The organism is Stenotrophomonas sp. B2 (assembly GCF_014947095.1).
Classification (GTDB): Bacteria; Pseudomonadota; Gammaproteobacteria; order Xanthomonadales; family Xanthomonadaceae; genus Stenotrophomonas; species Stenotrophomonas maltophilia_P.
In genome coordinates, this window is sequence record NZ_JADCQA010000004.1 from 288832 (window position 1) to 331700 (window position 42869).

A 42869-nucleotide genomic window follows, 5' to 3' on the forward strand; every position below is an offset into this window, starting at 1 on the left:
CGCCTGCACGCGGATCTGCTGCGTGCTCGATTCGCCCTGCTGGTAGCGGCGGGTGTTGCCGTCGTCTTCGTACAGCGTGTACTGCGAATCGCCCTGCGGATAGAGATCGAAGGTGACCTCGTCCAGCGGCTTCTCGCCATCGAACAGCATCGACGGATACATCGGCAGGATGGCCCCGGCGCGCACGAACACCGGCAGCGTGGCCAGGTCGACCTGGCGGTCGAGCTGGCGGCCCTCGGCGCCGGCCTGCACGCGGCGGCCATCCCAGTAGTCGATCCATCCACCGGCCGGCAGATGGATGTCGCGCCGCCAGCCGCGGCTGGCCGCCTGGCTGCGGTAGACCGGTGCGATCAGCAGATCGCGGCCCAGCAGGAACTGATACTTGTAGGTTTCGTCCTGCGCGTGCGGATCGCGCGGGTAATCCCACATCAACCCACGCACCGGCGGCGCGCCGGTCTGCGCGGCGTCGTGCACCAGCCCGTACATGTACGGCGTCAGCCGCATCTTCAGTTTCAGATAATCGCGGTTGATGCTGCGGTAGGGTTCGTCGTACCACCACGGGTGCTTGCGCGCGTTCGACGACCAGCCACTCATGCCCATCAGTACCGGAGTGAAGGCCTTCCACTGCAGGTCGCGGGTGTAGGTCTCGGCGCTGCCGCCGAAAATCGCATCGACATCGCCACTGGCATAGGCCATGCCGGACAATCCCGAGCCGACCAGGGTCGGCACGTGCCAGCGGATGTAATCCCAACTGCTGCTCTGGTCACCGGTCCAGGCAACCGCGTAGCGCTGGATGCCGGCCCAGCCCATCACCGTCCACAGGAAGGGACGCGAATCGGAATTGTCGACGATGCCATTGAACGCCTGGCGGTTGGCGTCCATCGCGAACTGATAGCCCTTGCCGGTCCAGGCCACATCCAGCTTCTGTACACGGCTGCCGGCCTTGCCGACTTCCCAGGCGATCTTGTCGACACCGTTCTCCGTCCACAGGCCGGTGCGGAATCCGTATCCGGCCAGACCCTTCACCGTCTCGGGCAACTGCTTGTAGCCGCAGCCATAGCCGTCGTTGGGCAGGATCCAGCCACCGGGCATGTCGTGTGCCCGGTACTGCTTGGCCACGCTGTCGACCACGTCAGGCGTGGTGCCGGTCGGGCCATCGCTCCAGCCCTCGGGCACGGTGCCTGGCTTCTTCGCGTTGTCGCCGTCGTTATAGCAATCGGCATCGCCATAGGACAGCGCCCAGCGCGCGACCATGTTGGGGCGGCCGGTCAGCTGCGTGTAGCGCTCGATCAATGCCGGCAGATCGGCACCGACGAAGTAGTAGGCGTCGAAACGATCTTCGCGATGCAGCAGGGTGGACTGATCGGGCTGGCGCAGGTCGTAGCTGCCGTCGCTCCACGTATTGCGCAGCATGCCCCAGCCGCGGCTGCTCAGCAGCATCGGCGCCGGGCTCGGTCGATCACCCTCTTCCCAGCCGCCGGAGTAGGACACCTCAAGCTCGCGTCCCTTGAACTGGTAACGGCCGTTCTGCTGGCCGCCGCCGAAGAAACCTTCGTCGGGCTGCGACGAGAGTACCTGCACGCTCTGTGCAGCATCCAGGTCCAGCGGCTGCAGCTCCTGCCACAACGCAGTGGGCTGACCATTGTCCAGACGCTCCAACCGCAGGCGCAGCGGCTGGCGCTGTACGTGCAGCACCAGTGCGCCGGTGCGCAGACGGATCTCCTGCGCATCTTCTTCCAGCTGTGCCTGCACGTCGGCACTGGGCTGGGGCAGCACGATCGGCGCGGCCTTGTCGCCGGATCCGGTCAGTACCCCCTTGCGCCCCGCCTGCACACGGACAATGTCGGCAGCCGGCAGTTCGATGCGCACACGCGCGCCGGTGTCGGTCTGCAGGTCCCAGGCGGGCGTGCCCGCCTTGCTGGCGGTGACCGAGCGCAGGTTGCCGATGGGTTCGGCGTGGGCCGACATGGACGCCAGCAGCAGCACCGGCAACAGGGCCAGCATCAGCGGCGAGCGACGAATGCAGATTTCCACGCGGACTCCCAACCCGTTCACCGGGCGTTTCGAAAGCGGTTGGGCCGACTCTAGGGCAGGGATTCGAAAGATGTCAACAAATGGAAAGCAAAAAGTAAGATAAGTTCGACTGAAACGAAAGGTGATGCGGCGCAGTACTTTGTGTAATCGCTTGCACCCCCCTGTTAAGCTTGGTGCGATACGGCATTTTTCGATTCCTTTCGTTTTGGACGATTGCGGTCTACCACAAACGCCAAGCGCTCTTTATCTTTCTTTTTGCTTTCGGTATTTGACATTTCGAAAGAAAACACAGATCGTGCGATGGCCCAACTGGAACCTCCGAATGGACGTCACCCTGCTTTCCGATGTGTCCGCCTGGCAGCGCCGGGGCGGAGCCGATACCGCTACTGAAATCGCCCAGCAGCCAGCACTGTGGGACGCGCTTGCACAGGATCTGCTGCAGGCCCGCGAACGCCTGCAGGCGTTCCTGGGCGACCGCCTCGACAATCCCGATCAGCGCGTGTTGTTCACTGGCGCCGGTAGTTCCGGCTTCATCGCCGAGATGGTGGCCGATGCGATCAACGCGCAGTGGGCCGCTGACGTCCGTGTGGTGCATACCACCAGCCTGCTGACCCATCCGGCCCTGTATCTGCAACGCGACCGCCCCACCCTGCTGGTTTCGTTCGGCCGCAGTGGCTCCAGCCCGGAAAGCGTGGCAGCGGTGGACCGTGTGCGCAGCGACGTGGATGACGCACGCTTCCTCGACATCACCTGCAACGCTGATGGCGAACTGGCCCGGCGCGGTGCCGGCCGTGCCGATACCTGCACCCTGTTGATGCCGTCGGCCAGCTGCGACCGCGCCTTTGCGATGACCAGCAGCCTGACCTGCATGCTGCTGGCCGCGCTGACCGTGTTCGACCGCTCACCGTGGCAGACGCGGGTGGCGCGCCTGACGCAGCTCGCTGCGCTGGCCCGCGAAGGCCAGGCGCAGTGGGATGCACCGGTGGCCGCGCTGGCACAGCGCCCCTTCAACCGCGTCATCTATCTGGGCAGCGGTCCGCTGGAAGCGCTGGCGCGCGAGTGCGCGCTGAAGGTGCTGGAGCTGACCGCCGGCCGCGTGCTGGCGCTGGCCAACACGCCGCTCGGTTTCCGCCACGGCCCGAAATCCACGCTGGATGGCAGCACCCTGGTGATCGTGCTGCGCAGCGTGCAGCCGCTTGCACGCCGCTACGAGCAGGATCTGCTGGACGAGCTGCGCCGCGACGGCGTGGCCGGCCAGGTGCTGGCCATCGGCCCGCATTCGGACATCGGTGCCGACGATGACTACACCCTCGCCGTACCCGTCCTGGAGCCGGTTCTGGATGATCCCTGGCTGGCGCCGGTGTGGCTGGCCTTCGGCCAGCTGTTCGCACTGCAGCGCTCGGCCGCGCTGGGGCTGACCCCGGACAATCCGTTCCCCGACGGCACGGTGAACCGCGTGGTCAAGGGTGTCACCATCCACCATGGCTGAGTTGATCGCCCATGCCTGCTACGGCATCGATATCGGCGGCACCAAGATCGAGCTGGTGGCGTGCGATGCGGCGATGCAGGTCACCTGGCGCCGCCGGGTGGCCACTCCGCAGGGTGACTACGATGGCTTTCTGCGGTCGGTGGTGGCGCTGGTCGCCGACGCCGACGCCGCACTGGGCCGCAACGATGCGGCCATCGGCATCGCGCTGCCCGGTGTGCGTGACCGCCGCACGGGCCGCCAGCTGAGTGCCAACGTGCCGGCGCTGACCGGCCACAGTGTGGCGGCCGACCTGCAGGCACGCCTGCAGCGTCCGCTCCATTTCGGCAACGACCTGCAGTGCTTCGCCTTGTCCGAAGCGCATGGCGGCGCAGCCGACGGCTACCCCAGCATGTTCGGCGCGATCCTCGGCACTGGCGCCGGTGGCGGCTTCTGCCTGCAGGGCCGCCTGCTGTCCGGCTTCAACGGCCTGGCTGGGGAATGGGGGCACTGGAGCGTGCCGGGCCACCTGCTGCAGCGTCACGGCCTGCCGTTGATCGACTGCGCGTGCGGCCTGCAGGGCTGCGTGGAGCGCTATGTATCCGGCAGCGGCCTGGCGATGATCGAACGCCACCTGGGCGGCGCGGCCGTCGATGCCAGTGCGGTGATCGCACTGGCCGAAGGCGGCGATGCGCGTGCACGCAGCGCGCTGGACATCCACCGCGACCTGCTCGGCCACAGCCTCGCTGCACTGGTGCTGGCCGTGGACCCGCATGTGATCGTGCTCGGTGGCGGCCTCTCGCAGTACACCCCGCTGTACCAGCAGCTGCCGGCGGCAATCGCTGCCCATCTGTTCAACGGCGTGCAGGTGCCGCCGATCGTGCCCCCGCGCTTCGGCGATGCCGGTGGCGCCCGCGGTGCCGCGCTGCTTGCCTGCCAACCCTCGTTTTCCTGATTGTCCGGAGCATGACCATGTCCCCGTTGCAGACCCTGCTTGCCTCCCACCGCGCCGGCCACAATGTGGGCCTGTACAGCGTCTGCTGCAGCAACGAACAGGTGCTGCGCGCGGCCATGCATGTGGCACTGGCACACGACACGGTGCTGCTGGTCGAAGCCACCTCCAACCAGGTCGACCAGTTCGGCGGCTACACCGGCATGACCCCGCCGCAGTACCGCGACTATGTCGGCACGCTTGCGGATGAGGAAGGCTTTCCGCGCACGCGGCTGATCCTGGGCGGCGACCATCTCGGTCCGAACGCCTGGCAGAAGCGCCCCGCCGCCGAGGCGATGGCCCACGCGCGCGTGCTGATCGAAGCCTATGTCGCCGCCGGCTTCCACAAGATCCACCTGGACTGCAGCATGTCCTGCGCCGACGATCCGGTGCCGCTGCCTGATGCCACCGTGGCCGCGCGTTCGTCGGAGCTGGCGACGATCGCCGAGCGCACGGCTGCCCAGCTCGGTCTGCCGGCGCCGGTGTACGTGATCGGCACCGAAGTGCCCGTTCCCGGCGGCGAAGCCTCGCTGGCCGGCGGCCTGCAGGTGACCACGCCGGCAGCCGCCGCGCAGACCCTGGCCATCCACCAGCAGGCATTCGATACCCCCGAACTGCGCGATGCCTGGCAGCGCGTCATCGCGATGGTGGTGCAGCCGGGCGTGGATTTCGATCACAGCAGCGTGCACGAGTACGATCCGGTCGCCGCCAATGCGCTGGCCGACTTCCTAGAACAGCAGCCGCGCATCGTGTTCGAGGCGCACTCCACCGACTACCAGCGCGAAAGCGGACTGCATGCGCTGGTCCGCGATCATTTCGCGATTCTCAAGGTCGGCCCTGCCGCCACCTTCGCCTATCGTGAGGCACTGTTCGCATTGGCGGCGATCGAACAGGCGCTGCTGCCGGCTGCGCAGTGCTCGCGCCTGCCGCAGGTGCTGGAAGAGGTGATGGTGGCGCAGCCGAAGTACTGGCAACCCTACTACCAGGGTGACGAGGCGACGCTGCGCCTGTTGCGCAGCTATTCCTTCAGTGACCGCTGCCGCTACTACTGGGGCGAGCCGGCACTGCTGCGCGCGGTGCAGACCCTGTTCTCCAACCTGGAGCAGCACACGCCACCGCTGGTGCTGCTGAGCCAGTACCTGCCGGAGCAGTACCGCGCCGTGCGTGACGGCCGCCTGGCCAACACGCCGACGGCCCTGGTGCAGCACCGCATCGGCCAGTGCCTGGGCGAGTATGCCCGCGCATGCAGCGCCAACCAGGCAGGCAAACGCGGGCAGGACACACGATCCGCTGCCGGCATTGCTGCGAACGGCTAATCTCTACCCCTCACCGCAGACCCGAGACTCCGCCATGCGCAACACCCGCTCCCGCCGGCAACAGATCCTGCAGCTGCTGATCGAGCACGGCTCGGTGCAGGTGGCCGATCTGGTCGAGCGCTTCGGCGTGTCCGCGGTGACGATCCGCGCCGACCTGACCCACTTCGAGTCGCAGGGCCTGGCCAACCGCACCCACGGTGGCGCCAATCTGGTGCGCACGCCTCCGCAGGAGCAGGACATCCATGAAAAGGATGCGCTGAATCTGCCCCTGAAGGAGTCCATCGGCGCCTGCGCGGCGAACCTGGTGCAGGCCGGTGACAACATCATCATCGACTCCGGTTCGACCACCATGACGCTGGCCCGCCATCTGCGTGGCCGCCGCGATGTGACGGTGATGACCAATGGCCTGAACATCGCGTGGGAACTGGCCAATGCTGCCGGCATCAATGTGCTGCTGACGGGCGGGCTGCTGCGTCAGCAGTCGCTGTCGCTGCAGGGCAGCCAGGCCGAGGCCAGCCTCAATTCCTACAGCTTCGACACCCTGTTCCTGGGCGTGGACGGATTGGACCTGCAGTTCGGCCTGACCACACACGATGAGGCGGAAGCGCGCCTCAACCACCGCATGGTCGAGCGCGCGCGGCGCATCGTCGTGCTGACCGACGCCTCCAAGTTCGGCCGTGTCAGCCTGCATCGCATCGCCCGCCTGGATCAGATCCATACCGTCATCACCGACGCCGGCATCGACGACGCAACCCGCGAGGGCCTGCAGCGGCTGGGCATCGAAGTGATCATCGCCGAGCCGCCCGCATGACCGACACCCGTTCCCTGCATGGCCGCATCCTCACCCCGCTGGGGTGGCGACGTGGGCATGTCCACTTCGACTCGCATGTGCGCCAGCTGCAGGTGGACGACCACAGCGGCGGTGATGACCCGCAGCTGCAGGTGATCCTTCCCGGTTTCATCGATCTGCATGTGCACGGCGCTGCCGGTGTAGACCTGATGCAGGGCGGCGACGTCGCCCGCACCATCGCCCGCACCCACCTGCGCTTTGGTACCACCACCCTGCTGGCGACCACCATGACCGCCGGCCTGGACGAGATCGAGTACGCCCTGCAGGGCGTGGCCGCCACCATGGCAGCACCGGACGACGAGGCCGCATGCATCGCCGGCGTGCATCTGGAAGGGCCGTTCATCAGCCCTCAGCGCCTGGGCGCACAGCCCAACCGTACGATCGAGGCGACGCTGGCGCTGGTGCAGCAGTTGCATGCGCTGGCACCGATCCGGGTGATGACGCTGGCGCCGGAGATCGGCGAACACACGGCGCTGATTCCTGCGCTTTCGGCGATGGGCATCCGTGTGCAGCTCGGCCACAGCGCGGGTACTTACGAAGAAGGTGTAGCCGCTCTGCAGGCGGGTGCATCCGGCTTCACCCATCTGTTCAACGGCATGACCGGCGTCGATCACTATCGCCCGGGCATCGCGGCGGCGGCGCTCGCCCATGCACGTTACGCCGAGATCATTCCCGACCTGCAGCACATCCATCCCGGCGTGATCCGCCTGGCCGCGCGCGCGATTCCGCGCCTGTACGCGGTGACCGACGCTACGGCCGCCACCGGCATGCCGGATGGCGAGTACGCGCTGGGCGAACAGCGCGTGCACAAGTGTGGCGGTTGCGTGCGGCTGGCGACCGGTTCGCTGGCCGGCAGCGCGCTGACCATGGACCAGGCACTGCGCAACCTGGTGCGTGTCGGCCTGGATCTGGCCGACGCCTCGCAGCGCGTTTCCACGTTCCCGGCCGACTACCTGGGCCTGGGCGATCGCGGTCGCATCGCGCCCGACGCCCGCGCCGATCTGGTGGTGCTGGACGCTGGACTGCGCCTGCAGCAGGTGGTGGTGGGTGGCCGGGTGGTCGAGCTGCACTGAGCAACGTCCCTGCCGTAGAGCCACGCATGGCGCGGCGCCACAGAACGCAATCTGCGAAGAACCGCCGCCGGGCAGGGCCCGGCGCTACCACAGGAACTGCCGATGACTGCAAGCACCGCTCCGCGCTGGCCCGTACGCTATCTGCTCTTCATCGGCGGCCTCGGCGGCCTGCTGTACGGCATCGATATCGGCATCATTGCCGGTGCCCTGCCCTATCTGGAAGCGACCGCCAGCCAGGCCTGGCAGCTCAGCAGCCAGCAGCTGGGATTCGTCGTTGCAGCCGTTCTGCTGGGCAGTGTGCTGTCCTCACTGTTTGCCGGCATGGTGGCCGACCTGATCGGACGCCGCGGCGCGATGCTGCTGGCTGGCGTTCTGTTTACCGCCTCCATTCCCATCATGGCGCTCGCTTCGGGCTACACGCCGCTGCTGCTGGGCCGACTGCTGCAGGGCATCAGCGGCGGCCTGATCGGAGTGGTGGTACCCCTGTACCTGGCCGAGGTGCTCAGTCCGGAGCGGCGTGGCCGGGGTGCAGCGATGTTCCAGCTGCTGCTGACCATCGGACTCGTGCTGGCGGCGCTGATCGGCCTGTACCACGCCCAGGCCGTGGATGCCGCTGCCGAAACCGTGCGCTCGCTGCCGCTGGCACAGCAGGCGCAGGAACTGTTCGCCGTGAAGGACCATGCGTGGCGGACCATCTTCTGGAGCTGCCTGACGCCGGGCCTGGTGTTCTGTGCCGGCATTTTCTGGCTGTCGGAGTCGCCGCGCTGGCTGGTCCGCCGTGGTCGGGTGGACGACGCCCGTCGCAGCCTGCTGCGGGTGCTGCCCGCCGCCGAGGTCGAGCCCACGCTCGCGCGCATCCAGGCACCGGAATCCAGTGGCACGAACGGCAGGCGTGATCCGCTGCTCAGCCGCCGCTACGTGGTGCCGTTCGTGCTGGCCTGCGTGGTCCTGGCCTGCACCCAGGCCACCGGCATCAACTCGGTGCTCGCCTATGCGGTGAACATCCTCAACCAGGCGGGCCTGTCCGGTTCGGTGGCGAATGGCGCCGACGTGGCGATCAAGCTGCTCAATGCGGTGATGACCGTGGTCGCGCTGCTGCTGGTGGATCGCAAGGGCCGCAAGTTCCTGCTGATGCTCGGCAGCGGCGGTATCTGCGTGGCGCTGCTGGCCGCCGCCACCCTGTTTTTCCAGGCCGAACGCGGCCGCGCCGATGTGCAGCCGCAGCTGCAGGCCGCAGCCAGCGGCGATGGCCTGCATCTGGTACTGGACGAGGCACAGTGGCAACGCCTCACTGACGGCATCGACAGCGAAGGCCGTCCGATGCAGCTGACCGTGTCCTACGCCTATGGCGATTTTACCAACGTGCGCGCACTTCGCAGTGACAACCTGATCGATCGCGAGCTGCGCATCGACCGTGCCGGCACCGTGCAGCCGGACAGCGTCATCGGCGCCTTCTTCCGCACCCTGCACCTGAATCCGTTCGCAGACCCGGCCGGCGCCGCGCACGCACCGCTGCGCATCGAGCAGGCGCGGATCGGACCGGTGCCAACGCCCGCCCACGGCTGGGCGGTGGCCGCCTGCATCCTCGTGTTCGTTGCCTTCTTCGCGGTGGGCCCTGGCGTCTGCGTATGGCTGGCACTGTCCGAGCTGATGCCCAACCGGATCCGCTCCAATGGCATGAGCATCGCGCTGCTGATCAATCAGTTCGTGTCCACCACCATCGCCGCGATCTTCCTGCCGACCGTGGGCCACTATGGCTACGCCAGCATGTTCCTGTTCTGGGCGGCATGCACATTCGTGTTCTTCCTGGTGGCTGCGTTCTGGCTGCCGGAAACCAAGGGCAGGTCGCTGGAGGAAATCGAGGCCAGATTCGCGACCAGGCAGCGCTGAGCAGGGTTCAGGGCGCCGGCACCCGCTGGCCGGTGATGTGCCATGCCAGTTCCTGCGCCTCGGCCACGCTGGGCAGGCCACTCAACATCATCGATTCGCCGAACGGGCCACTCACCGTCGCCACCGTCAGCACGCGGCCATCCACGCTGATCGCCACCCGCTTTCCCACCAGTGCGGCCGTGCCATCGTGGATGCGCTGCTGTGCCTCCTTGCGATAGCGGATCTGCAGGCCGGGCTGCTGGCTCTGGTCCAGCACGTAACGGACATCGGCGATGTCGGCACTGCCGGCAATCGGTGGCTCGCGCAGCGCGAGTGTTTCACCCTGCCACTGCACCGGTGTGCCATTGCCGGCAGCATCGACTGCGCTCAGACGCACATCCACGCCCGGACGCGGCGGATGATCCCTGCCAGCCTGCGCATCCGCTGTGGCGCCGGGCATGCAACCGGCCAGGCCCAGCACCGCGACCAGCAGAAACGAACCCGCCGGCCTCACTTCAGCTTCCTCAGCTTGAATGCCACCAGCACCTGCAGCAGCCCATACAGCAGGCTGCCGATGCCGATCCACAGCGTGGTCACGGCCACGCCCGCGTAGGGATTGGCCGCAAACAGCAGGCCCAGCACCACCGCCAGCACACCACTGAGTATCAGCAACCACTCGCCCTGGATCTGCCTGCGCACGCGGATTGCGTACACGATGCGATAGATGCCGGCCACCAGCAGCCACGCTGCCAGGAACAGCACCAGCACGCTGGCGGTGGCGAGCGGATTGATCACCGCCAGAATGCCGAAACCGAGCGAGGCGATGGCATACAGTGCCAGCCAGCCGCGCGAGGCACCGCTGCCACCGCTGATCAGCGCGAACAGGCTGATGACACCTTCGATGATGGCCATCACGCCCAGCGTCCAGGCCAGGGCTGTCGCCGCCGACAGCGGCCAGCCGATCGCGATGATGCCGAAGCCGAGTGCGACCAGGCCGTACAGCAGCAGGATCCACCAGCTGCGACCGACCGCCGACAACAGGGGAGACAGGGGGGAATTCATGACCACTCCTTCGATCCGGAATCGGCTTCATCCTAGCCCGTGGCGATGAAGAGGGCGATCACGGAACCCGTGCGCAGACCCACACGCGCACCTCTGCGGCCCCCACGCAGCGCAGTGTCTCAGCGATTTCCATCACGGTGCTGCCGGTGGTCATCACATCATCGACCACGGTCAGCCGCGGCGGCACCGGCGCATGTGCATCGAAGGCGTCGAACAGGTTGTCCCTGCGCTGTTCGGCCGTGCGTTCGGATTGTGGTGCCGTGTGCCGACGACGGTACAGGCCCTGCCAGACCGGCATCGGCAGCAACCGGCATAGTTCGGCGGCCTGGTTGTAACCACGCTGGCGCAGGCGCCGATCATGCAATGGCGCCGGCACCAGCGGCGCGCACGACCAGGGCGGCGGCGCGCGCTGCATCAGCTGCGCGAGCAGGCGTCCGGCCGCCAGGTCCTGGTGGAACTTGTAGCGCACCAGCAGCTGGTCCACCGGCGGCAGGTACAGCAGGCTTGCGTGCGTGGCCAGCTGCGGTGGTGCCTCCTCGCGGCAGCTGCCGCAGACGATCAGGGCCGCATCCGGCAGCGGCAGCGCGCAGCGCAGGCAGGCGCGACCCGACCACGGCAGTCCGGCGTAGCAGGCCGGACAGAGATCCAGCTCGTCGTGACCCGGGTCATTGCAGACCAGGCAGCGTAGTGGAATCAGCAGGCGCAGCAGCCGTTGCAACGGGGCCCCGGCGACGATGCGGTGGACGATGCGCATGCCGCAGGCTCGCGCATGGCAGGCAGCGACGCCATCGGCGGACGGACCAGACATGGGTCGGTGAAATGCCCGTCATCGTGTGCCGACGGGTATGACCCACCATGCCCCCTACTGCATGGCCTGCCAGGGTGGCTGCCGGTCGCCTCTCCCTGGCAGCATCTGCCGGGCACGTACGCGGATCACCTACTTTCGACCGGGATCGACGGACGTGGCATCGGCCGATGGGCCAGGCACCATCAGCAGCTCGGCCAGGCCACGATAGATCGGCACCCGGCACACCAGACCGGATACCCCACGGGCAATCAGTACCGTGGCCAGAATCGGCAGCAGCAGGTCACCGCTGTCCGTCAGTTCCAGCGAGATCACGGCGGAGGTCAGTGGGGCCTGGGTGACGCCGGTCAGATACGCACACATGCCGAGCAGCACGAACGCGCGTGGATCCACGCCGGGCATCAGCACCGCCAGGTTGTGGCCCAACCCGGCACCGACCGCCAGCGCGGGCGAGAACAGGCCCCCGGGGATACCGGCCACATAGGAGGCCAGATTGGCCAGCAGCTTCATCAGCCCGAACTCATGACCCACCAGCGCGTGACCCTGCACCAGGCTGCGCGCCTGTTCGTAGCCGGTGCCGAACGCACCTTCACCAAACAGCATCGCCAGCGCCACCACCACCAGGCCGCAGCCGGCGGCCAACAGCACGGGATGGCGCTGGCGCAGTTGCCCCAGCCAGCGCGGACGGCCTGCCGCGCTCGCCAGTACGGCGCGCGCGAACAGTCCTCCCAGCAATCCTGCCACCACACCGCACAGCAGGATCGCCAGCCAGCCCTGGCCCAGCGGAAGCCGCGCCGAAACATGGCCGAAGTAGGTGTAGTTGCCCAGCAGACCCAGCGATACCACACCACCGACGATCACCGCCGTCAGCAGCGTGCCCGAGAACCGGTGCTCGAAGCGGCCGCTGAGTTCCTCGATGGCGAACACGATGCCTGCCAACGGGGTATTGAATGCTGCCGCGATGCCTGCGGCGCCGCCCGCCAGCAGGAAGTGCGACAGCTCACGCGGGTCCTTGAAACCAAACCAACGACCGAACAGGTACATCAGGCTTGCACCCACGTGCACGGTCGGACCTTCGCGGCCGACCGAAGCACCGCCCAACAACGACAGTGACGTCAGCAGCAGCTTGCCGGCCGATACCGCCGGTGAAAGATTCGTCGCGCGGAACGAGGCATCCGGCTTGTCCAGCGCAGCGATGACCTGGGGAATGCCGCTGCCGCGGGTAGGCTTCAGTACACCGCTGGTCAGCCATGCCAGCAGCGCGAAGATGCCTGGCGTGAGCAGCAGCGCCCACCACGGCGAATGGGTGGTGATGCGCTGGAACAGATGGAATGCCGCGTCGCTGGCCTTGGCGAACAGGATGGCCACCAGCGCCACGGCTACGGCACCGCCCCAGAGTGCGGCGCGGCGGCGCCAGGCCTCACTGAGGACCAGCGCGCTGATGCGGCCGCGAAGTCGATGGAGATCGGTCATGGGACAGAGTCTGCGCGCAAGCGCTTCCGCTGGGCAGTAGTCACTGTGGCCGCAAGCCTTGCAGGAAGCGGTGAAACGCGGCCATCCGCGTCGGCCTGATCAACCGGCGCACTGTAAACCACTAAATACACTACAGAGTTGACAGTCTTTCCACCCCCCTCCACACTGCCGCCCTCGCTCCACTCGTACCCGGGTCCCGCCATGGCCACTGCCATCCGCCACGACTGGCAACACGATGAACTGCAGGCGCTGTTCGAACTTCCCCTCCCCGACCTGTTGTTCCGGGCCGCTGCGGTCCATCGCGAGCACTTCGACCCCGCCCGGGTGCAGGTCTCCACGCTGCTGTCGGTGAAGACCGGCGGCTGCCCGGAGGACTGCGCGTACTGCCCGCAGGCCCAGCGCTACAGCACCGGCGTCAACGCACAGAAGCTGATGGACACCGAAGCGGTGCTGGCCAAGGCGCGCCAGGCCAAGGCTGCCGGTGCGTCGCGCTTCTGCATGGGCGCGGCCTGGCGGTCGCCGAAGGATCGCGACATCCCGAAAGTGGCGGCGATGATCGCCGGGGTGAAGGCACTGGGCCTGGAAACCTGCGCCACGCTGGGCATGCTCAGTGGCGACCAGGCACGGGCACTGAAGGACGCCGGCCTGGACTACTACAACCATAACCTCGACACCGCGCCGGACTATTACGACTCGATCATCCATACCCGCCAGTACCAGGACCGCCTGGACACGCTGGAGCACGTGCGGGATGCAGGCCTGAAGACCTGCTGCGGCGGCATCGTCGGCATGGGCGAGACGCGGGCGCAGCGCGTGGGACTGCTGCTGGCCCTGGCCACGCTGCCGGCCCATCCGGATTCGGTGCCGATCAACAGACTGGTGCAGGTGGCCGGTACGCCGCTGCACGGCAGTGCCGAACTGGACCCGTTCGAGTTCGTGCGCATGATCGCGGTGGCACGCATTGCCATGCCGCGTTCGATGGTGCGCCTGTCGGCCGGCCGCGAGGCGATGAGCGACGAACTGCAGGCGCTGTGCTTCCTGGCCGGCGCCAACTCCATCTTCTATGGCGACAGGCTGCTGACCACCGGCAACCCGGAAAGCGAGCGCGATCTGGCATTGTTCGCGCGGCTGGGCCTGCAGCCGATGGCGGTGCAGGTGGACGCCGAGGGCCACGACCACGGCGGTACCGTGCATGCCGATATCGGCAGCGATGCACCCGGCTGCGGCTGCGCTCACGCAGCCTGAGACGGGGCCCGAGCAGGCGTCGCGGCAACGCGCTACCCTAGCCGCCCCGTCGCCGCCTCCCGCCGCCATGGCCCGCCCCGACCTCACCGCCCGCATCCAGGACCAGCGCGCGCTGCGCGATGCCCAAGGTCGTCGCCGCCCACGGCGCACGGTCACCCGCCGCGATGGCGTCTGCCTGGAAGTGGAAGGCCGATGGCTGACCGGCTTCTGCAGCAACGACTATCTGGGCCTGGCCCAGCAGTTCAGCGTGGTCAATGCATTGCAGGACGCGGCCGCCCGCGAAGGCGCCGGGGCCGGCGCATCGCACCTGGTCTGCGGTCACCACGCGATGCACGATGCTCTGGAACGCGAAGTGGCCGAGTGGCTGGGCTACCCGCGCGCACTGCTGTTCGGCAGCGGTTTTTCCGCCAACCTGGCGGTGCAGCAGGCGCTGCTGAGCGAAGAGAACGACGTCTGCGTGCAGGACAAGCTCAATCACGCCAGTCTGCTCGATGCCACGCGGCTGGCGGGCGCACGCCTGCGCCGCTATCCGCACCTGGATGCGGAAGGGGCCATGCGCCAGCTCAGGCACGCAGCCGATGGCGCAGCGATGCTGGCCACCGATGGTGTCTTCAGCATGGACGGCGACGTCGCGCCGCTGCGCGCACTGTCACTGGTCGCGCGCTTGCAGCAGGCACTGTTCTATGTGGACGATGCACATGGCGTTGGCGTGGTCGGCGATGGCCGGGGCACGGTGGCGGCCGCCGGTCTGGGCGTGAACGACGTGCCGTTGCAACTGGTCACCCTGGGCAAGGCGCTGGGCAGCGCCGGCGCGGTGGTGCTGGGCCGCGAAGACCTGATCGAGCATCTGGCCGAAACCGCCCGCCCCTACATCTACACCACCGCGATGCCGCCGGCGCTGGCGGCGGCGGCACTGGAAGCAGTGCGCCTGGCACGCCGCGACAACTGGCGCCGCACCAAGCTGGTCGACCTGATCGCACTGTTCCGCGGCGAAGCGCGCCGCCACGGGCTGGACCTGATGGCATCGGAGACACCGATCCAGCCCCTGCTGTGCGGCGATGACCACACCGCACTGGCGCTGTCCAGGGCGCTGGAGCAGGCGGGATGGCTGGTCGGAGCGATTCGCCCGCCGACCGTTCCGGAAGGCAAGGCACGCCTGCGCGTCACCCTCTCTGCCCTGCACACGGCAGACCAGGTGCGGGGGCTGGTCGAGGCCATCGCCAGCGCGCGTGATCGCCTCTCGATCACGCCGCGCGAGGCCGCGCCACCGCCGTTGCCGGCCCTGGCTTGAGGTTCGGCTGGTTTCCGCATGCATATCGAAGTCGCCGGCCAGGGGCCGGACCTGGTACTGATCCACGGCTGGGCCCTGCAGGGCGGTGTGTTCGCGCCGCTGGTCCAGCGCCTGGCGCAGCAGTTCACCCTGCACCTGGTCGATCTTCCCGGACACGGCCACAGCCGCGGGGACACCACGCCGTTGCGCCTGCCCTTCGTGGTCAACGCGATCGCCGCCGCCACGCCACCGGCGGTGTGGTGCGGGTGGTCGCTGGGCGGGCTGTTCGCACTGCATGCCGCGGCGACCCTGCCGAAAGTGCGGGGACTGGCGATGATCGCTGCCACGCCCCGCTTCGTGCGCGGCGACGACTGGCCGCATGCGGTGGAGCCGGCCGTGTTCGAGCAGTTCGGCCGTGAGCTGGCCGGCGATTTCGGTGGCACGCTGGAACGATTCCTGGCCCTGGATGTAATGGGTTCGGCGCACGCCCGCGAGGAACTGCGCACCCTGCGCCAGCGCCTGGTGGAACGCGGTGCACCGACCGCACGCGCCCTGCGGGAGGGTCTGCAGCTGCTGGAAAGCACCGACCTGCGCGGCGCCCTGCCGGCACTGGGCAAGCCCAGCCTGTGGATCGCCGGTCAACGCGACAGGCTGGTGCCACCGGCCGCCATACAGGCTGCAGCGGCGCTCGCGCCCGGCGGACAGGCGCTGACCATCGCTCACGGCGGCCACGCCCCCTTCCTCGGCCACGCCGACGAAGTGGCCGCCGTCCTGCAACGCTTCGTTGCCGGCCTGACACCGGCGGATGACGGACAATGACGTTCCTTCGAACTGCGCAGGGCTGACGCATGGATCTGGGTATCAAGGGCCGCTGGGCCCTGGTCTGCGGTGCAAGCAAGGGGCTGGGCCTGGGATGCGCGCGCGCACTGGTGCGCGAAGGCGTGAACGTGGTGATCGTTGCGCGCGGCGAAGCAGCGCTGCAGGCCGCCGCCGAGCATCTGCGCGCACTGCCCGGCGCCGGCGAGGTGCACGCGGTCGCTGCCGACGTCAGCACAGAAGCCGGACGTGCCGCTGCGTTGGCCGCCTGCCCGCAGGTGGACATCCTGGTCAACAACGCGGGCGGGCCGCCGCCGGGCGATTTCCGCAGCTTCGAGCGTGACGACTGGATCGCTGCACTGGACGCCAACATGCTGGCCCCGATCGCGCTGATCCGCGCCACCGTGGACGCGATGATCGAGCGCGGCTTCGGCCGCATCGTCAACATCACCTCGTCGGCGGTGAAGGCGCCGATCGATACCCTGGCGTTGTCCAACGGCGCGCGCAGTGGCTTGACCGGCTTCGTCGCCGGTCTGTCGCGGCGCACGGTCGCCCACAACGTCACCCTCAACAATCTGCTGCCTGGCCAGTTCGACACCGATCGCCTGCGCGCCAACTTCGCCCACAGCGCGGGCAAGGATGGCGATGCCGGAGAGATCGCCGAGCGCCGCCGCCAGCAGATCCCCGCCGGCCGCTTCGGCACCGCCGACGAATTCGGCGCGTCCTGCGCTTTCCTGTGCAGCGCACAGGCCGGCTACATCACCGGGCAGAACCTGCTGATCGATGGCGGCGCCTACCCCGGTACGTTCTGAGAGATCCTGCAATGCCGTCCCACTTCGATCCCCGCCATGTGCGCCGTGCGTTCTCCCGCGCCGCCAGCAGCTACGACGCCGCCGCTGCCCTGCAGCGCGAAGTGCAGTCACGGCTGGTGGAATCGCTGGACTACCTGGAGGCACGCAGGCCCGAGGTGGTGCTGGACATCGGTGCCGGTACCGGCCATGCCAGCGCACTGATGAAAAAGCGCTGGCCGAAGGCACAGGTGATCGCGCTGGATATCGCCCTGCCGATGCTTGATCAGGCCAGGCGCCAGGCCGGGTGGTGGAAGCCCTTCCAGCGCCTGTGCGCCGATGCGGCGGCGTTGCCGCTGGCCGACAACAGTGTGGATGTGATCTTCAGCAATCTCTGCCTGCAATGGGTGGACGATCTGCCTGCAGTGTTCGCCGGCTTCCGCCGCGTGCTCAAGCCCGGCGGCCTGCTGTTGTGCTCGACTTTCGGGCCGGAAACCCTGATCGAGCTCAACGAAGCGTTCGCTGCTGCCGATGATCGCCCGCACGTCAGCCGTTTCGCGCAGATCGCACAGTTCGGCGACGCGCTGATGATGGCCGGCTTCCGCGACCCCGTGCTGGACCGCGACCTGTTCACCCTGACCTACGAGGATCTGCCCGCCTTGATGCGCGAACTGCGGGCGATGGGCGCGACCAATGCACGGGTGGACCGTCGGCATACGCTGACCGGCCGCGGGCGCTTCGCCGCTGCGGCGGCCGCCTACGAGCCGATGCGCCGTGCCGATGGCACGCTGCCCAGCAGTTGGGAAGTGATCTATGCCCATGCCTGGGCACCGGACCCGGGCGCGCCGATCCGCGAAGGCGGCCACGACGTGGCCTCGGTACCGGTGTCGGCCATTCCGATCCGTCGCAAGCAGACCTGATCGATCGATCACGGGTGATGCGCCGACCAAGGTCGGCACCCACCCAAGGCAGGCGGCAGCCGCTCAGGTATTGGCCGGCGAACTCAGCGGTGGCCGCACCAGATCGCGATGGAAGAAATAGATTTCCTGCAGCAGGAAACGCCAGCTGGTGTGGAAGCTGCGGAAGCGGGTGCTCGGCGTCGATGACGCCAGCGCATCGATGCCCAGCGCCCGGCTCAGGCGCAGCGCGCGTGCCATGTGCAGCGGATCGCTGACGATGATCACCCGGTGCAGGTTGCGCTGATCCATCAGCCGCTTGGCCTCGATCAGATTCTGCACGGTGTTGCGCGAGGCGGTTTCAATCAGGATCGCGTCGTCCGGAACGCCGTGCTTGAGCGCATAGCGCCGCGCCACCTGCGATTCGGAGAAGCGGGCGCCGCTGCCGCCATACCCCCCGGTGAAGATCAGCAGCGGTGCATACCGGGCCTCGTACAGGTCCAGGCCATGACGGATGCGCTCCTCGAAGACCGGCGACGGCTTGGCGTCATAGGCGGCCGCACCGAGCACGATGATCGCATCGGCCTGGGCGGCCTGATCGCGCTCTCCCACCCAGACGATCCATGCGGTCACGCCCAGCAGCCAGATCACCAGCAGCACGAACAGCCGCCACGCCCAACCGAACAGGCCGGTACGCTCGCGGTGCCGGCCGCGGCTCAAGGCATGCCCCAGCGCAGGGCGGGAAGATCGACGTTGCCACCGGACAGCACCAGGCCCACCCGCTGCCCGGCAAACCGTTCCGGCTGGGACAGCACCGCCGCCAGCACCGTCGCCGAAGACGGTTCAACCACCTGCTTGAGCACCTCCCACAGCAGGCGCATCGCAGCCAGGGTGGCGGCGTCGTCGACCACGATGACCTCCGCACCGGCAGCACGCAGCAGCGCGAAGTTGGGCGCACCGATCAGGGTGCGCAGGCCATCGCAGACGGTATCGGGGGTGAACGCGCCCTGCCGCTCGCCGGCGGCCAGTGAGCGGGCGGTATCGTCGGCACCAGCCGGTTCGGCCAGCACCAGCCGGGTCTGCGGGCCGGCCAGCTGCAGCGCCAGCGCAGTACCGCTGGCCAGGCCACCACCGCCCACTGGCACCACCAGCACGTCGAACGGCCCGTCGCTGTGCAGCAGTTCCAGCGCAGCGGTGCCCTGCCCTGCCATCACCGCCGGATCGGCATACGGGTGCACCAGGGTTGCACCGGTGTCGGCCTGCACCCTGGCGCAGGTGGCCTCACGCTCGGCAATGGTCGGCGCGCAACGCCAGAGCGTGGCTCCATGGCGCGCGATGTTGGCCAGCTTGGCGGCGACGGCGCCCTCCGGCACCACCACATGGCAGGGAATGCCCCGCGTCCGTGCCGCCAGCGCCAGGGCCGCGCCATGGTTTCCCGATGAATGGGTGACCACACCTCGTGCGGCGCGCTCGTCCGACAGCGACCAGACGGCGTTGCAGGCGCCCCGGAACTTGAACGCGCCGCCCCGCTGCAGGTGCTCGGCCTTGAAGGCCAGGCGTGCGCCGGCAAGCGTGTCGAGGGTGCGCGAGCGCAGCACCGGCGTCACACTTGCGTGCGGCGCGATCCTCGCGGCGGCAGCCAGGACATCTTCGGCACGGGGCAACAGTGAATCGCTCATGACGCAAGATTAACGTATGCCCTCGTGCTGGCGACCCCGGCACAGGTCATGCCAGCATGCAGGCCTTCGCCGCCATTCATCCTGGGTGGTGGAATTAAGGGCCGATTCAATGCCCACGCCCGAAGCTGACTGCACACCCGTTCTGGGGGGACCCACATGAAAACGCGCCTGATGCTTGCCGGTGGCCTGTTGCTGGCCCTGACCGGCTGCACCACCTACGACTATGTCGGCGGTGGCCGCAGCGGCAGCTACTACCACGGTGCGCCGTCGGTGGAGTACCGCTACCCCGCCGGCTATCCCTACAACTACGGCCCGTACTACGGAGGCTATGGCGGCTATTACGGCGGCTATGGCTACCCGTACTACTCGCGTCCGATCTATCGTCCACCGCACAATCACCGCCCGCCACCGCGCCCGCCGGGCAATGGCGAGAACCGTCCTCCGCGTCCGCCGCGCGAGAACAATGGTGGCTCACCGTGGCGGAACATGGACTCGATGCGACGCCCGCCGCAGCCGAGCGTGCAGCGCCCGCCACCGCCGGCCCGCCCGGCGCCGGCACCGAGTGCGCCCAGGATGAACGGTTCCCCCTGGCGCAACATGGATCGTGCGACGCAGCGCACACTTGAGCGCTGAACCGTCTTGCATTTCACACGGTCCAAGCGGCAATCTAAAGCGGTTGTGACGGCCCGCGTCACAAAGTGACAAGAAGCGGTATGGGCCGTCGCGGAAAGCTCTACGTCGATATCCGACAGGAACATCTGGATCCCCCCTGTTCCGGCCCTGTCGGATGTCGGCACCTCTGAAGGCAGACGGCCCCGCAATGCGGGGCCGTCTGTTTTTGCGGATGCCTTCGGCGAAGAAAAACAGGGCCGGACAGTCCCCCGACTGCCGGCCCTCTGCTCCCCCATCGTGCGCCTGTACCGGCCCCTGTTCCAATTCCGGTCACGGGCGCCTTCGGCGCCAGCCACGATGGGTGCTATTGGGTTATCTGCAAAAATCCTGCCAACTTTAGGGTCAATTTCGTCCGGCCCTGGCTTCTCCGGGCGTCGCCCTGCCGAATGGCGCTAAAATCGCCACCCCGGCACCGCCTCCGGCCGCGCCCGCCCCCATCGACTCCGCCCCCATGACCCACTCCTTCCATCGTTACGACGTCATCGTCATCGGCGGTGGCCACGCCGGCACCGAGGCCGCGCTGGCCGCGGCCCGCACCGGCGTGCGCACCCTCCTGCTGACCCACAACATCGAAACGGTGGGCGCGATGAGCTGCAATCCGGCCATCGGCGGTATCGGCAAGGGCCATCTGGTCAAGGAGATCGACGCCCTTGGCGGGGCGATGGCGCATGCCGCCGACCGCGCCGGCATCCAGTGGCGCACGCTCAATGCCTCCAAGGGTCCGGCGGTGCGCGCCACCCGCTGCCAGGCCGACCGCAACCTGTACCGCATGGCGATCCGCGCCCTCGTCGAGGGCCAGGCCAACCTGACCGTGTTCCAGGCGGCCGTCGATGATCTGGTCATCGAGGGCGACGCCGTGCGCGGCGTCATCACCCAGACCGGCCTGCGCTTCGATGCGGAGGCGGTGGTGCTGACCGCCGGCACCTTCCTGGCCGGCAAGATCCACGTCGGTCCGACCCAGTACGCCGCCGGCCGCATGGGCGATCCGCCGGCCACCACGCTGGCCGCACGCCTGCGCGAGCGCCCGTTCCAGGTCGACCGCCTGAAGACCGGCACCCCTCCGCGCATCGACGGCCGCTCGCTGGATTACAGCGTGATGGACGAGCAGCCCGGTGATACGCCGCGGCCGGTGATGTCCTTCCTCGGCTCGGTGGACGAACATCCGCAGCAGGTCAGCTGCTGGATCACCCATACCACCGAGCAGACCCACCAGATCATCCGTGACGCCCTGCACCGCTCGCCGCTGTACAGCGGCCAGATCGAAGGCATCGGCCCGCGTTACTGCCCCTCCATCGAGGACAAGGTGGTGCGCTTCGCCGAAAAGGCCAGCCACCAGATCTTCGTCGAGCCTGAGGGGCTGGGCATCGTCGAGATCTATCCCAACGGCATCTCCACCTCGCTGCCGTTCGACGTGCAGCTGGAGATGGTGCGCAGCATCCGGGGCTTCCAGAACGCGCACATCACCCGCCCCGGCTACGCCATCGAGTACGACTTCTTCGATCCGCGCGGGTTGAAGGCTTCGCTGGAAACCAAGCTGGTCAACGGCCTGTTCTTCGCTGGCCAGATCAACGGCACCACCGGTTATGAAGAGGCGGCCGCGCAGGGCCTGCTGGCCGGCCTCAATGCGGCCCGCCAGGTGCGCGGCCTGGATGGCTGGTGCCCGCGCCGCGACGAAGCGTATCTGGGCGTGCTGGTGGATGATCTGATCACCCACGGCACCAACGAGCCGTACCGCATGTTCACCAGCCGCGCCGAGTACCGGCTGCAGCTGCGCGAGGACAACGCCGACCAGCGCCTGACTCCGGTTGGCCGCGACATGGGACTGGTCGATGATCGGCGCTGGATGGCGTTCGAGGCCAAGCAAGCTGCCGTAGCCGCCGAACGTGCGCGGCTGGGGGCGCTGTGGGCGACCCCGGCCAATGCCCTGGGCCGCGAAGTGCAGGACACGCTGGGGGTGACTGTCAGCCGCGAAACCAATGTGCTCGACCTGATCAAGCGCCCCGAGCTGGATTACGCGCAGCTGATGCAGGTGCCCTCGCTCGGCCCGGCAGTGGCCGATGGCAAGGTGGCCGAGCAGGTCGAGATCGGCGTGAAATACGCCGGCTACCTGGACCGCCAGCGCGACGAGATCGCGCGCCAGCAGCGGCACGAAGCCACGCCGATCGCTGAAGGCTTCGACTACGCCAGCGTGCGTGGCCTGTCGGCCGAAGTGCTGCAGAAGCTGGAACGTGTGCGTCCGCAGACCATTGGCCAGGCGCAGCGCATCCCCGGCATGACGCCGGCCGCGATCTCGCTGCTGCTGGTGCACCTGGAGCGTGCACGGCGCGGACGCGTGGCGTAACGCAGCATCGACGGTGGCGCCGGGCCATGCCCGGCGAGCGCAGCGGCCCGCGTATCATCGTCGCGATCGCCCTGATTTCCGGAGACACCGATGACCCCGCTGCGCCCTTTCCGCGACAAGATGCCGGTGCTCGGCGCACGCGTATACGTCGACCCGGCGTGTACCCTCATTGGTGACGTGGAGCTTGCCGACGATGTTTCGATCTGGCCGGGTACCGTCATCCGTGGCGACGTCAATTTCGTCCGCATCGGCGCCCGCACCAACGTGCAGGACGGCACCATCATCCACGTCAGCCATCACAGCCCGTACAACAAGGCCGGCCATCCGACCCTGATCGGCGAAGGCGTGACAGTCGGCCACGGCTGCATCATCCATGCCTGCAGCATCGGCGATTACAGCCTGATCGGAATGGGCGCCTGCATCCTCGATGGCGCGCGCGTGGAGCGCCACGGCTTCGTCGGTGCTGGTGCAGTGGTGGGCCCGGGCAAGGTGGTCGGCGAAGGCGAACTCTGGCTGGGCAATCCCGCCCGGCCGGCGCGCATGCTGAGCGACAGGGAGGTCGAGTCGCTGCATTACTCGGCCGACCACTACGTCCGGCTGAAGGACGAATACCTGGGCTGAGGCCCTCGACTGCCGGCGCGCTCTGCTAAAGTCTGGGCCCGACCAGGAACTGTCGAGACCCCCATGCCTGTGGTTGCCAGCCGGAGAGGACTCCAGCGCCCACAACGAAGGCCGTCGCTCTGATGGCCGCACCGATGCTCGACACCTACCGCGAGGTGGTGACGCCGGAAGGCGTGCCGCTGCAGCTGCCGGCCGCCGGTCCGGTGCCACGTGCGCTGGCCTGGCTGGTCGATCTGGCCATTCGTTTCGCGATTCTTGCCGCGCTGTCGATCCCGCTGGCACTGTTGAAGGAATTCGGCACCGGCCTCTACCTGGCCCTGATGTTCCTGGTGTACTGGGCGTATCCGATCGTCTGCGAGGCGCTGTGGGGCCGCACCCCGGGCAAGCGCGCGCTGGGCCTGCGCGTGCTGGCCCGTGATGGCGCGCCGGTGGGCTGGATGGCGGCGATCACCCGCAACCTGCTGCGGACCGTCGACATGCTGCCGTTCGCCTACGCGCTGGGCCTGCTCAGCAGCCTGTTCGACGCGCACGGCCGCCGCCTGGGCGATCTGGTCGCCGGCACCGTGGTGGTGCACGCGCCGGCGCTGTACCTGCCGCCGCCGGCCACCATCGACAGCGTGCTGGCGCCGCCGCAGCCGCTGCGGCCGGAGGAACAGGCGGCGCTGCTGGCCTTCGCCGAGCGTGCCCCGCGGCTGGCACCGCTCCGCCAGCAAGAACTGGCCGCCATCGCCGAACCATTGACCGGCACCCATGGCCAGGTCGGCGTGCTGCGCCTGTATGCGATGGCCAACTGGTTGCTGGGACGGCGATGAAGCAGGAACAGTTCGTCGCCCGCCATCAGCAGGAATGGCTGGACCTGGAGCAGTGGCTGCTGCTGCGTGCCGGCGCCTCCCGCCGTCGCCGCCGCCAGCCCGCGGCCACCACGCTGGACGACACTGCGTTTCCACAGCGTTACCGGCGGCTGTGCCAGCAGCTGGCACTGGCCCGTGAGCGGGGCTACAGCCCGCAGTTGGTGCAGCGCCTGCAACAGCTGATGCAGCAGGGCCACAGCGTGCTGTACCGGACGCCTCCCACGCGCTGGCGGCGCGCGCTTGAATTCCTGGTGGCCGATTTCCCGCTGCTGGTGCGCAGCCAGGCACGCAGCATGTGGGCCGCCCTGGCGATGTTCGCGCTGCCGGCGGTGGGCTGCTTCGTGCTGGTGCAGCTGTACCCGGACCTGATCCACCAGGTGATGGACAACCGCCAGATCGCCGAAATGGAACGCATGTACGACCCGGCTGCCGAACGCCTGGGCCGCGACAGCGGTACCGACTGGATGATGTTCGGCCACTACATCATGAACAACATCAGCATCGCCCTGCGCACTTTCGCCAGCGGCCTGCTGGCCGGGCTGGGCACGCTGCTGGTGCTGTTGTTCAACGGCGTCATCATCGGCGCGGTGGCCGGCCACCTGCAGCACATCGGCCATGGTGATCCCTTCTGGCGCTTCGTGGTCGGCCACGGTGCATTCGAGCTCACCGCCATCGTCATCGCAGGCGGCGCCGGTCTGCAGCTGGGCATGAAGCTGCTGGCGCCCGGACGCCGCAGCCGCCTGGACGCACTGGTCGAAGGCGGCCGCATCGGTGCCCGGCTGTGCCTGGGCGTGGCCTTCATGTTGCTGGTCGCGGCGTTCGTGGAGGCGTTCTGGTCGTCCATTGCCGAAGTGCCGGCGTGGGGCAAGTTCAGTGTGGCCGGGGTGCTGTGGGCCGGCGTGCTGCTGTGGTTGTGGCGTGGCGGACGCGGAGGCGGCGATGCGCATTGATCGCCTGGACGTCGTGCTGCGCGCACGCAGCGGCTGGGAAGCGATGGAGCTGGGCAGCGCGCTGACCCGCCGGCATGCGCGTGCGGTGTGGGGCAGCTGGCTGCTGGCCAGCGCACCACTGTTCGTGATCGCCAACGCACTGGGCTGGTGGCTGGACGCATTCGGCCTGGCCTGGCTGCTGATGTGGTGGTGCAAGCCCGTGTTCGAACGCGCGCCGCTGTATGTGCTGTCACGCGGTGTGTTCGGCGAGCCGGTCACCGCCCTGGCCGCCCTGCGGGCACAGCGGCAGTGGGGCAACCGTGGTTTCTGGGGCTACCTGGGCTGGCGTCGCTTCAGCGTGCTGCGCAGCCTGTGCCTGCCGGTCAACCTGCTGGAGGGCAACACCGCCGAACAGCGTGGCCCGCGCCGGCGCGCGGTCGCAGCCGGCGCGGCGGGTCCGGCGCTGGTGCTGACCGTAGCCTGCATGGTGTTCGAGGGCGTACTGGTCGCAGGCGCGATCGGCGCGGTGTTCATGTTCATCCCGTTCGAGCTGCTCTCCGATTCCTGGCGCGCGGCCTGGGACATGATCGGCAAGGACACGCCCGCCTGGGCGAAGCTGGGATTCAATCTGGCCTGCTGGCTGGCCTCCGTGCTGATCGGGCCGTTCTACGTCGGCGCCGGGTTCGGCCTGTACTTGAATCGACGTACACAGATGGAAGCCTGGGACGTGGAGATCGCCCTGCGCCGGCTGCGCGAACGCCTGCTGCCGGTTGCCTCGTCGCTGGCGCTGCTGCTGTGCCTGGCACTGCCGCTCACCTCCATGCCGGTGCACGCGCAGGAGGGTGATGCATCGAGCAACCGCAAGAGCGACGCGCGCCGGGCACCGCAGATCAACCCCGGCGATACACCCGCCATGATCTTCGGCGACACCCCGGTGGATACCGCGGGCTTCCGCCAGGCCGTGAGCCGCGCCTACGAGGATCCATTGCAGCGCCCGACCCGCCAGGTCACGCAGTGGAAAGCGATCGAAGAGGCGGAAGAGAAAAAGGACGCACGCAAGGAACTGGAACGCGACGGCAGCAGCCAGAGCCAACGCACGTCGCGCAGCAGCAGCATCGCCTGGCTGGCGCGATTGGCCGAATGGGGCCTGTGGGGCCTGCTCGGTGCCCTCCTTCTGGTGCTGGTGCTGACTGCACGGTTGTGGCTGCCGTGGCTGCGCGGCTCGGGCCGCCGCCGGGCCGCAGCGGCGCCGCACGTGGTCGAGGAACAGGTCGAGCTGCCGGTGGTGCTGCCGCCGGACGTGGCGACCCAGGCTGGTCTGCTGTGGGACCAGGGCCGGCCGCGCCAGGCGCTGGCCCTGTTGTACCGGGCCAGCGTGCGCACGGTCAGCGAGCGTGCCGGCATCGCACTGCCTCCGGGCGCCACCGAATCGCAGTGCCTGCGTGCCTCGCGACGCATGCCCGACAGCGTCGACCGTGAACTGTTCGCGCGCATCGTGCGGATGTGGCAATACGCCGCCTACGGTGGTCACCTGCCCAGCCGCGGCGATTTCGATGCGCTGGCCACGACCCTGCGCCAGCAGTACGGGTGGCAGGCATGAACCCGCGCCTGTTCTGGTCACTGTTGCTGGGGACGCTGCTGCTGCTCGGCGTGCCACTGGCGATCCTGTTCATGCGTACCCATGAGCGGGTCACCGAAACGGTCACGCTGCCACCGCAGGGCGAGGCCCGTTACAACCCGCTGTACGTGCTCGGGCAGGCGCTGCGCGCCGATGGCATCGAGGTGCATGCGCGGCCGCGGCTGGACCTGCAGCAGATGGCGCTGGGGCCGCAGGACACGGTGGTGCTGCTGCAGGACAGCAGCGAGCTGCCGGCGCCGGCCGCCAGGGCGCTGTTGGCGTGGGTCGACGGCGGTGGCCATCTGCTGCTGCGCACGCCGCCGCCGGCCAAGGACGATGCCGGCAGTACGCAGGGGCCGCTGCTGGATGCACTCGGCGTGGACAGCCTTTACCAGCGCAACGACTGCCAGCCCTTCCATGTCCAGGACGATCCCGGCCACGTGGAATTCTGCCAGGGCCGCCGCTTCACGCTAGGCTTCGCCGCTGAGGCGCGGACCGAACGCCGGTGGGGCAGCGGGCACGACCTGGTGTTCGCGCGCCTGCGTCACGGCCAGGGCCGGGTGAGCGTGCTGGCGGACATGGATTTCATGCGCAGCGAAGTGGAGTCGCAGGCCGCGCGGATGGCCGCAGCCAAGGGCCAGACCAGCGACGGCCTGCACGACCGTTCCCACCGCGATCTGACCCGCTACCTGCTCGATCCCAATTACGGCAAGGGCGCCATGTGGCTGGTCTATGCCAGTCGTCCGCCGTCACTGTGGGTGCGCCTGTTCTACCAGGGCTGGCCGCTGTGGGTACCGCTGCTGATGGCACTGCTGGCCTGGCTGTGGGCGCGCTCGCAGCGGTTCGGCAGCCTGTTGCCATCGCCCGTGATCGAGCGCCGCTCGCTGCTGGAACATGTGCGCGCCAGCGGCGAACTGCTGCTGCGCTTCGGCCAGGGCGTGCGCCTGTACCAGGCCGTGCATGCCCTGTTCGTGCATCGCCTGCGCCTGCGCGCGCCACTCGCTGCTGCGCTGGAAGGCGCGCCACGCGAACAGGCCATCGCCGAACTGCTGCAGTGGCCGCGCAGCCGCGTTGCCAGTGCCCTGACTCCCCCTCCGCCGCACGATTCCTCCGCCCTGCGCGAGCGCATCCGCTTGCTGCTCCAGATGAGATCCCTGCTATGACCGAAGTCCCCGAACGTCCGGCGGCCGCCAATGCCCGCCTGATCGAACGCGTCGACGCCATCCGCCAGGCCGTCGGCCACGCCTTCATCGGCCAGGCCGACGTGCTTGACCAGATCCTGGTTGCCCTTCTGGCTGGCGGCCATGTCCTGATCGAAGGCGTGCCCGGACTGGGCAAGACACTGCTGGTGCGCGCACTGGCGCAGGCACTGGAACTGGACTATGGCCGCGTGCAGTTCACGCCGGACCTGATGCCCAGCGATGTCAGCGGCCACGCCGTCTACGATCCGAAGAGCGAGAGCTTCAAGATCCGTCGCGGGCCGGTGTTCACCAACCTGCTGCTGGCCGACGAGATCAACCGGGCACCGGCCAAGACCCAGTCCGCACTGCTGGAAGTGATGCAGGAGGGCCAGGTGACCATCGAAGGCAAGGCGTTCACCCTGGCGCCGCCGTTCATGGCCCTGGCCACGCAGAACCCGCTGGAACAGGAAGGCACCTACCCGCTGCCGGAAGCGCAGCTGGATCGCTTCCTGTTGAAGGTGCTGATCGACTATCCGCAGCTGGAGGACGAGAAACGCATGGTCACGGACATCACCCGTGGCCGCGCCGCCAGCGATTTCGATCTGAGCCGGGTGCCGCGCGTACTGGGCGCCGGAGAACTGCTGCAGCTGCAGCAGGCCACGGCCGCGATCACCGTCGATGACGAAGTGATCGACTACGCCGTGCGCATCGTCGCTGCCACCCGGCAATGGCCCGGCATCGCCGTGGGCGCTGGACCGCGTGGCAGCATCGCGCTGGTGCGTGCTGCGCGCGCGCAGGCCGTGCTGGCAGGTCGTGACTTCGTCACCCCCGATGACGTGCGCGACATCGCGCGTCCGGCGCTGCGCCACCGCATCGCGCTGGCACCGGAACTGCAGATCGAAGGCCAGGACGCCGACGATGTGCTGGGTGCGCTGCTGGCCAAGGTGGAAGCACCGCGCCGATGAGGCCTGCGCCGCTGCTGCTGGTCCTGCTGCTGGCCTGGGCTGCGCTGGGAGGCGTGGTGCTGGCCGGCGCGTTGCCGCGCTGGAGCTGGGCACTGGTCGCCACGGTGATCGGTACGCTGGCGTTGCTGGACCTGTGGCGGCAGGCCCGGCGACCGTCGCCACAGGTGCAGCGCGAGCTGCCCGAAGCGCTGGCCCTGGGCGTGCGCCGCGAGGTGGGCCTGCGCCTGCAGACCACAGAGCCGATGCGGGTGCAGGTATTCGATCTGGTGCCGGGTGGCTGGCCGCTGGAGTCGCTACCCCAGCGCGTGCAGCTGCGTCCCGGGCATGCCTGCGCGCTGCACTACACCCTGCAGCCGCAGCAGCGCGGACGCTTCCGCTTCGAGGGCGTGCAGCTGCGCATCCGCTCGCCATGGCGCCTGTGGTGGCAGCAGCGCACCCTGCCCCCTCTGCTGGACGTCCGCGTCTATCCGAACTTCGTGCCGCTGACCCGCTTCGCGCTGTTCAGCGCCGATCAGGCCTCACGCCTGGTGGGCGCCCACGTGAAGCGCCGGCGTGGTGAAGGCACTGACTTCCACCAGATGCGCGAGTACCGCGTCGGCGACAGCCTGCGCCAGCTCGACTGGAAGGCCACCGCCCGCGCACGCAAGCTGATCTCCCGCGAGTACCAGGACGAGAAGAACCAGCAGTTGCTGCTGATGCTCGACAGTGGCCGCCGCATGCTGGCCAGCGAAGGCGGACTCTCGCACTTCGACCATGCCTTGAACGCCTCGCTGGTGGTCGCCTATCTGGCGTTGCGGCAGGGCGATGCGGCTGGCCTGTTCGCCGTCGGCGGCGAGCGTCGGTGGGTGCAGCCACAGCGCGGCATGGGCACCGTCGAGCATCTGCTGCGGGCCAGCTACGACCTGCAGCCGCAGCCGGTAGCCACCGATTACCTGGCCGCCGCCACCGAAGTATCCCTGCGCCAGCGACGCCGTGCGCTGGTGATGCTGGTCAGCAACGTGCGCGACGAAGACATCGAGGACCTCCTGGCCGCGGTGCGCCTGCTGCAGCGCCGCCACCTGGTGTGCGTGGCCAGCCTACGCGAGCACGAGCTGGACGGCGCGCTCGAAGGCGAGGTGCATACGCTGGAGGACGCCGCGCAGGCCGGCGCCGCGGCGCTGTACCTGCAGCAGCGCGCGAAGGCGCACGAGGCACTGCGCAGCGAGAAGGTGATGGTTCTGGACGTGACCGCCGATGCCCTGCCGGCCGCGCTGGTGGAACGCTACCTGGCCGTGAAGCGCGAAGGCCTGCTCTGACCGGTAGCGCCGGGCCATGCCCGGCGGATCACCGCACACGCCGGGCATGGCCCGGCGCTACCGTCCACTACGTGTGCGGGTGCGCACCGTGCTCAGACGTAGATCCGCGTCGGCGCCTCGTCAACGATCGCGTGCGGTACGAAGCGCGCGCTGTCGCGGGTGATCGCGCTGTCGTCCTCGCGGATGCCGATGCCGCAGGCGTGGTCACCGACCACCCAGCTGCCGATCAGCGGATAACCGCCTTCGAAGCGGGTCAGCGGATGCGCGCGCTGGATGATCGCCGGTCCATCGTAGGGGCCGTCGCTGCGCTGGGTGCTGCCATCGGCCAAGTGCATTTCGATGTTGGCGCCTTCGCGCGAGAACAGCGGCTTGCGCACCCATCCGGTGGCCAGCGCGCTGCCGTCGTCGAAGTGCGCCTCCAGCAGGTTCGGGTGGCCGACATTGCGCTGCCACAGCAATGGCAGGATGCCCTTGTTGCTCAGCACCGCCTTCCATGCCGGTTCCAGCAGCTGCACGCCCGAGCCGGGCAGCGCGCGGCCAAACTCCTCGGCCATCAGGTCTTCCAGCGGATACAGCTTGAACAGCGTGCCGATCACCGAATCGTCCAGCGCGGTGAAGCGGCCATCCGCGGACAGGCCGATGTCTTCGATGGCGATGCCCTGCCCGTGCAGGCCTGCCTGCGAAGCACAGTCGCGCAGGTATTCCACCGTGCCGCGGTCCTCTTCCGAACTGCCCACGGCGCTGAAGTACAGCGGTGGCGGCAGGCGGCCGGCGAGCTCGCCGAAACGTTCGACCAGTGCCTCATGGATGGCGTTGAACTGGTCGGCATGCTGCGGCAGGCGGCCGGCGTTGCGCTGGTCCTCCAGCCACTGCCACTGGAAGAAACTGGCCTCGAACAGCGAGGTCGGCGTGTCGTAGTTCAGCTCGTAAAGCTTGGCCGGACCGGTACCGTCATAGGCCAGATCGAGCCGGCCGTACAGATGCGGCTGGCGCTGGCGCCAGCTGTCGGCGATCCAGTCGCGGTAATGCGCGGGAATCGCCAGCTGATCCATCAGCCGCTCGCTGGCCACCACGTCGCCGACAAGGTCGAGCGCCATCTGGTGCAGCTCGGCGCTGGGATCTTCGATGTCCTGTTCGATCTGGCGCAGGGTGAAGGCGTAATACGCGCTTTCATCCCAGTACGGCTGGCCGTCGATGGTGTGGAAGCGGAAACCGGCTTCCTCCGCGCGCGCCCGCCAGTGGGCGCGCGCGGCGATACGGATACGCTGCATGGGTCGATCAGCCGCCGTAGCTGCCGCTGGTGCTGCGACGCGCGCTGGTGTTGCCGAAGCCACCCCGGCTGGCGGTGACGGCACGGTTCGGCTCGGTGGTGACCGGTGCCAGGCCAGCCTTGCCGGCGCCGATGCCGCTGGCGGTGTTCAGGCCCCCCGTACCGCCCGGGGCCGAACGCGCCCAACCCGCATTCTTGTCCTGGTAGGCCGGTGCCGACGCCGGCGCCTGCGGGGCCAGGCCACCGCGGTTGCTCAGCATCTGGGACATGAAGAAGCCCATCATCATCGGGCCGATGAACGAGGTACCTGCCGACGTGTGCTGCTGCACGCACTGCTCGGGCTTGTAGTCCTGCTCGCAGGCTTCCTTGGTGGCGTACTTCGGCGCAGCGTCGGCGGCCTGCTTCTGCGCCTCGGCGAACGCGTTGCGGCACGACGACGGATCACCGGTGGCCTCGGTGCAGGCCTCGACCGAAGTGAACAGGCCTTCCTGCACCTTCACCTCCGGCTCCTTCTGGCAGGCGGTGAACAGCAGCGGTGCGGCGCTCATCAGCAGCAGCGCGGTGGTGCGGGAACGTTTCATGGCCTCATGCCTCAAGCAGCGGATCAATACCCCAATGATGCCCGATCCGGGCCAACAACCGGAATCGGCAAAGTCCGAAAGATGAACGGCGTTTCATTTTCGTCAGGCCCGATCCGCCATCGCCGCATCGCCCGGCGGCGCCGCGCAGACGAGCGGTGGTTGCAGCAGCAACCGAAAAAATTGGCGATGATCGTCCGACACCCCATGTCGTACGGCCCGCCCGTTCCGCCAGCCATGCCCGAATACCGCTCCCGCACCTCCACCGCCGGCCGCAACATGGCCGGCGCCCGCGCCCTGTGGCGTGCCACCGGCATGAAGGACGGCGATTTCCACAAGCCGATCATCGCCATCGCCAACTCGTTCACCCAGTTCGTACCGGGCCACGTGCACCTGAAGGACCTCGGCCAGCTGGTCGCGCGCGAGATCGAGAAGGTCGGCGGCGTCGCCAAGGAGTTCAACACGATCGCCGTGGACGACGGTATCGCGATGGGCCACGACGGCATGCTGTATTCACTGCCCAGCCGCGAGATCATCGCCGACTCGGTCGAGTACATGGTCAACGCGCACTGCGCCGATGCGCTGGTGTGCATTTCCAACTGCGACAAGATCACCCCTGGCATGCTGATGGCCGCACTGCGCCTGAACATCCCGGTGGTGTTCGTGTCCGGCGGGCCGATGGAAGCGGGCAAGACCCGGCTGTCCGAGCACAAGCTGGATCTGGTCGATGCGATGGTCATCGCCGCCGACGAGAGCGCCAGCGATGAAAAGGTAGCCGAGTTCGAGCGTAGCGCCTGCCCCACCTGCGGCTCCTGTTCGGGCATGTTCACCGCCAACTCGATGAACTGCCTGACCGAAGCGCTGGGCCTGTCGCTGCCCGGCAACGGCTCGACCCTGGCCACCCATGCCGACCGCGAACAGCTGTTCCTGCGCGCGGGCCGCCTGATCGTCGAACTGTGCCACCGCTGGTACGGCGGCGAGGAAGAAAGCGCGCTGCCGCGGGGCATCGCCACGCAGGCCGCGTTCGCCAATGCGATGACCCTGGACATCGCCATGGGCGGATCGACCAATACCATCCTGCACCTGCTGGCCGCCGCGCAGGAAGCCGAAGTGGACTTCGACCTGACCCACATCGATGCGCTGTCACGGCGCGTGCCGCAGCTGTGCAAGGTGGCGCCGAACACGCCCAAGTACCACATGGAAGACGTGCACCGCGCGGGTGGCGTGTACGGCATCCTGGGCGAACTGGCGCGCGGCGGCCTGTTGGATACCACCGTGCCGACCGTGCACAGCCGCACCCTGGCCGATGCTCTCGAGCGCTGGGATGTGGCGGTCAGCAGCGAATCAAGCGTGCACGACTTCTTCCGTGCCGGCCCGGCCGGCATCCCCACCCAGGTGGCTTTCAGCCAGGCCACGCGCTGGCCCACGCTGGACGTGGACCGCGCCGAAGGCTGCATCCGCAGCGTCGCGCATGCCTACTCGGCAGAAGGCGGACTGGCCGTGCTGCGCGGCAATCTGGCCGAAGACGGTTGCGTGGTGAAGACCGCAGGCGTGGATGAATCCATCCACGTGTTCGAAGGCAGCGCGCGCGTGTTCGAGAGCCAGGACGCGGCCGTGGCCGGCATCCTCGCCGACGAAGTGAAGGCGGGCGACGTGGTGGTCATCCGCTACGAAGGCCCGAAAGGCGGCCCCGGCATGCAGGAAATGCTCTACCCCACCAGCTACCTGAAATCGAAGGGACTGGGCAAGCAGTGTGCACTGCTGACCGACGGGCGCTTCTCGGGCGGTACGTCCGGGTTGTCGATCGGGCATGCCTCGCCGGAAGCGGCGGCGGGCGGTGCGATCGGGCTGGTACGCGACGGCGACCGTATCCGCATTGATATTCCGGCGCGGCGGATTGATCTGCTGGTGGATGCGGCGATGTTGGATGCGCGCCGTGCCGAGCAGGATGCGTTGGGATGGAAGCCGCGTGAGGCGCGCCCGCGCAAGGTCACCAGCGCGTTGAAGGCCTACGCCCTGCTGGCCACCAGCGCCGACAAGGGCGCCGTACGCAACACCGCGCTGCTGGGCGATTGAATTGCCGTGGGGTCGGATCCCTTTCGCAGAAAGGGCTCCGATCCCGGCACAGCATTCCAGTCACTGTGGATCGCAATGATGGTCCAGCCGTGCATGTGACTCGCCGCGCGTGCAATCGCGCAGTATCAGTCCAATCTTCGAGGCTGCCGGCCAGCGGCCGGTACTACCCGTACGATCTGCTACGGTGTCCGGGTACTCACCGACACGGAGGTTGTGATGACGTTGCTTTCGCTTGCCCTGGCCGCTGCGTTGGGCGCCCCACCCGAACCGTCGAAGGCGCCGGACTGCAGCTACGACCGCGATGCGATGCTGACGATGGAACCGGATGCGTTCGACCAGGATCTGGAAGGTGGGTGGCGCCCGTTGGCTGACCGCGGCTGCCACCGCGAGGCCGCTGAGCTGCTCGCCGCCTACGCTGCACTGCCCAAGGCTGCAGGCAACACCACGATTCTCTGGCATGAGGGCCAGATGCGCGCCGAGGCGGGCCAGTACAAGCAGGCAGTTGCGCTGATGCAGCGAACCTACAAGCCCAAGGACACCGACCCCGGTTACTGGAACGCCTACGTGGACGGCACGATCGCCTTCCTGCAGCGCGATCGCGCTGCGCTGGAGAAGGCCCGTGCGACGCTGGTTGAAATTCCCACGCCGGAGGTGCTCGCGGAGGCCGTCAAGAACGGGCGATACCACTTCACCACGCCGGCAGAGCAGGAGGTGGATGTGCCGTGGCCGCCGAACCTGGAGGTCCTCGACGGGTTGTTGCGCTGTTTTGAACGCGACTACCACAGTGCGATGGGCGACCAGGCCTGCAGGAAACCGGAAGGGGGCTGAGGGGGACGTGCTTGCGGGGGTGAGAGCCCTTCCTGCGGAAGGGATCCGCCCCCGTCTCAGCCGATCACGCGCTTGAACGGCGGCAGTGCGTCGATGATGCGCTTGCCGTAACGGCGGGTCAGCAGCCGCGAATCGAGGATGACCACGCGCCCGGTATCGGTGGAGGTGCGGATCAGGCGGCCGGCGAACTGGGTCAGCGTGCGCAGCGCGTGTGGAATGGCGATCAGGTTGAACGCGTTGAGTCCACGCGCCTCGAACCACTCGCTCAGGGTAGCGGTCTGCGGATCGGTCGGCACCGCGAACGGTACCTGGGTGATCACCACCGTGGTGCAGGCTTCACCGGGCAGGTCGAGGCCCTCGCCGAACGAGTTCAGCCCGAACAGCACCGAGCCCTCGCCCGCCGCCACGCGCCGCAGGTGTTCGTCGATCAGCCGGGTCTTGGACATCTCGCCCTGTACCAGCACCTGCTTGCGGCGCGCGGCAGGCATCAGTCCGGCGACTTTCTCCATCTTCCAGCGCGAGGTGAACAGCACCATCGAGCCCTTGGCCCAGTCCAGCTCCGTGTCGAGGTAGCGCGCCACCTCGCGGGGATGGCCTTCGCGGTCGTCGGGCGTGACCGGGAACTTCGGCACGATCAGCTCGGCCTGGTTCGGCAGGTCGAACGGCGAGGACAGCGAAACCATCTCGGCTTCCTCGGGAATGCCATTGTCGATCGCAAGCGACTGGAAATCGCCACCGCCGGTCAGCGTCGCCGAGGTCATCACCACCGAATCCACCTCGTCCCACAGCAGCTTGCGCAGCACATGCGCTGCCGAGACCGGTGAGCCATGCAGGACCAGATCGCCGTCGCGGGTGGCGGTGACCCAGCGCGCCATCGGCGGCGCACCGTCCTTGTCCTCGCGGCGCCAGGCCTGCCAGAGGTTGTACTGCTGCTCGATCATCTCCAGCGCCATGCCGAGGTTGCGCTGCAGGCGCTCACGCGCCGGGTCGTCCGGCTTGCCCTTGGCCACCTGCGCGGTGGCGGCATGCGCCCAGTTGTAGAGGCTGCGGGTATCGTCGGCCAGTGCTTCGATCGGTTCGCGCCACGCTTCCGGCAGGCGACCGTTGGCCGCGCGCCACATCGGTTCCTCGTCGGCCGGCGCTGGCATCCACACCGCTTCGACATGGTCGCGGAATGCACGCAGCTGCTTGGACACGTTGCTGGCGACGTCGATGGCTTCGTTCGGCAGCAGGTTGCCGAGGCGGTCCTTGTCGACCGCGCGATACGCGCCGGCAATCAGGATCTGCAGGCGGCCGGTGCGTTTGGCCATCTCGTCCAGCGCCAGGCTGGCCGCGCCCTGGTCGATGGCGACGTTACCGATGTGATGGCCCTCGTCCAGCACCAGCAGCATGTCCGAGGGGGCGGCGATCAACGGCTGGCCATTGTCACTGTCGCCGATCGACAGCGCCGACAGCAGCAGCGCGTGATTGGTCACCACGATCTGCGCATCACGCACGGTGTTGCGCGAGCGCAGCACCGCGCACTGCGCCGAATACGCACAGCGACGCCCGGCGCAGCCCGAGGCCGGCGTGGTGATGCGGCTGCGCAGGCCGGGGCTGATGGTCTCCGGTGCGTTGTCAATGTCGCCATCCCAACTGCCACCGGTGAAGGCGTCGGTCAGGCGCTTGGCGATATCCATCTCGATCGGCGCCAGCGGCCGGTCGAACAGGGGCGCGTCATCCTCGAACATGCCGCCCTGCGAGCCCTCGCCCTGGGCCTCGGCGGCATTGCGCGTGCACAGGTAGCGGGTGCGGCCCTTGGCCAGGGCCACGGTCGCTTCCAGTCCGGTGGCCTTGAGGAAGTTCGGGATGTCGCGCTCGACCAGCTGCGACTGCAGCGCCACGGTACCGGTACTGATCACCAGCTTCTTCTTGCTGGCCAGCGCGATCGGCACGCCGGCAGTCAGGTAGCCCAGGCTCTTGCCGACGCCGGTGGGCGCCTCGACCACGCCCACGCCACCGCTTTTCGACAACGCGCGCGACACCACGCCGATCATCTGGCTCTGCGAGCGGCGCGTGGAGAAGCCGGGAGTGTTGGCCTGCAGCGTCGTATAAGCCTTGCGGATCGCGTCCTTCAAGGGCTCATCGAGCGTGCGCGGAGCGGCGACGGTTTCGGTCACGCCGGGAACTACCGTGGCTGGATCAGGCCGGTCATTGTCGCATGGCCGGCGGCCGGGACCGAGGCGCGTGCGCTGAACAGGGTCAGCGGCGTCGGGCCTTGGCGGTCATGGGCTGGATGGCCGTACAGCGCCGGGGCAGATGCGGCGCTTCCGCCGGGCATGGCCCGGCGCTACCCGCCCATCGACGGTCGCGCCCGGGCCATGCCCGGCACGACCTTACCGGCCTACCACAGGCGGCCGCTGGCGCAGCAAGCGCACCAGCGCCCAGACCAGCAGCACCATGCCGATCGCTTCCACCATCGCCAGAGCGAAATGCAGCACGCCCAGGATGGCGCTCATGCTCGAAACCGCGCTGAAGTCGCCGCTGCTGACCATCCACATCGGCAGGATGCCCGCTGCCATGCTGCCGAGGCTGGCCAGCAGCAACAGCAGCAGCCCGGCCAGCGCGCCGCTGCGGGTGGCATCGCGCGGCGCGCCCACCACCCACACCAGGCCCACGCACAGCGCGATCAGCACCGGCAGGCGCACGCCCACCATGCTCAGCACCGTCACCAGCAGGGTCATGTTGTCCATCGTTCAGTCCTCGCCGGCCAGCGCCAGGGCGCCCTGCCGCAGCTGCTGGTAGACCTCGTCGGTCTGCGGGCGCACACCATGCCACTGCAGGAAGCTCTCGGCGGCCTGCTCGACCAGCATGCCCAGGCCATCGACGGTATTGCGGCACTGCGCCGCACGCGCCCAGGCCAGGAACGCGATGGCCGCCTCGCCGTAGTTGAGGTCGACTGCGGTGGTCATCGAATTGACCAGCGACAGCGGCAGCTTGAACTCCACGTCGCGGTCACGGCCGGCCGAGGTGGCGTTGACGATCAGCTCGAAGTCACCCAGCTCGCGCAGGTCTTCCCAGTAGCGGCTGATGGCGCGGCCCGGCTCACCCATCGCATCGATCAGTTCATCGGCGCGTTCCGGCGTACGGTTGACCACCACCAGCTCGGTGATGCCGGCATCGAGCAGCGCCGGGGCGACGCTGCGGGCCGAGCCGCCGGCACCGATCATCAGCACCCGGCGGCCGCGCAGGTCCAGGCCATGGCGGTCGGTCAGGTCGCGCACCAGGCCGATGCCGTCGGTGGTGTCACCATGCCAGCGCTCGCCCTTGCGCAGCAGCGTGTTGACCGAACCGGCGCGGCGCGCACGGGCCGTCAGCGTGGTGCAGACCGCAAACGCGGCTTCCTTGTGCGGCAGGGTGACGTTGGCACCGACACCACCTTCGGCGGCGAATGCTTCCAGGCCGGCGAGGAAGGCGTCGGGGGCAAGGTCGATCGTGCGGTAATCGATGGCGATGCCTTCCTGGCGACCGAACGTCGCGTGGATCTGCGGCGACTTCGAGTGGGCAACGGGGTGTCCGAAGACGGCGTAACGGTCGGTCATGGATTCCTCAAGCTGGCTAGACTGATGCTCTTTCGTGCACGGACCCGGATGATGCGCATCACCCCGACCCTGCTGGTGCTTGCCGCCAGTCTACTCTCTGCCCCCGTGGCGATGGCGTTGAACGAGTACGGCATCGAAGGCATGGGCGTGGTCTCGACCCGTGCCGACGAGGCTCGCGGCACGATCAGTGCCGACGGCCAGCGCATCGTTTTCGCCCGCCGCGGCGAGGGCGGCTGGGGCCTGTGGCAGGCCCGCCTGATCGATGGCCGCTGGCAGCAGGCACAGGCGCTGGCGGTCGATGTCAGCGGTGAGGCCCGGGATCCCTACTTCAGCCGCGATGGCCGCTGGCTGCTGTTCGCGGCGGGCACCGAAGGCCAGCTGGCGCTGTACCGTGCCGCCGTGACCGGCGATGGCCAGCTTGGCAACGCACAGGCCCTGCGCGGCGAGCGTGGGCGGTACGAAGAGCGCGGTCCAGCGCTGAGCATGGATGGCCGGCGGCTGCTGTTCGCGCGCCAGCAGGGCCGTGGCGCCGGTTGGGATCTGTTCGTGGCCACCCTCGATGCCGAGGGCGCGCGGGGCCCGGCCACCGCGTTGGCGGCATTGAACAGCGCCGATGACGAGACCGACGCTGACTGGCTGGGCAATGACGGCGCCGTGGTGTTCAGTCGTGGCAGCGGCACGAGCGCGCAGGTGTGGAGCAGCGGGTGCGCCTGGAGTGGCGTGGCGCTGCAGCCGCTGGGGCTGTCCTTCAACCAGGCAGGCGGCTGGACCGGCGCGCCGGTGATCGACAACGCCAAGCCGGGAGAAATGCTGGTCGCCAGCAGTGCGGCGAAAGCGCCGCGTGCCGGGGGCGTGGATCTCTACCGGTTGGCGGTACCGAAAGTGGCTGCCGTGGCCGGCTGCATGCGGTAGATGCCGGCCCTGGGCACCGCAATCAGCGCGACAGCACCTTGGCGCGCTGCTGTTCGTAGTCCGCCTCGCTCAGCTGGCCCCTGTCCTTGCGCTGGTTGAGCGCGGCCAGCTCGGCCTGCACGCTGTCCGGCAGGGACTGTTCACGGGCGATCCGACGGGCGGCGGAGAGCTGCTCGGGAGGGCGTTTGCTCGCCCGCCAGGCTGCGATGAACACGCCGACGATGACGGCACCGAACACCAGCGTGCCGACGCCCCAGATCAGCCATTGCATCCATCCCAGTTCGGGTCCCATCAGCCGTTCCTCCCTCCATCGATGGCGCTATTGTCAGCGCTCGCGCAGCCAGCGCGCCACCTGTGGCGCGAAATAGGTCAGCACGCCATCGGCGCCGGCGCGCTTGAAACCAAGCAGCGACTCCATCACGCAGGCGCGCTCGTCCAGCCAGCCATTGGCGAACGCCGCTTTCATCATCGCGTACTCGCCACTGACCTGGTAGGCGAAGGTGGGCACGCCGAACTGTTCCTTCACGCGACGCACCAGATCCAGATACGGCATGCCCGGCTTGACCATCACCATGTCGGCGCCCTCTTCCAGATCCAGCGCGATCTCGCGCATCGCCTCGTCGCCGTTGGCCGGGTCCATCTGGTAGGTCTTCTTGTCCGCCTTGCCAAGGCTGGCCGCGCTGCCCACCGCGTCGCGGAACGGGCCGTAGAAGGCCGAGGCGTACTTGGCCGAGTAGGCCATGATGCGCACATTGAGGTGATGGTCGGCATCGAGCGCACGGCGGATCGCGCCGATGCGGCCATCCATCATGTCCGACGGCGAGACGATGTCCGCGCCGGCTTCGGCATGCGACAACGACTGCTTGACCAGCGCTTCGACCGTGATGTCGTTGAGCACGTAGCCCTTGTCATCGATGATGCCGTCCTGGCCGTGGGTGGTATAGGGGTCCAGCGCCACATCGGTCATCACGCCCAGCTCCGGGAAGCGCGACTTCAGGGCGCGGATCGCACGCTGCGCCAGTCCGTCCTCCGCCCATGCCGCCGAGGCATCCAGCGACTTCTGCGAGGCGTCGATCACCGGGAACAGATCGATCACCGGGATGCCCAGCTCCAGCGCCTCTTCGGCCACTTTCAGCAGTTCCTCGATGGACAACCGCTCCACACCGGGCATCGACGGCACAGCGGTGCGGCCGGCCAGTTCGTGCACGAACACCGGATAGATCAGATCGTCGGTGGTCAGCGTGTTCTCGCGCATGAGGCGGCGTGAGAACTCGTCATGGCGCATGCGCCGCGGGCGGTAGTGGGGATGAGGCATGGCAGGCTCCGAGGAGTGGCTAGTGCAACAGGTAGCCCTGCGGCAGCAGGGGTTCGGGCAGGGGGCGTTCACCGAGCGCGTCGAGCTGGTCGATCTCGATCGTGCGCACCAGCGCGTCCAGCGGCAGATCGTTCGGCTCCAGGCCGAACGGATCTTCCATTTCTTCGCCAAGCTGGTCCAGGCCGAAGAAGGCGTAGGCCAGCACCGCCGACAGCACCGGCGTGCCCCAGCCCAGCGAACTGGCCAGGCCGAACGGCAGCAGCACACAGAACATCCACGCGCAGCGGTGCAGCAGCAGGGTGTAGGCGAACGGCAGCGGCGTCGTCAGGATCCGCTCGCAGCCTGCCTGGATCGAGGACATCGCATGCAGGCGGTCTTCCAGCTGGGCGTACAGGATCGGATCGAGATCGCCGCTGCGCAGCGCCTGTGCCAGTTCGGCGGCGATCATCGCCAGCAATGCATCGGGTACGTTCTCGCGCTCGGCCAGCTGCGCACGCTGGCGCTTGTCCAGCCACGGCAGGGCCGCCAGCGCCACGATGCGGCCGCGCAGGCGGGCGGCCAGCGCATGGGCGAAGGCGGTGGCCAGATAGGCGATGCGACGGCGGCGGCCTGCGTCATCCACCAGCAGCAGGTTCACCTGCCGGGCCAGTGAGCGCGATTCGAACACCAGCTGCCCCCACAGCTTGCGGCCTTCCCACCAGCGCTCGTAGCAGGCGCTGTTGCGGAAGCTCAGGAAGATCGACAGGACCAGGCCCAGCAGGGTGAACGGCGTGACCGAGACGCGCTCGATGCCGATCGGCGGCGCCAGTTCCACCACCGCGGCGACGGCGATGGACAGGATCAGGATGGCCAGCACCTTCGGTGCGATCGCCGGAACGATCGATCCGCGCAGGATGTACAGCAGTTGCCAGCCGTGGGGACGAGGTCGGATGATCATGGGGCAGCCGCGCCGGGCGCGGATTCACAGGCACGCGCAGGCTCGCGCAGCCGTTCATTGTACGCCCCTGCCCGGCAGCGGGCCGAAGCCCTGCGACGCCCGGTCGCACCCGGCCACAGGTTCAGATCACGCCACCGCCCAGGCCCAGGCGCAGGATGCCCACCACCACCACGATGCCGTTCAGGACCAGGCCGGCCCAGGCCCGGCCGCGCTTGCTCGGGTGGGTGAACAGGATGCCCAGCGCAGCGATCACCGCGCCGACCGCAGCGAACGGAATGAGGAACCAGTTGCCCCAGCCCAGCAGCGGTATCAGCGCCAGGATCATCCACAGCAGCGCCAATACACCCCACAACAGACTGATCACACCCATCGCCGCTCTCCCGCAGTTGGTTCCCGGCCCCAACCATAGACGTTCCGGCCGCCGTCGCCTACTCCCGTTGGCGGGCCGCTCACCTCGGCCGTGCTAGCGTCTGGATGCCCAGCGCACAGGGCGTTGGCGCCGATTCAGAGTGGCCCACCGATGATCCCATCCAGTCCTGCAGGGGTATTGCCATGAACATCCGTTGGGCCGCACTGGCGGCCATGCTGCTGGCCGCCGCCGGTTGTGCCAGCACCTCCAAGGTCATGCTGGGCCGCGCGCGGGCGCCGATCGACCCGGCGCAGGTGCAGATCTATTCAACGCCGCCGGCCGGCTCGCAGGAGATCGCCCAGCTGGAATCCGCCTCTGCGGTGGGCTTCGGCACCCAGGGCCAGACCGACGCCGCCGTGGCGCGGCTGAAGCGCGAAGCCGCAGCGCTGGGCGCCAACGGCGTAGTGCTGATGGGCGTGGGCAGCAGCGGCTCGCCGGTGGGCATGTCCGTGGGCGCCGGCAGCTATGGTTCGCATGTGGGCGGCGGTCTCGGCATTGGCATTCCGACCACGCAGAAGCGCGCCGCAGGCGTGGCGATCTGGGTGCCGAACCCGGCGCCGCCGGCACGGTTGCCGACCCAGGTGATCACGCCACAGCGGTGACGCAGCAGCGTCACCGCGGATAGCGCCGGGCCGTGCCCGGCGGCATTTCGCTCTTCCCCGCTGCGCTCGCCGGGCATGGCCCGGCGCTACCGTTACTTCTTCCGGTACTTCGGCACGAACACCGGGCCTCGGCGTGGCATTCCGACCATGCGGTAGCGCCGGGCCGTGCCCGGCGGCATTTCGCTTTCCCGCTGCGCTCGCCGGGCATGGCCCGCGAGATCCGGAGCGTCTCGGGGTGCTACAGAGAGAGAGCCGG

40 protein-coding genes (1 of these 40 running past the window's edge) are annotated in these 42869 nt (G+C 68.4%); 24 read left to right on the forward strand and 16 right to left on the reverse strand.

The genetic code is table 11. From position 1 onward, the window contains the following. Positions 1-2034, reverse strand: the 5' portion of a protein-coding gene (locus IMX13_RS06480; RefSeq protein WP_193396048.1) for a TIM-barrel domain-containing protein. The gene continues 1320 nt to the left of window position 1, outside the view; only the first 2034 of its 3354 coding nucleotides appear in the window; its start codon is at positions 2032-2034; its stop codon lies off the left edge, out of view. A 322-nt stretch (positions 2035-2356) separates the two neighbouring features. Here IMX13_RS06480 and IMX13_RS06485 point away from each other — a divergent pair, with 322 nt between their 5' ends. From IMX13_RS06485 to IMX13_RS06510, 6 genes are all read left to right on the forward strand, one after another. Continuing rightward, positions 2357-3523: an SIS domain-containing protein gene (locus tag IMX13_RS06485; protein ID WP_128988378.1), complete on the forward strand. Its 1167-nt coding sequence runs from the start codon at positions 2357-2359 to the stop codon at positions 3521-3523. Beyond that, positions 3516-4454 carry an ROK family protein gene (locus IMX13_RS06490; protein ID WP_180877105.1) on the forward strand — a complete coding sequence of 313 codons (939 nt, stop codon included), beginning with the start codon at positions 3516-3518 and terminating at the stop codon, positions 4452-4454. Before IMX13_RS06485 ends, IMX13_RS06490 begins: the two co-directional genes overlap by 8 nt. 17 nt (positions 4455-4471) lie before the next feature. Beyond that, positions 4472-5806 carry a D-tagatose-bisphosphate aldolase, class II, non-catalytic subunit gene (locus IMX13_RS06495; protein WP_193396049.1) on the forward strand — a complete coding sequence of 445 codons (1335 nt, stop codon included), beginning with the start codon at positions 4472-4474 and terminating at the stop codon, positions 5804-5806. Between the two features lie 34 nt (positions 5807-5840). Further along, positions 5841-6617 carry a DeoR family transcriptional regulator gene (locus IMX13_RS06500; RefSeq protein WP_053518011.1) on the forward strand — a complete coding sequence of 259 codons (777 nt, stop codon included), beginning with the start codon at positions 5841-5843 and terminating at the stop codon, positions 6615-6617. Beyond that, on the forward strand, positions 6614-7729 hold the full coding sequence (locus tag IMX13_RS06505; RefSeq protein ID WP_065181471.1) for an amidohydrolase family protein: 1116 nt from the start codon (positions 6614-6616) through the stop codon (positions 7727-7729). The genes IMX13_RS06500 and IMX13_RS06505 overlap by 4 nt, the downstream gene beginning before the upstream one ends. Positions 7730-7831: 102 nt before the next feature. After that, the gene (locus IMX13_RS06510; protein ID WP_053518007.1) at positions 7832-9619 is read left to right on the forward strand and encodes an MFS transporter; all 1788 of its coding nucleotides are present in this window, start codon (positions 7832-7834) and stop codon (positions 9617-9619) included. 7 nt (positions 9620-9626) lie between these two features. On the opposite strand, the gene IMX13_RS06515 is transcribed toward IMX13_RS06510, so the two are convergent. The 4 genes from IMX13_RS06515 to IMX13_RS06530 all read right to left on the reverse strand — a co-directional run bounded on the left by IMX13_RS06515 (position 9627) and on the right by IMX13_RS06530 (position 12938). Continuing rightward, a complete protein-coding gene (locus IMX13_RS06515) occupies positions 9627-10112 on the reverse strand; it encodes a hypothetical protein (RefSeq protein ID WP_319637173.1) in 486 nt (161 codons plus the stop codon). Continuing rightward, on the reverse strand, positions 10109-10660 hold the full coding sequence (locus IMX13_RS06520; RefSeq protein WP_053518003.1) for an HdeD family acid-resistance protein: 552 nt from the start codon (positions 10658-10660) through the stop codon (positions 10109-10111). The genes IMX13_RS06515 and IMX13_RS06520 overlap by 4 nt, the downstream gene beginning before the upstream one ends. A gap of 58 nt (positions 10661-10718) precedes the next feature. Then, positions 10719-11414, reverse strand: a complete 696-nt coding sequence (locus IMX13_RS06525; protein WP_193396050.1) for a ComF family protein — start codon at positions 11412-11414, stop codon at positions 10719-10721. Between the two features lie 183 nt (positions 11415-11597). Beyond that, entirely contained in the window at positions 11598-12938 is a 1341-nt protein-coding gene (locus IMX13_RS06530; RefSeq protein ID WP_065174319.1) for a chloride channel protein, read from the reverse strand. Between the two features lie 201 nt (positions 12939-13139). On the opposite strand from IMX13_RS06530, the gene bioB reads away from it, so the two are divergent. The 5 genes from bioB to bioC all read left to right on the forward strand — a co-directional run bounded on the left by bioB (position 13140) and on the right by bioC (position 17977). Then, positions 13140-14183, forward strand: coding sequence for a biotin synthase BioB (gene bioB, locus IMX13_RS06535; RefSeq protein WP_193396051.1), 1044 nt, complete (start codon positions 13140-13142; stop codon positions 14181-14183). Between the two features lie 67 nt (positions 14184-14250). Then, a complete protein-coding gene (bioF, locus tag IMX13_RS06540) occupies positions 14251-15474 on the forward strand; it encodes an 8-amino-7-oxononanoate synthase (RefSeq protein ID WP_193396052.1) in 1224 nt (407 codons plus the stop codon). 18 nt (positions 15475-15492) lie between these two features. After that, the gene (gene bioH, locus IMX13_RS06545; protein WP_065174316.1) at positions 15493-16272 is read left to right on the forward strand and encodes a pimeloyl-ACP methyl ester esterase BioH; all 780 of its coding nucleotides are present in this window, start codon (positions 15493-15495) and stop codon (positions 16270-16272) included. Positions 16273-16301: 29 nt separating this feature from the next. Next, the gene (locus tag IMX13_RS06550) at positions 16302-17081 is read left to right on the forward strand and encodes an SDR family oxidoreductase (RefSeq protein WP_053517992.1); all 780 of its coding nucleotides are present in this window, start codon (positions 16302-16304) and stop codon (positions 17079-17081) included. An 11-nt stretch (positions 17082-17092) separates the two neighbouring features. Further along, positions 17093-17977, forward strand: a complete 885-nt coding sequence (bioC, locus tag IMX13_RS06555) for a malonyl-ACP O-methyltransferase BioC (RefSeq protein ID WP_053517990.1) — start codon at positions 17093-17095, stop codon at positions 17975-17977. A gap of 63 nt (positions 17978-18040) precedes the next feature. On the opposite strand, the gene IMX13_RS06560 is transcribed toward bioC, so the two are convergent. Both IMX13_RS06560 and IMX13_RS06565 read right to left on the reverse strand, forming a co-directional pair. Beyond that, a complete protein-coding gene (locus tag IMX13_RS06560) occupies positions 18041-18673 on the reverse strand; it encodes a YdcF family protein (protein ID WP_111187213.1) in 633 nt (210 codons plus the stop codon). After that, positions 18670-19632 carry a pyridoxal-phosphate dependent enzyme gene (locus IMX13_RS06565; RefSeq protein WP_065174314.1) on the reverse strand — a complete coding sequence of 321 codons (963 nt, stop codon included), beginning with the start codon at positions 19630-19632 and terminating at the stop codon, positions 18670-18672. Before IMX13_RS06565 ends, IMX13_RS06560 begins: the two co-directional genes overlap by 4 nt. Before the next feature lie 156 nt (positions 19633-19788). Between IMX13_RS06565 and IMX13_RS06570 the strand changes: the two genes are divergently transcribed. The 9 genes from IMX13_RS06570 (at position 19789) to IMX13_RS06610 (ending at position 30105) form a co-directional block, all read left to right on the forward strand. Continuing rightward, the gene (locus tag IMX13_RS06570; RefSeq protein ID WP_193396053.1) at positions 19789-20265 is read left to right on the forward strand and encodes a hypothetical protein; all 477 of its coding nucleotides are present in this window, start codon (positions 19789-19791) and stop codon (positions 20263-20265) included. Positions 20266-20755: 490 nt separating this feature from the next. Then, positions 20756-22645: a tRNA uridine-5-carboxymethylaminomethyl(34) synthesis enzyme MnmG gene (mnmG, locus tag IMX13_RS06575; RefSeq protein WP_065174313.1), complete on the forward strand. Its 1890-nt coding sequence runs from the start codon at positions 20756-20758 to the stop codon at positions 22643-22645. Between the two features lie 90 nt (positions 22646-22735). Beyond that, a complete protein-coding gene (locus IMX13_RS06580) occupies positions 22736-23266 on the forward strand; it encodes a gamma carbonic anhydrase family protein (RefSeq protein WP_193396054.1) in 531 nt (176 codons plus the stop codon). A gap of 122 nt (positions 23267-23388) precedes the next feature. Beyond that, complete coding sequence (locus tag IMX13_RS06585; RefSeq protein WP_053517981.1) at positions 23389-24078, forward strand: RDD family protein; 690 nt, start codon at positions 23389-23391, stop codon at positions 24076-24078. Continuing rightward, entirely contained in the window at positions 24075-25067 is a 993-nt protein-coding gene (locus IMX13_RS06590) for a stage II sporulation protein M (RefSeq protein ID WP_053517980.1), read from the forward strand. The genes IMX13_RS06585 and IMX13_RS06590 overlap by 4 nt, the downstream gene beginning before the upstream one ends. Beyond that, on the forward strand, positions 25057-26646 hold the full coding sequence (locus IMX13_RS06595; protein WP_053517978.1) for a DUF4129 domain-containing protein: 1590 nt from the start codon (positions 25057-25059) through the stop codon (positions 26644-26646). Before IMX13_RS06590 ends, IMX13_RS06595 begins: the two co-directional genes overlap by 11 nt. Then, complete coding sequence (locus IMX13_RS06600; protein WP_193396055.1) at positions 26643-27827, forward strand: DUF4350 domain-containing protein; 1185 nt, start codon at positions 26643-26645, stop codon at positions 27825-27827. The genes IMX13_RS06595 and IMX13_RS06600 overlap by 4 nt, the downstream gene beginning before the upstream one ends. Continuing rightward, positions 27824-28810: a MoxR family ATPase gene (locus tag IMX13_RS06605; RefSeq protein WP_065181460.1), complete on the forward strand. Its 987-nt coding sequence runs from the start codon at positions 27824-27826 to the stop codon at positions 28808-28810. Before IMX13_RS06600 ends, IMX13_RS06605 begins: the two co-directional genes overlap by 4 nt. Continuing rightward, positions 28807-30105: a DUF58 domain-containing protein gene (locus IMX13_RS06610; RefSeq protein WP_065174310.1), complete on the forward strand. Its 1299-nt coding sequence runs from the start codon at positions 28807-28809 to the stop codon at positions 30103-30105. The genes IMX13_RS06605 and IMX13_RS06610 overlap by 4 nt, the downstream gene beginning before the upstream one ends. Positions 30106-30197: 92 nt before the next feature. Here the strand turns inward: IMX13_RS06610 and IMX13_RS06615 are convergent, their stop codons facing one another. Together IMX13_RS06615 and IMX13_RS06620 are read right to left on the reverse strand one after the other, a co-directional pair. Continuing rightward, positions 30198-31376 carry a glutathionylspermidine synthase family protein gene (locus IMX13_RS06615; protein ID WP_193396056.1) on the reverse strand — a complete coding sequence of 393 codons (1179 nt, stop codon included), beginning with the start codon at positions 31374-31376 and terminating at the stop codon, positions 30198-30200. Between the two features lie 7 nt (positions 31377-31383). Continuing rightward, positions 31384-31956 carry a DUF1190 domain-containing protein gene (locus IMX13_RS06620; protein WP_111187209.1) on the reverse strand — a complete coding sequence of 191 codons (573 nt, stop codon included), beginning with the start codon at positions 31954-31956 and terminating at the stop codon, positions 31384-31386. A 234-nt stretch (positions 31957-32190) separates the two neighbouring features. Between IMX13_RS06620 and ilvD the strand changes: the two genes are divergently transcribed. Together ilvD and IMX13_RS06630 are read left to right on the forward strand one after the other, a co-directional pair. Then, positions 32191-34029: a dihydroxy-acid dehydratase gene (ilvD, locus tag IMX13_RS06625; RefSeq protein WP_193396057.1), complete on the forward strand. Its 1839-nt coding sequence runs from the start codon at positions 32191-32193 to the stop codon at positions 34027-34029. 216 nt (positions 34030-34245) lie between these two features. Further along, a complete protein-coding gene (locus IMX13_RS06630; protein WP_193396058.1) occupies positions 34246-34857 on the forward strand; it encodes a hypothetical protein in 612 nt (203 codons plus the stop codon). Positions 34858-34913: 56 nt separating this feature from the next. Here IMX13_RS06630 and dinG read toward each other — a convergent pair whose 3' ends face one another. From dinG to aroE, 3 genes are all read right to left on the reverse strand, one after another. Then, positions 34914-37016 carry an ATP-dependent DNA helicase DinG gene (gene dinG, locus IMX13_RS06635; RefSeq protein ID WP_193396059.1) on the reverse strand — a complete coding sequence of 701 codons (2103 nt, stop codon included), beginning with the start codon at positions 37014-37016 and terminating at the stop codon, positions 34914-34916. Positions 37017-37232: 216 nt separating this feature from the next. Next, positions 37233-37589: a hypothetical protein gene (locus tag IMX13_RS06640; protein WP_065181457.1), complete on the reverse strand. Its 357-nt coding sequence runs from the start codon at positions 37587-37589 to the stop codon at positions 37233-37235. Positions 37590-37592: 3 nt separating this feature from the next. Continuing rightward, on the reverse strand, positions 37593-38438 hold the full coding sequence (gene aroE / locus IMX13_RS06645) for a shikimate dehydrogenase (RefSeq protein ID WP_065174307.1): 846 nt from the start codon (positions 38436-38438) through the stop codon (positions 37593-37595). A 48-nt stretch (positions 38439-38486) separates the two neighbouring features. Here aroE and IMX13_RS06650 point away from each other — a divergent pair, with 48 nt between their 5' ends. Beyond that, positions 38487-39350 carry a PD40 domain-containing protein gene (locus tag IMX13_RS06650; protein WP_193396072.1) on the forward strand — a complete coding sequence of 288 codons (864 nt, stop codon included), beginning with the start codon at positions 38487-38489 and terminating at the stop codon, positions 39348-39350. Between the two features lie 22 nt (positions 39351-39372). Here the strand turns inward: IMX13_RS06650 and IMX13_RS06655 are convergent, their stop codons facing one another. The 4 genes from IMX13_RS06655 to IMX13_RS06670 form a co-directional block, all read right to left on the reverse strand. After that, positions 39373-39642 carry a hypothetical protein gene (locus tag IMX13_RS06655; RefSeq protein WP_053517966.1) on the reverse strand — a complete coding sequence of 90 codons (270 nt, stop codon included), beginning with the start codon at positions 39640-39642 and terminating at the stop codon, positions 39373-39375. A 33-nt stretch (positions 39643-39675) separates the two neighbouring features. Further along, on the reverse strand, positions 39676-40665 hold the full coding sequence (hemB, locus tag IMX13_RS06660) for a porphobilinogen synthase (RefSeq protein WP_193396060.1): 990 nt from the start codon (positions 40663-40665) through the stop codon (positions 39676-39678). Between the two features lie 19 nt (positions 40666-40684). Further along, positions 40685-41602, reverse strand: a complete 918-nt coding sequence (locus tag IMX13_RS06665; RefSeq protein ID WP_053517963.1) for a bestrophin family ion channel — start codon at positions 41600-41602, stop codon at positions 40685-40687. A 121-nt stretch (positions 41603-41723) separates the two neighbouring features. After that, positions 41724-41972, reverse strand: a complete 249-nt coding sequence (locus IMX13_RS06670; protein ID WP_006475755.1) for a hypothetical protein — start codon at positions 41970-41972, stop codon at positions 41724-41726. A 182-nt stretch (positions 41973-42154) separates the two neighbouring features. Between IMX13_RS06670 and IMX13_RS06675 the strand changes: the two genes are divergently transcribed. Continuing rightward, on the forward strand, positions 42155-42613 hold the full coding sequence (locus tag IMX13_RS06675) for a hypothetical protein (protein ID WP_053517962.1): 459 nt from the start codon (positions 42155-42157) through the stop codon (positions 42611-42613). Positions 42614-42869: the final 256 nt, after the last annotated feature.

What these genes read in the sequence shown, in the direction of transcription:
- IMX13_RS06580 (WP_193396054.1), top strand. Translation starts at nt 22,736, where the DNA reads ATGACCCCGCTGCGCCCTTTCCGCGACAAGATGCCGGTGCTCGGCGCA.
- IMX13_RS06565 (WP_065174314.1), bottom strand. Translation starts at nt 19,632, where the DNA reads ATGAGCGATTCACTGTTGCCCCGTGCCGAAGATGTCCTGGCTGCCGCC.
- IMX13_RS06490 (WP_180877105.1), top strand. Translation starts at nt 3,516, where the DNA reads ATGGCTGAGTTGATCGCCCATGCCTGCTACGGCATCGATATCGGCGGC.
- IMX13_RS06665 (WP_053517963.1), bottom strand. Translation starts at nt 41,602, where the DNA reads ATGATCATCCGACCTCGTCCCCACGGCTGGCAACTGCTGTACATCCTG.
- IMX13_RS06550 (WP_053517992.1), top strand. Translation starts at nt 16,302, where the DNA reads ATGGATCTGGGTATCAAGGGCCGCTGGGCCCTGGTCTGCGGTGCAAGC.
- ilvD (WP_193396057.1), top strand. Translation starts at nt 32,191, where the DNA reads ATGCCCGAATACCGCTCCCGCACCTCCACCGCCGGCCGCAACATGGCC.
- IMX13_RS06655 (WP_053517966.1), bottom strand. Translation starts at nt 39,642, where the DNA reads ATGGGACCCGAACTGGGATGGATGCAATGGCTGATCTGGGGCGTCGGC.
- IMX13_RS06610 (WP_065174310.1), top strand. Translation starts at nt 28,807, where the DNA reads ATGAGGCCTGCGCCGCTGCTGCTGGTCCTGCTGCTGGCCTGGGCTGCG.
- IMX13_RS06500 (WP_053518011.1), top strand. Translation starts at nt 5,841, where the DNA reads ATGCGCAACACCCGCTCCCGCCGGCAACAGATCCTGCAGCTGCTGATC.
- IMX13_RS06495 (WP_193396049.1), top strand. Translation starts at nt 4,472, where the DNA reads ATGTCCCCGTTGCAGACCCTGCTTGCCTCCCACCGCGCCGGCCACAAT.
- mnmG (WP_065174313.1), top strand. Translation starts at nt 20,756, where the DNA reads ATGACCCACTCCTTCCATCGTTACGACGTCATCGTCATCGGCGGTGGC.
- IMX13_RS06600 (WP_193396055.1), top strand. Translation starts at nt 26,643, where the DNA reads ATGAACCCGCGCCTGTTCTGGTCACTGTTGCTGGGGACGCTGCTGCTG.
- IMX13_RS06670 (WP_006475755.1), bottom strand. Translation starts at nt 41,972, where the DNA reads ATGGGTGTGATCAGTCTGTTGTGGGGTGTATTGGCGCTGCTGTGGATG.
- IMX13_RS06585 (WP_053517981.1), top strand. Translation starts at nt 23,389, where the DNA reads ATGGCCGCACCGATGCTCGACACCTACCGCGAGGTGGTGACGCCGGAA.
- IMX13_RS06650 (WP_193396072.1), top strand. Translation starts at nt 38,487, where the DNA reads ATGATGCGCATCACCCCGACCCTGCTGGTGCTTGCCGCCAGTCTACTC.
- IMX13_RS06595 (WP_053517978.1), top strand. Translation starts at nt 25,057, where the DNA reads ATGCGCATTGATCGCCTGGACGTCGTGCTGCGCGCACGCAGCGGCTGG.
- IMX13_RS06605 (WP_065181460.1), top strand. Translation starts at nt 27,824, where the DNA reads ATGACCGAAGTCCCCGAACGTCCGGCGGCCGCCAATGCCCGCCTGATC.
- bioF (WP_193396052.1), top strand. Translation starts at nt 14,251, where the DNA reads ATGGCCCGCCCCGACCTCACCGCCCGCATCCAGGACCAGCGCGCGCTG.
- IMX13_RS06570 (WP_193396053.1), top strand. Translation starts at nt 19,789, where the DNA reads ATGAAAACGCGCCTGATGCTTGCCGGTGGCCTGTTGCTGGCCCTGACC.
- bioH (WP_065174316.1), top strand. Translation starts at nt 15,493, where the DNA reads ATGCATATCGAAGTCGCCGGCCAGGGGCCGGACCTGGTACTGATCCAC.
- IMX13_RS06615 (WP_193396056.1), bottom strand. Translation starts at nt 31,376, where the DNA reads ATGCAGCGTATCCGTATCGCCGCGCGCGCCCACTGGCGGGCGCGCGCG.
- IMX13_RS06510 (WP_053518007.1), top strand. Translation starts at nt 7,832, where the DNA reads ATGACTGCAAGCACCGCTCCGCGCTGGCCCGTACGCTATCTGCTCTTC.
- IMX13_RS06485 (WP_128988378.1), top strand. Translation starts at nt 2,357, where the DNA reads ATGGACGTCACCCTGCTTTCCGATGTGTCCGCCTGGCAGCGCCGGGGC.
- IMX13_RS06505 (WP_065181471.1), top strand. Translation starts at nt 6,614, where the DNA reads ATGACCGACACCCGTTCCCTGCATGGCCGCATCCTCACCCCGCTGGGG.
- IMX13_RS06590 (WP_053517980.1), top strand. Translation starts at nt 24,075, where the DNA reads ATGAAGCAGGAACAGTTCGTCGCCCGCCATCAGCAGGAATGGCTGGAC.
- bioC (WP_053517990.1), top strand. Translation starts at nt 17,093, where the DNA reads ATGCCGTCCCACTTCGATCCCCGCCATGTGCGCCGTGCGTTCTCCCGC.
- IMX13_RS06620 (WP_111187209.1), bottom strand. Translation starts at nt 31,956, where the DNA reads ATGAAACGTTCCCGCACCACCGCGCTGCTGCTGATGAGCGCCGCACCG.
- IMX13_RS06630 (WP_193396058.1), top strand. Translation starts at nt 34,246, where the DNA reads ATGACGTTGCTTTCGCTTGCCCTGGCCGCTGCGTTGGGCGCCCCACCC.
- IMX13_RS06675 (WP_053517962.1), top strand. Translation starts at nt 42,155, where the DNA reads ATGAACATCCGTTGGGCCGCACTGGCGGCCATGCTGCTGGCCGCCGCC.
- hemB (WP_193396060.1), bottom strand. Translation starts at nt 40,665, where the DNA reads ATGCCTCATCCCCACTACCGCCCGCGGCGCATGCGCCATGACGAGTTC.
- IMX13_RS06525 (WP_193396050.1), bottom strand. Translation starts at nt 11,414, where the DNA reads ATGCGCATCGTCCACCGCATCGTCGCCGGGGCCCCGTTGCAACGGCTG.
- bioB (WP_193396051.1), top strand. Translation starts at nt 13,140, where the DNA reads ATGGCCACTGCCATCCGCCACGACTGGCAACACGATGAACTGCAGGCG.
- IMX13_RS06640 (WP_065181457.1), bottom strand. Translation starts at nt 37,589, where the DNA reads ATGGACAACATGACCCTGCTGGTGACGGTGCTGAGCATGGTGGGCGTG.
- IMX13_RS06520 (WP_053518003.1), bottom strand. Translation starts at nt 10,660, where the DNA reads ATGAATTCCCCCCTGTCTCCCCTGTTGTCGGCGGTCGGTCGCAGCTGG.
- IMX13_RS06530 (WP_065174319.1), bottom strand. Translation starts at nt 12,938, where the DNA reads ATGACCGATCTCCATCGACTTCGCGGCCGCATCAGCGCGCTGGTCCTC.
- aroE (WP_065174307.1), bottom strand. Translation starts at nt 38,438, where the DNA reads ATGACCGACCGTTACGCCGTCTTCGGACACCCCGTTGCCCACTCGAAG.